51 protein-coding genes (2 of these 51 cut by a window edge) are annotated in these 57,671 nt (G+C 66.3%); 18 read left to right on the top strand and 33 right to left on the bottom strand.

What is annotated here, in order from left to right:
• The 3 genes from ACQY5K_RS16200 to ACQY5K_RS16190 all read right to left on the bottom strand — a co-directional run.
• Positions 1-172 carry the 5' end (the start) of a heme exporter protein CcmB gene (locus ACQY5K_RS16200; RefSeq protein WP_428117376.1) on the bottom strand. Its footprint begins 515 nt before the window's first position, so 172 of the gene's 687 nt are visible here — the first part of the coding sequence; the start codon lies at positions 170-172; the stop codon falls past the left edge of the window.
• On the bottom strand, positions 144-824 hold the full coding sequence (ccmA, locus tag ACQY5K_RS16195; RefSeq protein ID WP_428117373.1) for a heme ABC exporter ATP-binding protein CcmA: 681 nt from the start codon (positions 822-824) through the stop codon (positions 144-146). The genes ACQY5K_RS16200 and ccmA overlap by 29 nt, the downstream gene beginning before the upstream one ends.
• Positions 825-949: 125 nt before the next feature.
• Positions 950-1,165 carry a biotin/lipoyl-binding carrier protein gene (locus ACQY5K_RS16190; protein ID WP_419920182.1) on the bottom strand — a complete coding sequence of 72 codons (216 nt, stop codon included), beginning with the start codon at positions 1,163-1,165 and terminating at the stop codon, positions 950-952.
• Between the two features lie 155 nt (positions 1,166-1,320).
• Between ACQY5K_RS16190 and ACQY5K_RS16185 the strand changes: the two genes are divergently transcribed.
• From ACQY5K_RS16185 to ACQY5K_RS16175, 3 genes are all read left to right on the top strand, one after another.
• Entirely contained in the window at positions 1,321-2,151 is an 831-nt protein-coding gene (locus ACQY5K_RS16185) for a DUF5317 family protein (RefSeq protein ID WP_428117369.1), read from the top strand.
• Positions 2,152-2,233: 82 nt separating this feature from the next.
• Positions 2,234-2,569, top strand: a complete 336-nt coding sequence (locus tag ACQY5K_RS16180; protein ID WP_428117366.1) for a hypothetical protein — start codon at positions 2,234-2,236, stop codon at positions 2,567-2,569.
• Positions 2,570-2,603: 34 nt separating this feature from the next.
• Positions 2,604-3,878, top strand: coding sequence for a CaiB/BaiF CoA transferase family protein (locus tag ACQY5K_RS16175; protein ID WP_428117363.1), 1,275 nt, complete (start codon positions 2,604-2,606; stop codon positions 3,876-3,878).
• 81 nt (positions 3,879-3,959) lie between these two features.
• Here ACQY5K_RS16175 and ACQY5K_RS16170 read toward each other — a convergent pair whose 3' ends face one another.
• Positions 3,960-4,373, bottom strand: a complete 414-nt coding sequence (locus ACQY5K_RS16170; protein ID WP_428117360.1) for a hypothetical protein — start codon at positions 4,371-4,373, stop codon at positions 3,960-3,962.
• A gap of 131 nt (positions 4,374-4,504) precedes the next feature.
• Between ACQY5K_RS16170 and valS the strand changes: the two genes are divergently transcribed.
• Positions 4,505-7,198, top strand: coding sequence for a valine--tRNA ligase (gene valS, locus ACQY5K_RS16165; protein WP_428117357.1), 2,694 nt, complete (start codon positions 4,505-4,507; stop codon positions 7,196-7,198).
• A 77-nt stretch (positions 7,199-7,275) separates the two neighbouring features.
• On the opposite strand, the gene ACQY5K_RS16160 is transcribed toward valS, so the two are convergent.
• Positions 7,276-8,451: a mechanosensitive ion channel family protein gene (locus tag ACQY5K_RS16160; protein ID WP_428117355.1), complete on the bottom strand. Its 1,176-nt coding sequence runs from the start codon at positions 8,449-8,451 to the stop codon at positions 7,276-7,278.
• 65 nt (positions 8,452-8,516) lie between these two features.
• On the opposite strand from ACQY5K_RS16160, the gene ACQY5K_RS16155 reads away from it, so the two are divergent.
• Positions 8,517-9,332, top strand: a complete 816-nt coding sequence (locus ACQY5K_RS16155; protein ID WP_428117352.1) for an enoyl-CoA hydratase/isomerase family protein — start codon at positions 8,517-8,519, stop codon at positions 9,330-9,332.
• 61 nt (positions 9,333-9,393) lie between these two features.
• Positions 9,394-10,179, top strand: coding sequence for an enoyl-CoA hydratase (locus ACQY5K_RS16150; protein ID WP_428117350.1), 786 nt, complete (start codon positions 9,394-9,396; stop codon positions 10,177-10,179).
• 18 nt (positions 10,180-10,197) lie between these two features.
• Here ACQY5K_RS16150 and rsgA read toward each other — a convergent pair whose 3' ends face one another.
• The 18 genes from rsgA to ACQY5K_RS16060 all read right to left on the bottom strand — a co-directional run bounded on the left by rsgA (position 10,198) and on the right by ACQY5K_RS16060 (position 29,356).
• A complete protein-coding gene (rsgA, locus tag ACQY5K_RS16145; RefSeq protein ID WP_428117348.1) occupies positions 10,198-11,316 on the bottom strand; it encodes a ribosome small subunit-dependent GTPase A in 1,119 nt (372 codons plus the stop codon).
• A complete protein-coding gene (locus ACQY5K_RS16140; RefSeq protein WP_428117345.1) occupies positions 11,309-13,162 on the bottom strand; it encodes an ABC transporter substrate-binding protein in 1,854 nt (617 codons plus the stop codon). The genes rsgA and ACQY5K_RS16140 overlap by 8 nt, the downstream gene beginning before the upstream one ends.
• A 221-nt stretch (positions 13,163-13,383) precedes the next feature.
• A complete protein-coding gene (locus ACQY5K_RS16135) occupies positions 13,384-13,812 on the bottom strand; it encodes a PIN domain-containing protein (protein WP_428117342.1) in 429 nt (142 codons plus the stop codon).
• A gap of 12 nt (positions 13,813-13,824) precedes the next feature.
• Entirely contained in the window at positions 13,825-14,055 is a 231-nt protein-coding gene (locus ACQY5K_RS16130) for a hypothetical protein (RefSeq protein ID WP_428117339.1), read from the bottom strand.
• Positions 14,056-14,111: 56 nt separating this feature from the next.
• On the bottom strand, positions 14,112-16,400 hold the full coding sequence (locus ACQY5K_RS16125; RefSeq protein WP_428117337.1) for a xanthine dehydrogenase family protein molybdopterin-binding subunit: 2,289 nt from the start codon (positions 16,398-16,400) through the stop codon (positions 14,112-14,114).
• A 139-nt stretch (positions 16,401-16,539) separates the two neighbouring features.
• Positions 16,540-17,295: a 1,2-phenylacetyl-CoA epoxidase subunit PaaC gene (gene paaC / locus ACQY5K_RS16120; RefSeq protein WP_428117334.1), complete on the bottom strand. Its 756-nt coding sequence runs from the start codon at positions 17,293-17,295 to the stop codon at positions 16,540-16,542.
• Between the two features lie 37 nt (positions 17,296-17,332).
• Positions 17,333-17,602 carry a 1,2-phenylacetyl-CoA epoxidase subunit PaaB gene (locus ACQY5K_RS16115; protein WP_428117332.1) on the bottom strand — a complete coding sequence of 90 codons (270 nt, stop codon included), beginning with the start codon at positions 17,600-17,602 and terminating at the stop codon, positions 17,333-17,335.
• Entirely contained in the window at positions 17,599-18,150 is a 552-nt protein-coding gene (locus ACQY5K_RS16110; protein ID WP_428117329.1) for a metal-sulfur cluster assembly factor, read from the bottom strand. The genes ACQY5K_RS16115 and ACQY5K_RS16110 overlap by 4 nt, the downstream gene beginning before the upstream one ends.
• Entirely contained in the window at positions 18,147-19,067 is a 921-nt protein-coding gene (paaA, locus tag ACQY5K_RS16105) for a 1,2-phenylacetyl-CoA epoxidase subunit PaaA (protein ID WP_428117327.1), read from the bottom strand. The genes ACQY5K_RS16110 and paaA overlap by 4 nt, the downstream gene beginning before the upstream one ends.
• A gap of 141 nt (positions 19,068-19,208) precedes the next feature.
• Complete coding sequence (locus ACQY5K_RS16100; protein WP_428117325.1) at positions 19,209-20,573, bottom strand: amidase; 1,365 nt, start codon at positions 20,571-20,573, stop codon at positions 19,209-19,211.
• A gap of 18 nt (positions 20,574-20,591) precedes the next feature.
• The gene (locus tag ACQY5K_RS16095; protein ID WP_428117322.1) at positions 20,592-21,278 is read right to left on the bottom strand and encodes an ABC transporter ATP-binding protein; all 687 of its coding nucleotides are present in this window, start codon (positions 21,276-21,278) and stop codon (positions 20,592-20,594) included.
• Positions 21,278-23,029, bottom strand: a complete 1,752-nt coding sequence (locus ACQY5K_RS16090; protein ID WP_428117320.1) for an ABC transporter permease subunit — start codon at positions 23,027-23,029, stop codon at positions 21,278-21,280. Before ACQY5K_RS16090 ends, ACQY5K_RS16095 begins: the two co-directional genes overlap by 1 nt.
• Positions 23,026-23,880, bottom strand: a complete 855-nt coding sequence (locus ACQY5K_RS16085) for a branched-chain amino acid ABC transporter permease (protein WP_428117318.1) — start codon at positions 23,878-23,880, stop codon at positions 23,026-23,028. The genes ACQY5K_RS16090 and ACQY5K_RS16085 overlap by 4 nt, the downstream gene beginning before the upstream one ends.
• 16 nt (positions 23,881-23,896) lie before the next feature.
• Positions 23,897-25,228: a substrate-binding protein gene (locus ACQY5K_RS16080; protein WP_428117315.1), complete on the bottom strand. Its 1,332-nt coding sequence runs from the start codon at positions 25,226-25,228 to the stop codon at positions 23,897-23,899.
• A gap of 132 nt (positions 25,229-25,360) precedes the next feature.
• Complete coding sequence (locus tag ACQY5K_RS16075; RefSeq protein WP_428117313.1) at positions 25,361-26,800, bottom strand: ABC transporter substrate-binding protein; 1,440 nt, start codon at positions 26,798-26,800, stop codon at positions 25,361-25,363.
• A 10-nt stretch (positions 26,801-26,810) separates the two neighbouring features.
• Positions 26,811-27,173 (bottom strand): ArsR/SmtB family transcription factor, encoded by a 363-nt coding sequence (locus tag ACQY5K_RS16070; RefSeq protein WP_428117310.1) that lies wholly within the window; start codon positions 27,171-27,173, stop codon positions 26,811-26,813.
• Positions 27,174-27,257: 84 nt separating this feature from the next.
• On the bottom strand, positions 27,258-28,037 hold the full coding sequence (locus ACQY5K_RS16065; RefSeq protein ID WP_428117308.1) for an S-methyl-5'-thioinosine phosphorylase: 780 nt from the start codon (positions 28,035-28,037) through the stop codon (positions 27,258-27,260).
• Between the two features lie 5 nt (positions 28,038-28,042).
• Positions 28,043-29,356, bottom strand: coding sequence for an amidohydrolase family protein (locus ACQY5K_RS16060; RefSeq protein WP_428117305.1), 1,314 nt, complete (start codon positions 29,354-29,356; stop codon positions 28,043-28,045).
• 87 nt (positions 29,357-29,443) lie between these two features.
• Here ACQY5K_RS16060 and ACQY5K_RS16055 point away from each other — a divergent pair, with 87 nt between their 5' ends.
• From ACQY5K_RS16055 to ACQY5K_RS16045, 3 genes are read left to right on the top strand one after another with little or no spacing between them, the layout of a single operon-like run.
• Complete coding sequence (locus ACQY5K_RS16055) at positions 29,444-30,388, top strand: branched-chain amino acid ABC transporter permease (protein WP_428117303.1); 945 nt, start codon at positions 29,444-29,446, stop codon at positions 30,386-30,388.
• Positions 30,385-31,689 (top strand): branched-chain amino acid ABC transporter permease, encoded by a 1,305-nt coding sequence (locus ACQY5K_RS16050; RefSeq protein ID WP_428117300.1) that lies wholly within the window; start codon positions 30,385-30,387, stop codon positions 31,687-31,689. The genes ACQY5K_RS16055 and ACQY5K_RS16050 overlap by 4 nt, the downstream gene beginning before the upstream one ends.
• An 8-nt stretch (positions 31,690-31,697) precedes the next feature.
• Positions 31,698-32,363, top strand: coding sequence for a class I SAM-dependent methyltransferase (locus tag ACQY5K_RS16045; RefSeq protein ID WP_428117298.1), 666 nt, complete (start codon positions 31,698-31,700; stop codon positions 32,361-32,363).
• Here ACQY5K_RS16045 and ACQY5K_RS16040 read toward each other — a convergent pair.
• Positions 32,310-33,146, bottom strand: coding sequence for an SDR family oxidoreductase (locus ACQY5K_RS16040; RefSeq protein ID WP_428117295.1), 837 nt, complete (start codon positions 33,144-33,146; stop codon positions 32,310-32,312). The two genes, ACQY5K_RS16045 and ACQY5K_RS16040, sit on opposite strands and share 54 nt — an antisense overlap.
• 136 nt (positions 33,147-33,282) lie before the next feature.
• On the opposite strand from ACQY5K_RS16040, the gene ACQY5K_RS16035 reads away from it, so the two are divergent.
• Positions 33,283-34,086: a CoA transferase gene (locus ACQY5K_RS16035; protein WP_428117293.1), complete on the top strand. Its 804-nt coding sequence runs from the start codon at positions 33,283-33,285 to the stop codon at positions 34,084-34,086.
• A gap of 88 nt (positions 34,087-34,174) precedes the next feature.
• A complete protein-coding gene (locus ACQY5K_RS16030) occupies positions 34,175-35,020 on the top strand; it encodes a response regulator (RefSeq protein ID WP_428117290.1) in 846 nt (281 codons plus the stop codon).
• Here the strand turns inward: ACQY5K_RS16030 and ACQY5K_RS16025 are convergent.
• The gene (locus ACQY5K_RS16025) at positions 35,017-36,012 is read right to left on the bottom strand and encodes a thioesterase family protein (protein ID WP_428117288.1); all 996 of its coding nucleotides are present in this window, start codon (positions 36,010-36,012) and stop codon (positions 35,017-35,019) included. The genes ACQY5K_RS16030 and ACQY5K_RS16025 overlap by 4 nt on opposite strands.
• 73 nt (positions 36,013-36,085) lie before the next feature.
• Here ACQY5K_RS16025 and ACQY5K_RS16020 point away from each other — a divergent pair, with 73 nt between their 5' ends.
• The 6 genes from ACQY5K_RS16020 (at position 36,086) to ACQY5K_RS15995 (ending at position 47,786) form a co-directional block, all read left to right on the top strand.
• Complete coding sequence (locus ACQY5K_RS16020) at positions 36,086-36,895, top strand: TRAP transporter small permease subunit (protein ID WP_428117284.1); 810 nt, start codon at positions 36,086-36,088, stop codon at positions 36,893-36,895.
• Between the two features lie 7 nt (positions 36,896-36,902).
• Entirely contained in the window at positions 36,903-38,471 is a 1,569-nt protein-coding gene (locus ACQY5K_RS16015; protein WP_428117282.1) for a TRAP transporter large permease, read from the top strand.
• A 102-nt stretch (positions 38,472-38,573) separates the two neighbouring features.
• The gene (locus ACQY5K_RS16010) at positions 38,574-39,803 is read left to right on the top strand and encodes a TRAP transporter substrate-binding protein (RefSeq protein WP_428117279.1); all 1,230 of its coding nucleotides are present in this window, start codon (positions 38,574-38,576) and stop codon (positions 39,801-39,803) included.
• 95 nt (positions 39,804-39,898) lie between these two features.
• A complete protein-coding gene (locus ACQY5K_RS16005) occupies positions 39,899-40,828 on the top strand; it encodes a TIGR03621 family F420-dependent LLM class oxidoreductase (protein WP_428117276.1) in 930 nt (309 codons plus the stop codon).
• An 86-nt stretch (positions 40,829-40,914) separates the two neighbouring features.
• A complete protein-coding gene (locus tag ACQY5K_RS16000) occupies positions 40,915-44,298 on the top strand; it encodes a PD-(D/E)XK nuclease family protein (protein WP_428117274.1) in 3,384 nt (1,127 codons plus the stop codon).
• Entirely contained in the window at positions 44,295-47,786 is a 3,492-nt protein-coding gene (locus ACQY5K_RS15995) for a UvrD-helicase domain-containing protein (protein WP_428117272.1), read from the top strand. The genes ACQY5K_RS16000 and ACQY5K_RS15995 overlap by 4 nt, the downstream gene beginning before the upstream one ends.
• 74 nt (positions 47,787-47,860) lie before the next feature.
• On the opposite strand, the gene ACQY5K_RS15990 is transcribed toward ACQY5K_RS15995, so the two are convergent.
• The 8 genes from ACQY5K_RS15990 to ACQY5K_RS15955 form a co-directional block, all read right to left on the bottom strand.
• Complete coding sequence (locus ACQY5K_RS15990; protein WP_428117269.1) at positions 47,861-49,231, bottom strand: amidase family protein; 1,371 nt, start codon at positions 49,229-49,231, stop codon at positions 47,861-47,863.
• Between the two features lie 89 nt (positions 49,232-49,320).
• Complete coding sequence (locus ACQY5K_RS15985) at positions 49,321-50,703, bottom strand: hypothetical protein (RefSeq protein WP_428117267.1); 1,383 nt, start codon at positions 50,701-50,703, stop codon at positions 49,321-49,323.
• On the bottom strand, positions 50,700-51,341 hold the full coding sequence (locus tag ACQY5K_RS15980) for an RNA polymerase sigma factor (RefSeq protein WP_428117264.1): 642 nt from the start codon (positions 51,339-51,341) through the stop codon (positions 50,700-50,702). The genes ACQY5K_RS15985 and ACQY5K_RS15980 overlap by 4 nt, the downstream gene beginning before the upstream one ends.
• Positions 51,342-51,562: 221 nt before the next feature.
• Positions 51,563-52,765, bottom strand: coding sequence for a CaiB/BaiF CoA transferase family protein (locus ACQY5K_RS15975; protein WP_428117261.1), 1,203 nt, complete (start codon positions 52,763-52,765; stop codon positions 51,563-51,565).
• Between the two features lie 22 nt (positions 52,766-52,787).
• Positions 52,788-53,696 (bottom strand): TauD/TfdA dioxygenase family protein, encoded by a 909-nt coding sequence (locus ACQY5K_RS15970; protein WP_428117259.1) that lies wholly within the window; start codon positions 53,694-53,696, stop codon positions 52,788-52,790.
• Positions 53,693-54,769, bottom strand: a complete 1,077-nt coding sequence (locus tag ACQY5K_RS15965) for an LLM class flavin-dependent oxidoreductase (RefSeq protein WP_428117256.1) — start codon at positions 54,767-54,769, stop codon at positions 53,693-53,695. The genes ACQY5K_RS15970 and ACQY5K_RS15965 overlap by 4 nt, the downstream gene beginning before the upstream one ends.
• A complete protein-coding gene (locus ACQY5K_RS15960; protein ID WP_428117254.1) occupies positions 54,766-56,154 on the bottom strand; it encodes a cytochrome P450 in 1,389 nt (462 codons plus the stop codon). The genes ACQY5K_RS15965 and ACQY5K_RS15960 overlap by 4 nt, the downstream gene beginning before the upstream one ends.
• Positions 56,155-56,159: 5 nt before the next feature.
• Entirely contained in the window at positions 56,160-57,455 is a 1,296-nt protein-coding gene (locus ACQY5K_RS15955; protein WP_428117252.1) for an MFS transporter, read from the bottom strand.
• A 127-nt stretch (positions 57,456-57,582) separates the two neighbouring features.
• On the opposite strand from ACQY5K_RS15955, the gene ACQY5K_RS15950 reads away from it, so the two are divergent.
• Positions 57,583-57,671 carry the start of a nitrilase-related carbon-nitrogen hydrolase gene (locus ACQY5K_RS15950; RefSeq protein WP_428117250.1) on the top strand. The gene runs 754 nt beyond the window's last position, so only the first 89 of its 843 coding nucleotides appear in the window; its start codon is at positions 57,583-57,585; its stop codon lies beyond the right edge, outside the window.

The raw sequence follows: 57,671 nt of genomic DNA, 5'->3' as shown, positions 1-57,671 counted from the left end.
CGCCCGCGCCCAGCAGTGACACGTTCGCGTCGAAGGCGAACGCGAAAACCACAAGGATGAGCAGCACCGTCGGCACGATCTGCCCCAGCGTGATCCGCGCCCTCCGTTCGATCATGAGGTCCTTGCGGCAGATCAGCCAGGCCTCACGCCACATCGGACGAATCAGTCTCATCGCGCACTCCGCCGCCCGCCGCGACGCGCCCGCCGACCAAGGTCACTTGACGCGAGGTGGCCACGGCGGCACGACCGGTCTCGTGGGTTGCCAGCATCACCGTTGCACCCGCCGCTGCGGCTCCTGCGAGCAACTCGTCCAACGCGGCCCGGCTTGACGCGTCCAATCCGGCATGGGGCTCGTCCAGCAGCCACAGTCGAGGACGTGCAATGGTCAGGCACGCCAGCGCCACACGTCGCTGCTGACCCTCCGACAGCCGCCGGATTGCCACCGACTCCAGCCGTCCGCCCAAGCCGAATCGTTCCGCCGCACTCGAAACCTCGCTCGCGTCAGCATCGAGGAGCGCTGCGCAATGACGCAGCTGATCAGCGACTCTCAGATCGCCGTACAGCGGCGCTCGGTGCCCGAGCAACCCGACGTGGCGCCGCACGGCGCGTCGATCTGCCAAGAGGTCGAAGCCGAGAACTTCGGCCCGTTTGGCTCGCAGCGGCACCAGCCCGGCGCAGGCTCGAAGCAGCGTCGTCTTGCCGGCACCGTTGGGTCCCGCGATCCCGACGACCTCACCGGCGCAGACGCTGAGGTCGACGCCCGCCAGTGCTGGGAAACGGTCCAACAGGGCCACGACACCCTCGAAGCCAACAGCAGCACCCACGGCGCGCCAATGCTACGGCTGAGTTCGGGGCGGACGCCGCCTCGGGGTCACCTGCGCCCTGTGTTGGGCGTGTCTTGGCTTCAGCGAGTTCCGGCGCCCAGCCGGTGCCGTCGGTCGACCCAGGTTCAGGACGTCTCGATGACTGCGAGCACGTCGCCTTCTGAGATGGCGTCGCCCTCATTCACATTGAGCGCTGCCAACGTGCCGGCTTCGGGCGCGGCGACGGGAATCTCCATCTTCATCGACTCGAGGATGACCAGTTCGTCGCCGGCAGACACCGCGGCGCCGACCTCGGCGACCACTTTCCACACTGTCGCGGTCAGTTCAGCTCGGACGTCCATCGAGTCGTGCCTCTCCCAAATACGCGGGTCGTGCGCGCAATTGCCGACGCAAAACTAGCCACCTGGTCTTGGCGCCCGCTCGTCCGGGGCACCCTCGACATTGCCTGGCGAAGATCCGCAATTCTGGCTGAGGCAATCTGTACTGTTGGTGCGCGGTGTTGTTCATCGTTCTCATCGCTGCCGCAGGACTCGGTCTCGGCTTGGCCGCAGCGCTCATCACAGGCAGCACTCCTCGGGACATCGTCGCCCGGCTCCGGCGCCTGCAGATCGCGTACTGGCCTGTTCTCGCGCTCGGTGTTGTTCTGTCCGTCGCCGTCGGACTGGACACCAACATGCTCGCCGCCCGCTTCGCGTTGGGCATCTCGCTGGCGCTCCTGCTCGCCGGCTGCTTGCTGAATCGACATCTCGTCGGCATGCGAGTCGTAGCAGTCGGACTTGCTGCCAACCTGTTCGTGCTGCTGCTGAACGGTTATCTCCCCGTCAGTGAGGGTGCCGTGATCGCCGCCGGGATCGTTGACGCGGACGGCCTTGACCGAGTGCTGCTCGGTGCAGCCCGCCGGTGGAACGGCGACACCACCATCGCTGCGTTCCTGGGTGGAACGATCCCGCTGGCTCCCCTGCGCGACGTCATCACTCTCGGCGATCTCGTGACCGCCGTCGGACTCGCGAACGTCTGCTTCCGTCTCATGTGGCCTGCCGATGTCGGTACCCGGGTCAACGAGGCGATCCCCGAGCAACGCTCGGGCGTGGCGAGAGCGCCAGTACACGAAATGCACCAGAACACGCTGGAGAATCCGGCGCTCGTCGGCGTTTCCGACACGCCCGGATCGGGACGACTCCAACCGTCGTGGGCAACGCGTGTCGAACCGGCGTCGTGGCCGGCCCCAGCGCCGTGGCACGCTGAGGAACAGGACACACCGGCCGAGCCATCAGCGGCTTGCGAGGAGTCCGCTCGCGCCAACGAGCAACAACTCTTCACCGCCTGAGATCGAGCCGGTCCCGCTGTATGGCGAGGACTCGGTCGCCCGACGTGAGGCAGTCAGGGGCTCTCGCCACGATAATGAGACCGTGGCCCACGACGCAGGACTCGATCGCGCTGGACGCGAGGCCGACGACGACGTCGCTGTTCGGCGCGCCCGACTGCGACGGATCGCCAGTGGGGGGCAGCGGGCGGGATATGGCCTCTACGTCGGCGCCCTCGTACTGGGGGCGATCGGAGTTCGCACGTCCTACACACCGGCCCTCAGCACACTCATTGCCGTGGCGCTCATCGTGGGCTCGATGCTTCTGGCGCCGACGATCGTCATGAGCTACGGAATCAAGGCCGCGGAGCGCGAAGAGCGCCAGGCTGCTGCACTGGCTGCGCGCGGCGCTCAGACCACCGACACCGAACCCGGAGCGTGAGCGCCAAGTGAAACGACCTCAATCCGCCTCTCGGATGACAGACGCTTCTGGGCCCGATGCCCCCGCCGGCGCGCTTGACGGCGTGCGCGTCGTGGATCTCACGACGGTGCTGATGGGTCCTCTGGCATGCCGGATGCTGGGCGATCACGGCGCAGACGTCATCAGAATCGAGTCGCTGGCTGGCGATTCCACCCGCAATGGATTGCCCGCTCGCACCGCAGGCATGTCGGGCTTCAGCCTCAACATCCAACGCAACAAGCGCTCGCTCGCATTGGATCTCAAGTCGCCGGCAGGCCGCGATGCAATGCGGCGCCTGCTGGAGACCGCAGACGTGTTCATCTCGAACATGCGCGCCGCTGCCCTCGCACGCCTCGGCCTCGATGCCGACACGCTGCGCGCAGATCATCCGCAACTCATCGTCTGCCGCGCCAACGGCTTCGCCAGCAACGGCCCCTACGGCGACAAGCCAGCGTACGACGACGCCATCCAGGCGGCCTCGGGCTTGTCAAACCTGATCGCGCGAATCAACGGCGAGCCCGGATTCGTGCCTGCTGTCATTGCCGACAAGGTGACCGGGCTGCACATCGTCGAAGCGGTCCTCGCTGCTCTGTTTCACCGTGAGCGCACCGGCGTGGCTCAAGCCATCGAAGTGCCCATGTTCGAGACGATGGTGGCGTTCAACCTCGTCGAGCACTATCGCGGCGCCGTGTTCGAGCCGCCCGAAGGGCCATTCGGATATGAGCGGCTGCTGACACCGTATCGACGCCCGTATCCGACTGCGGACGGCTGGGTGTGTCTGCTGCCCTACACCGACGCGCAATTCCGGGCGTTTTTCGAATTCGCCGGCCAGCCCGAGCTCGCCGACGATCCGCGCTTCGCCGATCACAACACTCGGATCACGAACATCGATGCGCTGTACGGAATTCTGGGCGAGCTCTCGAAGCGTCGAACCACGGCCGAGTGGGTTGCCTACTGCGATGAGCACTCGATACCTGCCGCAGTGGTGATGGACCTGGCCGAGCTCGACACGGACCCCCAGCTCACCGCAGTCGGCCTGGTGAGCCTCGCCGAGCATCCGACCGAAGGGTCCTACCGCTACGTGGCTGACCCGGTTGTCTATTCCGAGACGCCGACGCGCTTGCGCCGGCACGCACCGCTGCTGGGCGAGCACGCGGTCGAGGTTCTCAGCGAACTCGGCTACGACGCGGCCGAGATTGACGGCTTGCGAGACAAGGGCGTCATCGTCGTGCCGGGGTGGCGGTCACGTCGAGCAAGCAGCCGTTCCGAACTCATAGAGGGCAACGCATAAGGCACCCCCCTGAAGGGGTGCCCCTACGTCGGCTCGTTGCCGATAGCTCGGCGCCCTCACGGACGCCGCTCATGACGCTGGCTAGTTGCCGCGTCCTCCAATGCCCTGCTTCAAGGCGCTGATTGCAGCGTCTCGAACCGGGATGAACGCAACAATGGCGATGGCCGTGGCCACATCCATACCGAAGCGTCCGAGTGACAGCACTTCGAAGCTGGCCCCGTACCCAAACAAGGCTCCGCCGTCGTTGGCTTGCGAAACCAGTACTAACAAGTAGGCCCAGATCAGATTCAGGTTGCTACCGATTATCGGTATGGACTTCAGCGTGTCGTTTACATTGACCGTGTCAAGGACACTGTCCACGACGACCATCGCACCCTGGAACACCATGCCCAGAATGATCAGCGTCAAAATTGTCGACATCATGGTTATCGACCCCCTTTGGTCGGCAGTACTTTGCTGCAGCTGCCTTCCGCCCCCGCAGTCGGCAACCATCACTCACCCTAGTCAACGTCGTTGCACTTCTGTGGCAATTCTGTAACAGTTTTGTTTTTTTGGGATCCACCTCGCGTGCGTGGCGGTCGCTCAGCCTCGGATACCGCCCGAGCGCGCCGGTAGCTTTGCCGCGCATGACGCAGGTGCCCGACAAGCCCACGGTCGACGGGCTCGAGGCGAAGTGGTCGCAGCGCTGGGAGTCCGACGGCGTGTACCGCTTCGATCGCACCGCCACCCGTGAGCAGGTGTTCAGCATCGACACGCCGCCGCCGACCGTCAGCGGTTCGCTGCACATGGGCCACGTCTTCAGCTACACCCACACCGACAACATCGCCCGCTACCGGCGCATGGCCGGCGACGAGGTTTTCTACCCGATGGGCTGGGACGACAACGGCCTACCGACCGAGCGGCGCGTGCAGAACTACTTCGGCGTGCGCTGCGATCCCATGCTCCCCTACGACGAGAGCTTCGAGCCTCCGGCCGACGGCGGCGATCCGGCGGCGGTCGAGGCACGGGGCGAACTGGCGATCTCGCGGCGCAATTTCATCGAGCTGTGCCACGTCCTCACCGCTGAAGACGAGCGAGCCTTTGAGCAACTGTGGCGCCAACTCGGGCTGAGCGTGGACTGGTCGATGACATACGCCACGATCGACGAACGCTGCCAGCGAGTCGCGCAGCGTGCATTCCTGGAGAATCTCGAGCGTGGCGAGGCGTACCAGATCGAAGCGCCGTCGCTGTGGGACGTCACCTTCGGCACCGCAGTGGCCCAGGCCGAACTGGAAGACCGCGAGCGGCCCGGCGCCTACCACCGCATCGCTTTCCATCGCACAAATCCACAGGTCGGCCCCAACGGCGCAGCATCGAAGAGCCCAGCGCCAAATGGCCCAGCGTCGAATGGCCCAGCGTCGAATGGCCCAGCGTCGAATGACACAGTCGAGATCGAGACGACCCGGCCAGAGCTGCTGGCAGCGTGCGTAGCGCTGGTGGCCCACCCTGACGACGAGCGCTACCAGCCGCTGTTCGGCTCCACCGTGGTGACGCCACTGTTCGGAGTGGAAGTCCCAGTGGTTGCCCACAAGCTGGCCGAGCCCGAAAAGGGCACCGGCATCGCCATGATCTGCACCTTCGGCGACTCCACCGACGTGACGTGGTGGCGCGAGCTGAACCTGCCCGTGCGGGCGATCGTGGACCGCCGGGGTCGCATTGCGGCGGAACCGCCTCCGGGCATCGACTCGCCTGCGGGGCGCGACGCGTATGAGCGCTTGGCAGGCCGCACCGTGGGAGGCGCCCGGAACGCGACCGTTGAGCTGCTGCGCGACGCGGGCGAGCTCATCGGTGATCCACGACCCATCACTCACGCGGTGAAGTTCTTCGAGAAGGGCGACCGGCCGCTCGAGATCGTGACCAGTCGCCAGTGGTACATCCGCAACGGCGGACGCGACGAAGAGCTTCGTGACGCGCTGATCGCCCGTGGCTCGGAAATGACGTGGCATCCGCCCTACATGCAGGGCCGGTATACGAATTGGATCGAGGGTCTGAACGGTGACTGGCTGATCAGCCGCCAGCGTTATTTCGGCGTGCCGATCCCGCTGTGGTACCCGCTCGACGGCGCCGGCGAGCCGATCTGGGAGCGGCCGCTCGTCCCCGACGACGGTGCTCTGCCGGTCTATCCGAACAGCGACGTGCCTGCCGGCTACGACGAGTCCCAGCGCGGCCAGCCCGGCGGTTTCGTCGGGGATCTCGATGTGATGGACACTTGGGCAACATCGTCACTGACGCCACAAATCGCGTGTGGGTGGAGCGAGGATCCTGACCTGTGGGAGCGCACCTACCCCATGGACATGCGCCCCCAAGGTCACGACATCATCCGCACCTGGCTGTTCTCGACTGCAGTGCGCAGTCACCTCGGCCACGACTGCGCCCCCTGGAAGCACTGCGCACTATCGGGCTGGATCCTCGACCCGGACCGCAAGAAGATGTCCAAGTCCAAAGGCAATGTGGTGACGCCGGTGGACCTGCTGGACACCTACGGCGCCGACGCAGTTCGTTACTGGGCAGCCAACGGACGACCCGGCACCGACACCGCCTTCGACGAGGGCCAGATGAAGATCGGGCGGCGCCTGGCGATCAAGCTGTTGAACGCGGCCCGGTTCGCACTGACACTGACGGGCGGAGACACACCGGACGCCGTAGCGAGCCCTGGCGATCGCGGTACCGCGGTTCGCAACACGCTGGACGCGGCGCTGCTGGCCGAGCTAGCCGAGTTGGTTCGCGTTGCCACCGACGCATTCGAGAACTTCGACTATGCCCGAGCCCTCGAACGCGCCGAGCAGTTCTTCTGGCGTTTCACCGACGACTACGTCGAGCTGGCCAAGGGTCGGGCCTACGGAGGTCAAGGCGCGCAGGCTGCAGCGGACGCACATCTCACGCTGGCGGTTGCGCTCGATGTGCTGCTGCGCTTGTTCGCTCCGTTCCTGCCGTTTGTCACCGAAGAGATCTGGTCGTGGTGGCGGCCAGGCTCGGTGCACGCAGCGGGTTGGCCGAGCGCCGAAGACCTCACAGCACTCGCTTCGAGCGATCACTCGGGCGCATTGTCCGTCACTGCTGCAGTTCTGAGCGAGGTACGCCGCGCCAAGACCGAAGCGAAGCGGAGTCTTCGGGTGCCTGCCGACCACGTCACGGTCACCGCTTCGGCCGCTGACATCGCGCTGCTGGAGCTCACTCGCAACGATCTCGTCGACGCCGGTCGCATCGGCGATCTCTCGCTTCGCGCCGACGGGTCGGTGGCCCGACCCGAGGTCGCCGTCGTGCTCGGCGACGAAGACTGACGCAAGGCGGTCCCGACCAGCTGGGCCCCAGCACCGCTGCGGTGAGCACTGCTCGGACGAGCGCCGCTCGTTGGGGTCTACAGATCTGCGTCGCCGCCGTCGCTGTCGGATTCGGTGCCCCCGGCCTCGCTTGAGGCTGGCACCGCCGGACGAACGAATGCGGCCGCTGCTGCGGGCGCGGTCTCGCCTGGCTCGCCGTTGCGCACCCAGATTGTCCGCTGCGGGAAGGGGATCTCGATGCCGGCCTCGTCGAACGCATCCTTGACGCGCTTGCGCAGCAGGCGTGCCGTGGCCCACTGTTCAGCGGGCTCGGTCTTCACCATGACCCGGATGGTGACCGCGTCGGCACCGAAGGCTTGCACGCCGGCCACTGCGGGCTCTTCGAGCACGGTGGTGTTGTCACCCTGCTCGTGCCACACCTGGTCCGCAACCCGCTTGATGATCGCCATTGCCTCGTCGAGGTCGGTGTCATAGGCCACGTCAAGGTCGAGCGGCACGCGAGCCCACAGCTGCGACATGTTTCCGACTCGGGCGATCGCTCCATTGGGCACGTGCCAAACCGTGCCGGAGATGTCACGTAACCGAGTGGTCCGCAACCCCACGGACTCGACGGTGCCGACCGCATCGCCGAGATCGACCACGTCGCCAACGCCGTACTGGTCCTCGATCAGCATGAAGACGCCCGTCAGCAGGTCTCGGACGAGGGATTGGGCGCCAAAGCCGACCGCGACGCCAATGATGCCGGCGCCCGCGATGAGCGGGCCGAGATTCACGTCGAACTCGCCGAGCAGCATCATGAGCGCAATGGCCCAGATGATTGTGGTTGCGACGCTCTTGAACAGCGTCCCGAGGGTCTTCGCCCGTTGGCTGGCGCGCTCGGTTCGCTCCCGCAGCTGACTCATCTTGGCCGCGAGCCGGTCGGGATCCCACGCTCGGCCCGCTTCGGCGGTGCGGGCGGCCTCATTTTGCGCTGCGTTCTTCTTGTCGCTGGCGATCCGCGCCACCATGTGGTCGATGGCACGCCGCATGAGTCGGCGAGCGACAACGGTGAGCAGCAGGATCACCAGCACCGTTAGAGGCTTGTCAACGATCCATACCGACGCCGACGCCAGCCCCTCGCTGCCCGTCCAATCCAGCAGGCGTTCGCAGATCCAGCTGGGCTCGGTACCGCACACCTGCGTGCTGCGGCTGGCTTCCAGAAGTGCATCCACCGCATCAGTGGCGGAGGGGGCCTGTGCGAGGAGTGACGTCATCTCGAGCAGCCTAGGAGTCGCCCCAAAGTCCGTGAGCCAGGGGCTCGGTGCCTAGCATCGCTGCGATGTCCGACCAAGACGCACACGACCGCACACCCACCGACGGCCCCGATGCCGCTGCGCTCTATTCGGTGGCAGGCGGGGTGGCGACGATCACCCTGAACCGGCCCGACTACCGCAATGCGCTCAGCGTTGAGATCGTCAACGCCATCGGCGACCACTTCGAGGCCGCGCTTGGCGATCCCGAAGTGCGCGCCGTGCTGTTCACCCATGTCGGCAACACGTTCTGCGCCGGCGCCGACTTGCGGGCCGCCCAGCCCGGGGTGCCTCAGCCGACGCTTCGCTACAACTTCGTGGAAATTCTCGAAAAGATCATGACCTGCGACAAGCCCGTGGTGGGCCGGCTGGCCGGTCACGTCACCGCCGGCGGCGTGGGACTGGCTGCGGCGATGGACATCTCCATTGCGGCAGACGACGCCATCATCGGGTTCACCGAAGTCCGCATCGGCGTTGCGCCTGCGGTGATCTCGGTGGTCTGCCTGCCGAAGCTGCGCCGTGCTGATGCCAGCGAGCTGTTCCTGGAAGGCGAGCGGGTGCCCGCACCGCGTGCCGCGGCAGCCGGTTTGATCAACCGTGCGGTGCCCCGAGAGCAGCTCGACGACGAAGTGGCGGCGACGCTGCGGCGGTTGGTGCGGGGCGGTCCCAACGCGCTGGCCAACACGAAGCAACTGGTCACAAGGGTGCCGCAGATGCAACGGGCCGAAGCCTGGGAGTGGACAGCAGAACTCAGTCAGCGGCTGTTCCAGGGCCCCGAAGCCGCAGAGGGCATCGCCGCCTTCCGAGAGCGCCGCGACGCCAGCTGGGTACCACCCGAAGACTGAGCGCCGCACCGTCGGCCTGCACCCCGACCCCCGCAGTCCGCGCGCGGTAGCGTCGCTCGCCATGAGTGGGCAGGTGCATCTCGAACGTGACGGTCATGTCGGGCGAATCGTGCTCGACCATCCTGAACGGCACAACGCCATCAGCTCGCAGATGTGGGACGGCATCACCGCTGCCGCCACTGAACTCGAGAACGACAACGACATCCGGGTCGTGGTGATCCGCGGGGCGGGCGAGCGCGCCTTCGCGGCAGGTGCCGACATCAGCCAATTCGGCGAGCACCGTACTGATGCGCAAGGCAACCGCAGCTACGACGACACGACCTCGCGGGCGCACGCCGCGCTCTTGGGCTTGTCCAAGCCGCTCATCGCCGCCATCGGTGGCTACTGCATCGGCGGCGGGTTGGCGGTGGCGCTGACGGCAGACCTGCGCGTCGCAGCCGAGGACGCCCAGTTCACGATCCCGGCCGCCCGTTTGGGGCTCGGCTATGGCGCCGCAGGTATCGGCACGCTGATGCGCCTGGTCGGACCGTCAGCTGCGAAACGGATTTTCTTCCTGGCTGATCGATTCGGGGCGCAGGAGGCCCTGGCGATGGGCCTCGTAAATCGGGTCGTGCCCAAGGCGCATCTGGAGGCTTCCGTCGACGAATGGACCGAGCTGATCGGCCAGAACGCACCACTCACCATTGCGGCGGCGAAGACGACGTTGACGCAGTGGCAGAAGCCAGAGTCTCAGCGCGACTTCACCGAGGTGGAGGCGATGATCCGGGCTTGCTTCGACAGCGAGGACTACCAGGAAGGCGTCGACGCGTTCATGAACAAGCGCCGGCCCGAATTCAAGGGCCGCTGAGCGAGTCGCTGCGGCGCTTCAGCGAGGCGCCCGTTCAGATCCGAACATCTCGGGAATTGCCATGTCGGTCACGAGCTCGAGGTAGGTGCTCAGGCGCTCGGCTGCCAGCTCGCCGGCAGCCGCCGCAGCGGTCACGGCGCAGTCCGGCTCGACGGTGTGCGCGCAGTCGGTGAAGCGGCAGCTTTGCGCGAGTGCAGCGATCTCGCCGAATACCGCGGCGAGCGCGTCTGCTGGGCCCGCCCCGCGTTGCAGGCCCAAATCGCCACCCCAAGGGATCAGATCCTGCAATCCCGGAGTGTCTACGAGCGTCCCCCCGCCCGGCCCGCCGACGGGAACGAGCTGGCGCCGCACCGTGGTGTGCCGGCCACGGCCATCGGGACTCAGCGGGGCGACCGGTACTACGTCGGCGCCGGCAAGCCGGTTGACGATCGACGACTTGCCCACCCCTGACGGCCCGCTCAGCGCCAGGGTCGAGCCATCGCGTGCAAGCAGCGCTAGTTCGTCGAGACCGCGACCGTTAACCGCGCTGGTGCCGAGAATCGGAATCTGGGATGCCGCCGACCCGAGCCGTCGACGCAGGCCGTCGACCGTCGCGTCGAAGTCAGACCTCGTCACGTTGTCGATCTTGTTCACGACGATGACGGGTCGGGCTCCGCCGCGGTAGGCCGCGGCCAGGTACCACTCAATCCGGTGACCAACGTTGTCGCTGTCGGTCGGATCCGAGGGGTCAGTCGCTCCGGCCACCGTGACGACCGCCAGCACGTCGGCATTTGCCGCCACAAGCTGGGGACGGGCTCTCGGCCCCGCGGCGCGGCGGCACAACAGCGATTGGCGCTCCAGCACCTCGGTGATGACGACACGGCGGTCGTGCTGCGGTTCGAGCGAACGGACCACCCAATCGCCGACTGTCGGGAAGTCCAACGAGGTTTGCGCCGCGTTGCGAGTTGCGGCATCGAGCGCACCGGTCGCTTCGCCCGCGTTGCCGACCAACTCATAGGCGCCGCGATGCTCGACGGCGACGCGGCTGAGGGTGCATCCCACACCAATATCGGGCGGTGGGCCGGGACGCCGGTGCCAACCGAGCTGCGAGGGTCCGATCGTCAATGCCGACCCCGCCCGAGCCTCGCCCTTACTCACGCGTCAGCCACACCTCGTCGTAGCGGCCGACACCGAGTCGCTGCCCCTCAACGGTGCGGCCGTCGGGCAGCGTTCGGCGACCGAGGCCCGAGACCTGCGAAGTCGCTGCAAGGACACTCACCGAATAGCCCAGATACAGGTGGGGAAGCTCGTTCGTGAGCTCAAGCATGAGCTGCGAGACAGCCTGCCGACGTTCGTCATCGCCTGCAGTCGCCTTCGACAGGCTCACCAGCGCGCTCAGATGCTCGCCGGCCAGATTCGACACGTTCAGCGGCGTCGTCCTCACCGGTCCGACAGCGGCTGACAGAAGCACCGACGGATCTGATTCGCCGCCGACCCGCCAGCACGTTGCGGCGAAGTCGCCCTTGAACGAGGGGCTGTCGGCCACAGATCCCATCACGCGGCTGATAAGCCCAGTGCGTGCCACGGTCTCGATCTCGACATTGACCAGACCGGTGGCTTCCCACTGTCGCTTGAGTTCCGCTGTCATCTGCGCGAGTGCGAGATCGTCGGTGCACAGAGCCCGGATCCGTATCGCCGCTCCCGAATCTCCGTCGTCGGAACGCTCTGGATCTTCGATGTACTCGGCGAGCAACTCCGCAGCTCGCACTGCGTCGTGGCTCGGCCAAGCCTCTGCGACTCGAGCGGAATGCCAGATGCTGCCCGGCGCCCACCATTGCGTCGCTGCCAGCCAGTCCACGTCGGGACCGAGCGATCTCAGCAGCCGCTGCTGATCCGCGGCGAGCACCAGCGCTCGTCGCACTCGCACGTCGTCGAGCGGCGAACGCAGCACGTTGAACAGCACGGCGCCAGCGTTGTCGTCGAATCGCCGCACGACATGCAGCGAACGACCCGAAGCGTCCTCCGCAGCGGTGACTGCATTCGCCAGCTCGGCGGATCTCGACATGAGGATGTCACCGCGGCCCGCGAGCAACGTTCCGAGGCGTTCCTGCTCTTGGGTGACCTCGATGAATTGGATCTCGTCCACGAGTGGCAGTGCTTGGCCGTCCGCAGCCAGGCGCCAGTAGTTCTCGTTCGCTTCCAGCACCGCCGGCTCGCCCGCAGACCAGCGCCGGAACACGAACGGGCCAGTTCCCACAGGAGCACGCGCGAAGAGCTCGGGGTCGGCCTCGGCCGCTGTCACCGAGAACACCCGACCGACCGGGCCCGCAAGTGAAGCCGGCAGTCCGGCGTTCGGTTCGCTCACCTCGAACACGAGTGTCGATTCGTCCTCCACGACCACCGAGGCGATGCGCGCATCACGCAGATGACCTCCGCTGGCACGACCGGACCGGATGTAGTCGTCGATGCCGGTCTTGATCGTGAGCGCCTCCAAGGGTTCGCCGTCGCTAAAGACAATGTTCGGGCGGAGCTTCACCGTCCATCGCTGCAGGGATGCGTCCGGCGTGACGGACTCGGCCAGCCACGGCGCGATCGAGCCATCCGGCAGGATCACCGTCAGCGTCTCGAGAACATGATCTGCCACGTTGCGACACGACCACGCGCACACGTGATCCCACGGCGTCCAGCCGCTGATCGGCGTCGGATCCGCCGGCAGCAACACCTTGAGCGTGCCGCCCCGGCGCGGCGCAGTGTCAACGGTGACGGCAGGGGTGGCTGTGCCGTCGGGCGGCAGCGCTGCAGTCGTCGGGGCCGGCGCGTCGGGCTCTGCGGAAGCAACGGTGGTCGACGGTGCAGTGGTGGGCTCGGGCACCACGTCTGTGCCGGGGCTGCACGCGCCCGCTGACAGCGCGACGACAAGCGCCGCTGCAGCGACGCGTCGAAGCCTCAGAAGCCGAATCTCTCGCCGCGTGGAATCCATCTGATCTGGACGCCCGTCGAGCACTTCATCGACGTTGACGCTAGTGGTGCGCGGTACCGAAGGACCGTCGTGTGCGACGCCGCGCCACACCCAATCGCTAGACAGAGGAACGGGCGGTGGCACCGACCCGGCCCGGGCGACCGACACGGCCAAGGTGCTCGGGGCGCGCGATTGCGCGCGATGGTTGGAGGGCTCTGCAGTGCCGCCCCGGTGTCACCACGCTCAGCCGGAGGCGCCCGACTCAATCAGACCAGCGAGTCCGGCGTGTGGGCGAACGGGTTCATGACGATGACGCCTCCAAGCGACTGACCGTCAGACAGGTCCTCTGTCAGCAGGCGGTCGCAGCCCGCGATCTGCGCAGCGGCGACGATGAGCGCATCCCAGTAGGACAGTCCGTAGCGTTCCTCGATCTCCCACGCGGCCCCGAGAACATCGACATCGATCGCAATAGGTCGCCACATGTACAGATCGCGCACGTCAGCTTGAGCTCGGACCGTGGGCAAGACGGGGCGGAGCTTGCGAGTCACCGTGACGTAGTACTCATTGAGCACTTGGGTGCTGACACGTCCCGTCCGGGACGCCCAGAGCGATCGCATCCAGTCTTGGGCGCGCGCTTGCTTGTCAGGCTCAAAGGGATCTCGGGCGTACACGAGCACGTTGGTATCGACGAACACACGCACCGTCGTTCAGCGGCTGTGGAGTTCGTCGCGAGTCGGGTAGGGCTGGTGGACCTCTCTCAGTGGCATGGACTCTCGGCTCAAGTACGACTCGGCTGCTCGTTCGTACTGGCCACGGTCCTGCATCCGTTCTCGAAGTACATCGCAGACGAATCGAGACAGGCTCGAGTCGTGACGCGCCGCCTCGATCCTCGCCCAGCGGGCGGTCTCGTCGTCGAGACTTACCGTAACATTTCTCACGAATTCACGGTATCACGGTTTCCGTGACATTCTTCAGTCATGCGAGACCGAAAGCCCTAGTCCGCGACAGTGTTTGCTTCGCTGATGGCTTGCCAGACGCGCTGTGGGGTGAGCGGCATGTCGATGTGGCGGATGCCGAGATGGGCAACGGCGTCGACCACGGCGTTCTGGACCGCCGGGGTCGCGCCGACGGTGCCGGACTCGCCGATGCCCTTGGCGCCGAGCGGGTTGATGTGCGTCGGCGTTTCAAGCACCACCCGGTCGAAGAACGGCAGCTCCGCAGCGGAGATGATCGAGTAGTCGGCGAAGTTGCCGGTCAGCGGGTTGCCGTCGTCGTCGTAGACGAACTCCTCGAACAGCGCCTGCGCCGCTCCTTGCGCCAGACCGCCATGCACCTGACCGGCAGCCAACAGTGGATTCAGGATGGTGCCGGCATCGTCGCAGGCGACGAGCTGTCGCAGCTCTACCTCACCGGTGTGGCGGTCGACCTCCACGACGGCCACGTGCGTGCCGAAGGGGAACGTGGGCGCTTCGGAGTCGAACACCTCTTCTGCGTGCAGCAGGCGCGGCCCCGCCTCGCCGCTGGTCGACGCGAGGTACTCGGCGACCGCCGACCAGTCCACCGAAACCACCGGAGTGCCGACGACGTGGAACGCCCCGATGTGGGTATCGAGCGTGACGTCGGCGGGATCGGCTTCCAGCAGCGTGGCCGCCACGGAACGAGCTTGATCCACCAGCGTGGCGGAGGCTTCCCAGATGGCCGCCCCGGCCAACTGCACCGAGCGCGAGCCGCCGGTCACCTCGCCGCGGGGCACCTCGTCGGTGTCGCCGTGGATGACGTCGATGCGTTCCATCGGCACACCCGTGCGGTCCGAGATGAGCATCGCCCACGACGTGTGGTGGCCTTGCCCGTAGGGCGACGATCCGGTTCTGGCCACGATGCGACCGCCCAGCACCAGCTCCACGGCGCCGTACTCGGACCGTCCAATGCCTGCGGTGCGCTCGACATAGGTCGCGAGACCGATGCCGAGCAGTTTGTCGTCGCCCTCGGCACGCCGGCGGGCCTGCTCGGTACGCAAAGAGCTGTAGTCGGCCGCTTCGAGTGCAGCATCGAGGCTGGCCTCGTAGGCACCGGTGTCATAGGGCATGCCGGTACGGGTCTCGAGCGGGAACGCCTCGGGCGGGCGGAAGTTCTTGCGTCGAACCTCTGCGGGGTCCATGCCGATCTCTGCAGCGAACACGTCGACGGCGCGCTCGATGGCGGCTGCCGCTTCGGGCCGCCCGGCACCTCTGTAAGGGCCAGTCGGCGTCGTGTTCGTGAGCACTGACACGGATGTGAAGCCGAGCGTGTCGATGTCGTAGCAACCGGCAAGCATCGCCTTGGCGTTGCCCGGCAGGCCCGCACCCATATTCCCGTAGGCGCCCGCTTGCTGCACCACATGCAGCTGGTACGCCGTGATGCGGCCGTCCAGGTCGCCTCCGATACGGCAGTACTGGATCTGTCCCCGCCCGTGGACGAGGCCGACCATGTCATCGCTGCGTGAGGGCACCCACATCACGGGCCGCCCGGCACGCGTCGCCAGCCAGCCCAACAAGGCCTCCTCGGGATGCGGTCGAGCCTTCGCACCAAAGCTGCCGCCCACATCGCGCGAGATCACCCGCATCTGTTCCCGGTCCAGTCCCAGGATCTTGGCCAGACCTGCCCGAACCGGGTGGGGGCCTTGGCCGGCGTTGACGTGGTGCAGGCGCCCATCGTCGGCCCAGCGGCTCGCGGCCACACGAGTTTCCAGCGGGCACGGCGCGATGCGGTTGTTGACCGTGCGGACCTCGGCCACCGCTTCGCACGAGTCGAAGTCGGCCTGTTCGCTCTCGAGCGACATGCGGACGACAACGTTCGGCTCAGCCATCCCGTCGAACAGCGCCGGCGCGCCCAGCGCATCTTCCGGATCGACGAGTGCGGGCAGCGGTTCGTAGTCGACAACGACCAGCTCGGCCGCATCCATCGCCGCAGCCGCGGTGTCGGCCACGACGACGGCGATGGCTTCGCCCACGAACCGCACCCGGTCGGCGGCCAGCATCGGGCGCACAATGGCAGGGTCGAACGCCGGGCTTGGCGACGGATATGGCCCGAGATCGACATCAGCCGCTGTGAAGACATCCACCACACCCGCAGCGTTGCGAGCCTCGCTGACATCGAGACCGGTGATGGCGGCATGGGGAACCGTCGAGGTCACATAACAGGCGTGCGCCATGTCGTCCCAGTCGAGGTTCGCGACAAACTGTCCCCGGCCGCGCAGCAGCGGCTCGTCCTCGCGCCGAACGACTGATGTTCCTCGTAGCGCCATGAATCGACTCCGTTGCACGTCCTCGGGGCTCAAGCCTCGGCGATTGTGACAGGCCCGGCGTCGGCTCGCACTGAACTCCCGCCGCCGCGATCGTCGACGGCACGCAGCGATTGCGACCGCAGCGGTCGATTGGCGGGTGCTACCAGGTGGCTGATGGGTCGATCGAGAGCACCTCGATCATCTCGGCGTGCAGTGCGGCGAAGTAGGGCGAACGCCGTCCGGTACGGCCCGACGGCACAGAACCGGAGCCGTCGACGGCGGTCCACTGCAGCCGATAGCCGGCGTCGGCGAGTGCATCGTCCACAATCGCTCGCCACTCGGCCCGCTGGTCATCTCGACCGTGGGCCATGACGCCCGCCTCGACCAGTGCGGGATCGCACCCTTGCTCGCCGTCGGCCGCATCGAACAGCTCGCAGGCCATCGGCGCGAGCTGATCGAACAGCGGCAGCAGCTTGGCGGTGCCCGATTCGGTGCGCAGCAAGCGTGTCAGCAGCCCGGTGGCATGGCGCAGATGCGATCGCTCCTCAGCGAGCGCCCGGCGCGCGACCGCACCGAGGGCTTCCCACGACGAATCCGCCAGCGCGCTCCACCGCACCGACTCGGCGGTGTCGTAGAGGAAGTGCCGAACCAGGGTCTCAGCCCAGTCATGACACGTACGCTCGGTGATGTGTGCACTTCGGTACTCGTGCGGCTCCCGCCCGTACGCCAGCACGTCGACGTCGTCGCCCAACAGCCCATACAGCGCCCGGGCATGGCCTAGCTCGTCCTGGCTGATCGAGGTGAGCGCCAGGTCCTCTTCGAGGAACGGGCCCACCGCAATCCACCAGGCCAAGTTCTGTCCGACGCACAGCTCGTCGTCAGCGAGCGCCAGCACCAGTCCGCGTGCGCCAGGCATCTCCGAGGGATTGACGTGCGTCACGAACGCCCGGCCGTCACGCGTCGGGACCGCCCGCCTGTCGCAAGTTCCGCAGCAGGGTTCCGTCATTGTGGCGATGGGCACGATCAGCCATCGCCAGCTCGGTGGGATCGGCAACCAGCAGGTCCTGCCGCGCTACCACCCACATCTGCTCGCCTTCGGACCGCCGCGCGTAGCAGTCGCGGGCGAAGCTCAGCGCCAGTTCGTCATCGGGTGCGTCCAGCGACCCAACGTGCGCGAACGGGTCTTTGCCTGGGCGCTTGAGGAACACCTCGTAGGTCTTCATGCGGACACCTTGCGCAGCGGGAGGTCGGCTCGTCCGACAACTTCGACCGGATTGCGGCATTTCGGGCACCATTCGACGCTGCGGCACGGTGTCGGGCCGAAATCCGAGCGGTGCTCCAGCGCTTCGTTCCCGCAGATCGGGCACGTCGCTTCGGTACGGGTGCTTCGAACGGCAATCGAGTACTCACGGGCCAGCAAACCCACGGCTGAGGGCGCGATGCGATCCGGTGTCCACGCAGGATCAGCGACGAACTCCACCTCGATCGCCACGTCGACGCCGGCGCACGCCGAGCGCGCCACCGCAGTCACATCACGAGCGATGAGGTCGAGCGCTGGGCAGCCGAGCATGGTCGGTACCAGTTCGATGCGAACAGTCGAGCCGTCGTCGCTGAACAAAACCTGTTCGAGAATCCCCAGCTCGGCGATGGTCACCTCTGGGTATTCGGGGTCGCACACGAGCGACACTGACTCGCGTACCGCCGCCTCAATGGCGGCCGAATCACGCACCGCCGCTACGACACTGGCATCGCCAATCCGCGGACCGTTCACACAGCCACCGCCGCTGCCTCGTCGAGCGCCGAGCGCACCCACGCTGCACCGTCCCAGGCATGGCGGGCGTCCGCAAGGCGACGGGCGCTGTCGGGACCACGCCCGGCGATGGTTGCGCTCAGCGCAGCCCAGTCGATGTCGCCGCTGATCCAGCGACCGGTCTCGGGATCGCGTCGCAGGTCCGGGTCGGGAATCGTGAATCCGGCAGCGGTCAGCTGCGGCACCATTTTCTGCACGAACCGGTCCCGCAATACCTCGTTGCGCTCGGATTTGATGTGCCAACGCAACAGCACGTCGTCGCGCCGAGTGTCGGGACCGAACAGCTGCACCGACGGCCACCACCACCGGTCGACACCTTCCTGCATCATGTCGTGCTGGGTCTGGGTGCCCTTGGCCATCTTCAGCAATAGCTCCTCGCCGTTGCGCATATGAAACCCCTCCTCGGCGATGATTCGCCGCAGGATCCGTTTGTAGGGGCCGTAGCTGCAGTTCTTGAAGACCGCCTGCTGGCTTGCCAGCGCCGCTGCGTCCACCAGGTAGGCGATGGCGATCTGGTCGCCCCACGAATAGGCGCGGTAGTGGAACACATTGTGAAACGTCGTCCGTCCCGCCAGCAAGTCCGTCGTCATCTCGTCGCGGGTCTTGGGGCCCATGTCCGCCGCCACCATGTACAGCAGGTGAGCGTGCCCAATCTCGTCCTGCGTCTTGGCCAGCGCCGTCAGCTTGTTGGTGAGCCCCGGAGCCTTGGCGATCCAGTCACGCTCGGTCAGTCCGCCCATGTATTCGCTGTTGGCGTGCAGCTCAATGAAGCGGAACACCGCCTCGCGATACGCATCGGGCATGTCATCGTCGGGCTCAACCAAGCCGCCATCGTTGAGGAACGCTTCGAAATCCTCCATCGAGTCCCAGCTGCGCATCAGCGCCTCCCCTGCCGTGTCGCCGCGATCCGAATGCTACGCCTGCGCCACGCAGGCTCGACCGCGAGAATGCGGTCCCGCTCGGACACCACCTCGGCACCAATCAAGTCAGGGGCACAGCGTCCGCCGGCGCACACCGAGCTACAGACTCGGGGCGCGCAGGTGATGGTCGGTCAGCTGCTGAAACGCCTCGCCGACCACGGCGAGAGTCCATTCGGCAAATGGCCGGCCGATGAGCTGGAAGCCGATGGGCATTCCATCCGGGGCAAAGCCTCCCGGCAGGGCGATGGCGGGGAGTCCGGCTCCGTTGACCGGGAACGTGAATTGTGTCGTCGCGGGAATGAGCGGCACCCCGTTGAGCTGGACAGCGCCGTGCTCGAGCACTTGGTTGGGATTGACCGGGGCGATGATCAAATCGATGCTCTGGTCATCGAAGACCTCGAGGTAGGCCCGCTCGAACGTCACCCGTTGGGCGAAGGCGCTCGCGACAGCCGTGCCCTCGATCGCGGCGCCGGCCTCGAGGATTCCCCGAACCTCGTCACCGATCAGGTCGTTGTGCTCGGCTCGCAGGCCCGTGAGCAATGCCGCCGATTCGGCAAAGACGATCGCTGTGCCCGCCTCGGCGTGCTCTGCGTTGTTCGGCACCTGTGCCGATTGCACCCGCGCCACCAGCGAGCCCAGCACCTCGATCGCTTCGTCCATCACCTCCCGCACGTGCGGGTCGGTGTCGAAACCGTCGAAGAAACTGTCGTCCGGCACACCGAGCGTGAGCCCAACCGGCTCGCGTTCACCGCTCAGCGGAGTCTTGACCGAGAACGGATCCCCCGGCGAGTGGCCCGCGATGACCTCGAGCAGGATCCGGCAGTCTTGGGCCGTTCGCGCCATAGGTCCAACGGTGTCGTAGGTCCACGAGATCAAGTGAACGCCGTCACGCGGGACCACTCCGCTTGTGGTCTTGAGACCGGTCGTGCCACAGCAGTTCGACGGAATCCGGACCGATCCGCCGGTGTCGGTACCGAGCGCGCCGAACATCTGGCGTGCCGCCAGGCTCGCAGCGCTGCCGCCGGAGGAACCGCCCGTCGAACGCTGCGTATTCCATGGGTTGTGCGAGGTCGGGCAGGAGACGCCGAACGCAAGCTCATGGGTGTTCGTCTTGCCGACGACTACCGCGCCGGCGTCTCGCAGGCGACCGACGACAGTTGCGTCGTGATCGGGCGCAAATCCCCGCAGGGCCTCGCAGTTCGCTTCAGTCGGTACCCCGTCGGTGAAGAAGAGGTCCTTGAGTGCGATGGGCACGCCGTGCAGCGGCCCTCGAATCTCGCCATGGTCGAGCTGCTCAGCCGTGGTGCGTGCGGCGTCGGCTTGGATCGAAGCGAATGCACTGACCGCAGGCTCGGTTTGTTCGATCCTCGTGAGGCATGCGTCGAGCAACTCGACGGCGGTCACGTCGCGAGCCCTCACGGCTCCCGCCGCCTCGGCGAGGCTCATCTGAATCAGTTCTGTCATGGCTGTCGTCCTTTGCTGTCAGATTGCGAGGTGCTGGGCCAGTCGGTCGGCGAGCGTGGGATCGCGCGCTGAACCGCTGTCGACGATCTCGCCCTTTTCGAGCACGATGAATCGATCAGCTATGCGAGTTGCAAGCGCCAGGTGCTGTTCGACGAGCAGTATTCCTCGACCCGAGTTCCGAGCCGCGTCGAGACGATCGCCGAGCAACTCCACGTTGGAGGGCTGCAAGCCTTCAGTCGGCTCGTCCATCACCACAAGGGGCGCGGTCGATGCGAGCACTGAGGCCGATGCGAGCATTTTCTGTTCACCGCCGGACAGGGTCCCGGCTCGCTGAGCTGCACGCCCAGCCAGTGACGCCCCGAACATGGCGAGCACCTCTTCGTGACTGGACGGTGAGTATCCGTTCAGTCGCAGGTTGTCGCCGACGGAGAGCTGGCTGAACAGCGGTCGTTCCTGAAACGCTGCTCTCAAGCCCGCTCGGACGCGACCCGACGGTGGCAGCCGGGTGATCTCCGCGCCGTCAAGCGTCAGCCGCCCGCCGGTTGCCCGCAGCAGACCCACAATCGTCTTGACCAGAGTGGTCTTGCCAGCTCCGTTCCGACCGACGAGCGCCACGATTTCGCCGCCCGCCACACCGAAGCTGACGCCGTGCAGGACTGGCACATTTCCGTGCCCTGAACGCAGACCCTCTGCTTCTAGGCGCATCAACTGCCGACCCCGGAATAGATGGCCTGCACCTCAGGGTTGCTTTCGACCTCGGTGACGGTTCCGTCCGCCAGCACCGCCCCGCGCGCAAGCACAGTGACGCGGTCTGCAACGGCTCGGATGAACGCCATGTCGTGTTCGACGATCACGATCGGCAGTCGATACTCGCTGTGCAGTTCCCGCAGCAGCGCGGCTGCGTCGAGGCTCTCGGCAACGGTCATGCCCGCCGTGGGTTCGTCCAGAAGCAAGAGCCGGCACTCTCCCGTCGCCGCCATCGCTATCTCGAGCCACTGTTTGTCTCCATGGGAGAGCTGGCCGGCGAGCGTCTCGAGCCGTCCGTCGAGCCCGGTTCGTTTCAGAATCTCCAGCGCCGGCTGCGGGACGTGAGCGTTCCAACTCCTACGGATGAGGCTCCACGGAGATGAACGCGCCCCCCATGCCGCGATGGCGATGTTGGTGGCCACAGAGAGGCTGTCGATGAGCTGCGGCGACTGGAACTTGCGGCTTACGCCGTGTCGCGCAAACTCCCACGGACGACGACCGGTGCACTCTCGACCGAGCACCGCAACGGTTCCGGCTTGGCAGCCCTGCTGGCCGCCGAGGATGTCCAGGAGCGTGGACTTACCGGCGCCGTTGGGTCCGATCAGGCATCGAAGCTCAGGCTCATCCATGGTGAGCGTGACGCCGTCGAGCAATCGGAAGAACCCGAAGTTCTTCTCGACTTTGGACGCCTCGAAGATTGCCACCCGTCGCACCGACGAACTCGTCGTGAACGCATGACTGCCGGCCGGGATCAGTCGGGGTTGGCGGCGGCGACCTGTCGGCAAGCGGAACAGCCGCTGCAAGCTCGGGACGAGACCATTGGGCATCACCACGACGACAGCCACGAAGATCACGCCGGTGGCGAACGTCCAGTACTGCAGCCAGACGTCAGCCAGCGTCGCTGAGGCGAAGTTGATCGCCAATGCGCCAATCACCGGTCCCACGATGGTGCCTCGACCCCCGACGAGGGTCCACAGCACCACATTGGTCGCAAGGGCGAACCCGAAGATCTGAGGCGACACGAAGCTCGTGCGATGCACATACAGCGCACCGGCAAAGCCGGCGACTGCGCCGCCGACGGTGAATGCCCAGATCTTGATCTGGACCGTGTCGTAACCGAGTGCCTCCATGCGAAGTTCGTTGGAACGAATACCGACGAGCACCGCACCGAGCGGGCGGCTGACCAGGACTCCGACAACGGTGATGGCCCCCAGTGCGAGCACCGAGACCAGAATGTCCTGCGCCGCGTCCGGGAGCTGGGTGCCGAAGGCGCCGATGCGCCCGACGCCCGTCAAGCCGTTGAATCCACCGGTGAGCTCCCGCCACTGCTCGGCGATCTGCTCCAGGGTCAGGGACAACACCAACGTCAGCAGGCCCACGACGACTGCCGTCGGGCGTCGCCGGAGCATCGCCACGCCCACTCCTGCGGCGACGACGGCGCCGACGATGGCCGCCACAATGAGCGCAGGCACGCTCAGTGACGGCGCAGCAGTGGAGATCTTCGCCGCCGTATAGGCGGCGATGCCGAAGGGCAGCAGCTGACCCAGCGAGAGAATGCCCGTGTACCCCCACACGAAGTCGAGGCTCACCGCGAGCGCAGCGAAGATCAGAAACAGCGAGAGCTGCCCAGCCCGAAACCCGCCAAGCGCCGCGCTCATCGCTACTGCGGCAACGGCAGAAATTGCGCCGACCGTGAGTGCGCGGCTCATGTGGGCGCTTTCTCCACGGAGGGTCGCCGGAACTGGAGCACCCCGACGGCGAGGACCAGCGACGCGATCTGGGCCCACACCGCGTCATAGAAGTGGATGACGCCGGTCTGCACGGCGGCGACGGTCAGTGCGCCGACGACGACACCCCACAGCTTGTTGAACCCGCCGACGATGACGACGAGAAAGGCTCCGGGCAGATACGGCAGCCCCGCCTGAGGCTCGATCGCACCGAGTGGGGCAACCAGAGCGCCCGCGATCCCCGCGGTCGCTGCGCCGATGCCGAACGCGCAAAAGTTGGCGATGCCGGTCCGAATACCGGATGCCTCGGCAAGATCTCGATCGGCAACGATGGCTCGGACGGTCAAACCGAAGCGCGACCTGGTGAACGCAATCAGCGTCGCCACCACGACAACGACGGCGATTCCCATCAGAAGGTAGCGATAGGTGGGAAACAGAACGCCGAAGGCCCGTGTCGCGCCGGGCACCGGGTTGGGTACTCCCCGGAAGTCCTTGGTGAAGACCAGTTCAGCGACCTGTCGAAGGCACACCGACAGGCCGAAGGTGGCCAGGATCGTGATCTCTGGCTGACGGTGGATTCGACGGATCAGCACGAGTTCGATCAACGCGCCCAGCACGAACAGGACGGCCGCGGCCAGCGGTACCGACACCCAGTGATTGAGGTCATTGGCGTGTACGACGTAGGAGACGTACGCGCCGATCATCACGAACTCGCCGTGTGCGAGATTGATGATGCCCATCAGTCCGAAGACGATGCCGAGTCCGAGCGCGACGATCGCGAGGGTCGCGAACAGGCTGAGACCGTTCAGCAGTTCCAGTGTCAGCGCGTCCAACGGATCGCGGCCTCAGCTACGAGGGATCGCAGGTCTCGTCCGGCTCGACTGACGGGAACGATTTGACTATCAGCTGGGAACCGTCGGACTGGATCTCCGCCACGTAGATCGGCTGTGCCAAGTGACGGCTGTCAGTGATGCTGATGTCCCCAGTCGGAGTCGAGAGCGTCAAGCCCTCGAGTGCAGCGGCGACCGCTGCGGTGTCAGTCGAGCCTGCCGCATTCGCCGCTGCCGCATAGAGCAGGGCAGCGTCGTAGATGTGGGAGCTGAACGTTGCATGCGGCGGCGCTGCGGCTCCGAAGCGCTCGTAGTAGCGGCGAACAAAATCCGCGTTTGCGGCATTGTCCACCTCTTTGAAGTAGCCCATGGTGACGCGCATGCCAGCGGTGACCGACGGCCCCATCGCACCGAGGACATTTTCCTCATAGATGTTTGCCAACCGCGGAATGGCGTCCTGGCCGATGCCGAAGTCCACCGCCTGGGTCTCGAACGCGATCGCATCGCCGCCCACGAGCGCCGGGAAGATCAGGTCCGCACCGGAGCCTGCAATCTGCTGAGCGACCGACGAGAAGTCCTGCGTTCCCAGCGGGACGTATTCCTCGCCCACGACCTCGCCGCCCGATGCCTCGATGTACTCGCGTGCCAGCTCGAAGCTCCGCCGAGGCCACACGTAGTCGTTGCCGAGCAGGAACCACGTCCGGCCGCCCGTCTCGGACATCATCCAGGGGATGACCGGCGCGAGCTGCTGGCTCGGAACCTCACCTGTGTTGAACATCACTGACGAGCACTCGCCGCCTTCGTACAGCGCCGCGTAGATGTACAGCACACCGGCGTCCTCAGCGAGCGGTTTGGCCGCCTCACGTGTGGCGCTGGAGTGCGTGCCGAGCACGACGTCGACCCCGTCCGATTCGATGAGCCGCTCCATCGCCTGGCGACCGATTGCTGGATCGGTGGCGTCGTCCGCGAGGAATGTCTCGACAGGGCGTCCATTGATGCCGCCGGCGGCATTGATGTCCTCTTCGATGAGCTCCGCTATGTTGGCCGTCGGAGGACCGAAGATGCCTGCCGGGCCGCTATTGGAGAACAGGATCCCGATACGCACCGGCTCGCCTGATGGCGCTTGGGGCTCATCGGGTGCCGCGGGCTCCTCGGTCGTCGCCGGCGCCGGTTCATCGGCTGTGTCGTCGTCGGAAGTCGGCGCGGCGACGACATCGGACGTTGTCGGCTCCGCCGCCGCCGGTTCGTCGTCGCTCGTTCCGCATGCGGCGGCGATCATCGAGAACAAAGCAACCAAGATGACCGCTGTTTGCCCGAGTGACCGCTTCCATGGGCTCCCTGGCGTTCCCATGACTTGGCCCTCCCCCTATATGTGAGTATCTGTTGACATATTGTCTTGTGGGGAAGGCGGAGTCAAGTGCCGTCTGTCGTGTCGCTGGCCAAGCGTTGAGCGCGGAACTCTGCAACCGAGAGGCAAATGCGGTCAGCGGGAGTACGTCGCGACGGGAAGCTCGTCCAGCACCTTGATGCCCGACGGCGTCGCCTCCCCCAGCAACAGCGACTCCAGAGATCCGCCGTGGCCGCAGCGTCTCGGGCCGCGGAAAGCGGCCGTGCGAAGTCCTCCAAGCAGGGCGCTCGGTTCGGTGCCTCGACCGGACCGGCACGCGCTGGCCCACGTGTGGATGGCTTCGTACACCCCTTCTGCTGCAGCGGAAACGGGTGGGGCGCACTGACCGAAGCAGTCCTGGTATCGGCGCAGGAACGCATGGCTCTCGGTGGTGTCCATGGCAACGAAATAGCCAAGGGCATTCCAGATGCCCACCCCTGAGGGGCCCAAGTGCTCGACGACTGCATCATCCATCAGCGGGGCAAACGTGCGAGTCGCCCCGCGCAACCCAGATGCCGAGAAATCGCACTCGAAGCGAACGTGGTCCTGCCCGACGAAGCTCGACACGACGTGGTCAGTGCCGCATTCACCAATGGCAGATATCACCGGTGCGAAGTCCTGGGTGCCCAGCGGCACGTAGCCCTCGCCGGTGACCGTGCCGCCCATGCGCTCGATGACTTCCCGTGCCGCAGTGCCGATCGCCCGTGGCCACGAGTAATCGTTTCCGGTCAGGAACCAGCGGGTTCCACCCGTCGTCTTTGCCATCAGCGGCAGGGCACAGTGCAGCTGGTCTTGCGGTCGCTCACCGAAGCGGATCAGGAGCGGATGCGTGGCCGTCGCCTCGCTGGTCGGGGTGTAGAGGTAGGGAATGCCGTTGGCGATGGCCATCGGCGAGGTGACCGCGTAGGTGGCCGAAGAGTGCATGCCGACGACGGCTGCCATGCCGGACACCCGGCAGAGGCGACGCATCGCTATCGCGCCGACGCCGGGATCGGTGGCGTCATCCGCGACAACGAGGCGCACGTCACGGCCCATCACCCCGCCGTCGGCATTGATCTCGTCGGTTGCGAGCTGTGCACAGTTCACGGTTGAGCGCCCGAGGATCCCAGCGCTTCCCGACAACGACGTGAGCAATCCGAGAGGAACCCCCCAGGCGTCAACGTCGGCGTCGGAAAGGAGTCCGAAGTCGGCACCGAGGCGCAGAAATTCGCGATCGTCGATCGTGACGCGGATGCGCAGGCGGGTGCCGCCGCCGCTGAGCGGATCGAGGTGGCACACCACGCGCCCAGCCCAAGGTGACTCGTGCACCAGATCGATCCGGCGCCCGGGTTTGCAGCGCAGGATCCGCGCCGTTCCAGGTGCACGCGTCAGGTCCCCGATGGGGAGGCTGAGACGCACCAGCGCGCCGGGCCTGAGCGCCTCGGCCTCCGATCCGAACAACCAACCCAGAGACGGGTCGCCGGTCCCGAACAGGGCGAACAAGTCGCTGGGGCACGCTTGCAGCCGCGACTCGCTGCTCAGAACGAGTTCAGCCATGGCTGCACAGCTAGGCGCCCAGCTCGTCTTCTCGCTGGACCGTGTTGCCGGCGGCCGCCACCGCTTCTGTGATGGCTGCTTCAAGTTGTTCCAGCGAGTTCTGATACACCGAGGCAAGGAAGGCCACGACCGTGTCGGCGGGGGTCGATGTCAGCGAGTAATGCCGGTAGCGGCCGTCGCGACGTTCGGTGATCAGGCCCGCGAGACGCAGGATCCGCAGGTGCGAGGAGACGGCGGTGCGGCCGACGCCATCGAAGCGTGAGGCGATCTCCCCCACGGTGAGTTCGTCATGTTCACCGATCAGGCCGAGAATGGTCCGGCGCGTCTGGTCCGCCAAGGCGGAAAACGTGGCATCGCTGATGGGATCGGTCATGTGCGCGCCCGTATCGGTTTGTCAATACCTATGCACATATGCTGCCACACCGGTGGATACCAGCCACCCGGCGCGGTCGGATGGCTAGATCATTGAGACCGTGCGACCCAGCAGGGCGTACAGCGGGTCCTTGGTGGCTTCAAGCGCAGCCGACACCTCTTCATGGGAGATCTCGCCGTCAAACATGCCTGCGGCCATGTTGGCCACGACCGCCACAGCGGCGTACGGGATGCCGGCCTCTCGGGCGAGCGCCACTTCGGGGTAACCGGTCATGCCCACGACGCTCCCGCCCATCTGGGCATACATGCGGATCTCGGCGGGCGTCTCGAAGCGCGGTCCATTCGTGCAGACATAGGTGGCGCTCGGTGCCACGTCGATGCCCTCGGCCTGCGCCGCGGCTGCCAGCGCAGCGCGCAGCGCCGGGTCGTACGGGGTGGTCATGTCGGTGTGCACGACCTGGCCCGGCTGGTCAAAAAACGTCCCGGCCCGGCCGGTGGTGAACTCCAGGTAGTCGTCGAGCAGCAGGAACGATCCGGTGCCGCGCTCGGGCACCATCGAGCCCACCACACCCACGGCCAAGATAGCTGTGGCGCCCAGGTCGCGCATTGCAGCGATGTTGGCCCGGTAATTGATCGCGGACGGCGGGATCGAGTGGTCACCGCCATGACGGGGCACGAACACAATGCGCCGTCCATGCCACCGGCCGGTCATCGCGAAGGCGTCGCCCCAGTCGGTCTGCACCATGCGATGCTCGGCTTCGGTCAGGCCAGGCAGCTCGTAGAAGCCCGTCCCGGCGATGATCCCTACCGGGGGACGCTCGGGGGCTGCTTCGCTGGCGGTGCCGGTGTCGCCGGTCGTGCTCATGGCGCTTACGTCCCTGACTCTTGCGCTAGCCGCTGCGCTCGATGCTGCACCTCGAAACGGGTGCGTGCCTCGTCGACGGTCAAGCAGATCCGCCCGGCAACCACACGCTCGCCGCCCACCCAGACATCGGTGACGTGGCGGCTGGAACCGGACCACGCCACATGCGCAATCAGCTCTTGCGGCGAGGTCACCGGCACGAACGCCACATCGTCGATGTCCAGCCGGATCATGTCGGCCCAGCGGCCCGGTTCCAGCACTCCGGTGTGCAGGCCCAGCGCCTCGGCGCCGCTGCGAGTCGCCATCGAGATCACCTGCTGTGCTCCCATGACGGTGGGATCCAACGAGGTAACCCGTGCCAGCAGCGAGGCGATCTTGACCTCCTCCCACAGATCCAGGTCGTCGTTGGAACCCGGCCCGTCGGTGGCGAGCGAGACCGTGATGCCTCGTTCGAGCATCTCGGGCACCCGCGCCGCCCCCGAGCCCAGCTTCATGTTGCTGACAGGGCAGTGCGCCACGGCCACGCCGGTCGACTTGTAGATGTCCAGGTCGGCGTCGTCGAGCCAGACGCTGTGCGCTGCCAGCACCCTGCCCTCCAGCACGCCGGCATCAGCCAGGAGCTGCGGCACGCTGGCACCGCCGTGAGCGGCGGACAGTTCATCGCCCTCGGTGCGCGTCTCGGCCAGATGAGTGTGCAACAGCGCGTCCCGCTCGCGGGCGGCAACTGCGATCTCGGCGCAGGCCTCCACGCCCAGGTCGTACGCCGAGTGCGGGGAAAACCCGACCGTGACGCGGCCATCGGGATCGTGTTCGGCAGCGTGAAAGCGGGCGATGTCGTTGATGCGACCGGCCACGCCGCCCGCTTCATCGGCGTGTACCACCGACATCACGCCCGGGCACATGACCAGCCGGATGCCGGCCTCGCGGGCCGCATCGGTGACGGCCTGCTCGTAGGCATACATCTCGCACGTCGTGGTCACGCCCGAGCGCAGCATCTCGACCGAACCCAGCGCCATTCCCCACCACACGTCGTCGGGCCGCAGCTTGGCCTCGCGGGGCCACATCACGTCGGTCAGCCACGCCATCAACGGCAGGCCGTCGCCGGCGCCTCGCACCAGCGTCATCGGCGTGTGCGCGTGTGTGTTGATGAGCCCCGGCATCAGCAGGCCGCCCAGATTGATCACCGGCGCATCGGTCACGGGCGCATCGGCGGCCGCGCCGACCCAGGCGATGCGCCCATCGGCGCCGACGTCCACTGCACCTTGGGAGGTCACTGAAAAGGCGTCGTCGCACGCCATCACCACGTCGGCGCGGTACCTCACGCCATCGAATCTGTTCTGCACACCCCCATCTTTGCAGCCGCAGCTGATATCTCGACATCAGACGGTCTCGTGCCAGAATCGGCAGCCGTGGCTCTGTTCGCACAGCGGGTGTTCGACTCGTTCGCCAACGGCTCCGCTTACGCGGCGTTGGCAGTCGCGATCTCGATGGTGTTTCGATCGACCGGCGTGCTGAACCTTGCGCAGGGCAAGCTGGCCATGCTGTCGGCCTATATCGCCGTCGTGTTCGCCGCTGGACCTGATCCGGCGGTCGCCTTCTCCGGCTGGCTGGCACCGTTCGCTACGCCGTGGCCCATCTGGGCGGCCGTCGTCGGAGCAGTAGCGGTGTCAGCGGCCCTCGGCGCGCTGCTCGAGGTCACTGTGATCCGCCCGATGCACGGCGATCCGGTGCCGACGATCGGGGCGACGTTGGGGCTGTACCTGCTCGTCGCTGTATTCGTCGCCAAGCACTTCGGCGGCCGGACCAGATTCTTGGGATCGCCGTTCCCCCAGGAGCACACCGACCGCTTCGACATCGCCGGTGCGCGGCTGTGGTTCGACACCGTGGGCTTGACGGTGACGCTGCTCGCTGTGCTGGGGCTGCTCGCGCTTGTCCAGCGCTCCACGAAGATCGGCATGGCATTTCGGGCGATCACGTCGAACCGTGACAGCGCGACCCTCGTTGGCATCCGTGTCGAGCGCATCGTCATGGTGGGCTGGGCCGTCGCCGGCGGTCTCGGCGCCGTCGCCGGCGGCCTCGTCGCCGGAGTGATCAACGTTCGGCCGCCCATGATGGATCGGCTGCTGATCTTCGGACTGGCCGCCGCCACGCTGGGCGGCCTGCGGAGCCCAGGCCTGGCGCTCGTCGGCGGCTACCTGTTTGCATTCGCCGAGACCATGATGGCCGGCTACGTCGGCTTCATCGACAGCCAGGTCACGCTCGTGTGGGCTCTGGCCGTGCTGATTGTCGTGCTCGCCGTTCGTCCGAACGGACTAGTGCGCCGACGATCGCCCCGGACCGGGCTGAGAACATGAGCGAGTTCGACAGCGGCCCCGACCTCGGCGACGAGCCGGACACCCCCTCGCACGGCGAAGAACCTCTGGTGTTCCGCATCGAACAGGTTGTCGATCTCGACATCGGGCCCTCGAGTCACACGATTCCTGGCCTCACAGGACCGCTGCCTGAAGCGACCCCACAAGATCCCCTGATCACGTTTGACGCACCGCCGCTCAGTACAAGATCCCCCGAATCGGTACCGGACGAACACGAAGCCCCTGAGGGCGCCACGCCCACGCCCACCGCCGTTCGACACGATGAGCCAACAACGGCCCAGCGGGCTCTCGGCGGCCGCCTTCCGCGAACGGCGCGACGAACTCTGACCTGGCTGTCGCTAGCGGCGCTAGCGACGCTCGCAATAGCCACGCCGACGCTGGCAACCCCGATCTTCGTCACCGACGTGACAGAACTCGCCGCGTACACGCTGACGTTCGCCGGATTGTGGCTGCTGACCCATCGTCTGGGGCTGCTGTCGATCGGCCATGGCGCGCTGACTGGCTGCGGCGCGGTGGCGGCACTGCACGCGGTCAACGACTTCGGCCTCCCACCGTCGCTCATGCCATTCTTCGGATTCGTGGCCGGATGCGCTGTCGGCGCGCTGCTGGCCGTACCAGCGCTTCGACTGCCGAAGGCCTACCTGGCGCTGCTGACGCTGTCGGCCGCCGTCGCGTTCCCGATCGTGCTGCGCCAGATCGACGGACCACTGCCCGTGACGCTCGACGCCGAGTTCCTTCCACCCGCCTGGACAGGTGTGGACGCACGTGACGAGCATGTGTGGGAGTTCTGGTACGTCGTGATCTGGGTGGTCGTCGCGATGTGGCTGCTGCATCGCTTGCTGTCGGGCCCGTTCGGGCGCGCCATTGTCGCAACCCGCGACGAACCGACCGCAGCCGCCGCGTTCGGCGTCTCGGTGTACCGACTGCGGCTGGCCGGTGTCGCCCTCAGCAGCGGGCTTGCCGGGATGGCCGGAGGATTGCTCGTCGTGCCCGTCAATTTCACCGACCAGGCCCAATACCCTGAAGAACTGTCGATCAAGCTGTTCGCGCTGACCATCGCGTTCGCAAGCACCGCCATCCGCGGCAGCGGTCTGCTGCGAACCGTGCCAGCGTCGGCAGTCCTGGTGCTGCTGCCTGTATGGCTCGTCGATCGCGAAGGCTGGGTGACCGAAGGCGGCTGGAGTGGTCTCGTCAAATCGGAGTACTTCTTCTATGCGGTGCTGTTGCTGGTGGCTGCCTACGTGCGCAGCTACCGGTCACGAGGCCTTCGAGCCAGCGACTGACCTGCGGGATGGACGACGCCACAGCCGCGCAGCGTTGGGACGCTGCCTACGCCGACGTCAGCGAGCCCGGCCGGCCCTCCGAGCTTGTGACCGCTCATTTCGAATTGCTTGCGGACTGCGGGACGGCACTGGATCTGGCGGGCGGCACCGGAGGCACTGCGCTGTGGCTCGCCGAGCGTGGCATCTCCACGACGCTCGTCGACATTTCCGGCCGGGCACTCGGGATCGCCAACCGCGCCGCCGCCGGGCGTCACATTCGGCTCCACACCGTCCGGGCAGATCTCGAAACCGATCCCCCGCCCGTTCGGTCCGAACTGGCCGGGGGCGTCCCGTCGACACATTCGGGCGACGGGTGGCACGCGCTGGTGTGCTCGAACTTTTTCCACCCGCCATTGCTGGCGGAGCTGGCGAGCTATCTGGTGCCCGGCGGCATCGCCTTCGTGGTTGTCGCAACCGTCGACAATCTGCAGCGAAATCCGCGCCCAGGCCGTCGATACCTCGTCGAGCGGGGCGAGCTTCCGGGCCTGTGCGAGGGACTGGAGCCGATCAGTTTCGCCGAGGACTGGTTCGGCGGCCGCCACGAAGCGCGCCTCGTGGCGCGCCGGCCTGGCGCAACGGGCTCAGCTGAGCAGCCAGTCCGCTGGCGTCGCGGCGGAGTCGGCGAACAGGCGTGACTGGAAGCGCCTCATGCCTGACAGCCACCGGTCGATGTCGGAGGTCTTGCGCTCGCGGTAGGTCTGCACCTCGGGATGCGGCAGCACCAAGAAGCGTTCTTCGGCCATTGCTTCGATGACGGTGTGGGCCAGCTCGGATGGCGCCAAGACGCCGTCGCCCGCTGCTGCGCCTGGCGTGCCGCGTTCGCCGTCCCCGTTGCCCGTGCGGTCGGGACTGTTGGCCAAGATGTTCGTCTCGACGGCCTGCGGGCACAGCATCGACACCACGATGCCCTTGTCGCCATAGGTGATCGACAAGAACTCGCCCAGTGACACCGCAGCGGCCTTGGTGACGGCGTACTGCAGCGAGCCGAGCTGCGTGAGCAGCCCCGCCGCCGACGCAGTGTTCAGCAGGTAGCCGCCGCCGTTGCCCACCATGACGGGAACGGCTGCCCGGGCCGCGTACACGTGCGACATGACGTGGACTTCCCACATGCGCTGGATCTCGTCGTTGGCGACTTCGAGCCCGCCCTGGGTCACGTAGCCGGCGTTCGAGACAAACACGTCAAGGGCACCATGGGCAGCCACGGTGTCCGCGACAACTGCCTTTATGGCCTCCTCGTCGGTGACGTCGAGCCCGACGGCGGTACCGCCGACCTTGTCGGCCACGGTCGCCGCACCCGCTTCGTCCCGGTCGACCACGACAAGTGCTCGCGCTCCTTCGGCGTGAAATCGCTCGACAAGCGCCTCGCCGATCCCGCTCGCTCCACCAGTGACGACCGCAACTTTGCCTGCTAGATCCATGGCCCTGCAGCGTAATCCCCGATGCCCGAGCCGCCCGGAGTCGACAAGCCCCTCCGTCAGGCCCCGTGGGCCCGCCGCGCGAACGGCCCGGCGGTGTCAGGCTGTTGGGGCCCGAGTGTGGGTCGAGGAGGGAACCGTGGCAGCACCGCTGGACGATGTGAAGGTGATCGAGGTGGACAGCTGGATGGCCACGCCGTCAGCGAGGGCCATCCTGGCGGACCTCGGCGCGGACGTCATCAAGGTGGAACCGCTCGACGGCGATCCCGCAAGGGGTTTCAGCCGTCCCGCCAAGCTGCCGCCCGAGATCAAGGACTACGACTTCCAGTTCGACGTGGACAACCGTGGCAAGCGCTCCATCGCAGTGGACTTGGGCTCGCCTGTGGGGCGCGACGTGGTCCATCGCCTGATCGCCGACGCAGACGTGTTCATGTGCAACCTGCTCATTCACCGTCAGGAGCGCTTTGGCCTTGACGCTGCAACGGTCACCGCGATGGACAAGGCGCCGCTGCGCCAGCGCGCCCGGGAGAACATGATCATTTCGACCGCCAATCGCTACCCCTGCGGGGACGGCAAATGGGTAGTGCTCAACATGCCCCAGGACAGTGCGTGGCCGCTGCTGTGCCGGGTCATCAAGCGCCTCGACTGGCTCGGAGACGAGCGGTTTGCCGACATACGTTGCCGGTTCGCCCACATGCCAGAGATCGTCGCCGGCATCGACGAGGCGCTCGGCCTGTTCCCCACCCTTTCGAGCCCTGACATCGGCGACCACCGCAGCGTCGGGATCCCGATGCGGTTCGCAACCGCCGACGTCGGTCCGCGTGGGCCATCTCCCAAGCTGGGCGACCACACCCGCGAAGTGCTGGCGGCCGCAGGCATGTCCGACAGCGAGATCGACGCCCTGTTGGCGCACGGCGCGGTCCGCGACAATCCGGGCGACTAGATCGGTCGGGGGAACGCAGCCGCTTGCCGGTCCTGCTGAAGGCTCACTAAGTTCGGATACCGAGGTTCACCCCAAGGAGGTGCCCGAGATGCGACATGTGCTCATCGTGGCAAACCAGACCCTCATCGGGTCTCACCTGCATGAGCGGGTCGAGCACATCTTGGCGGTGGACCCTGACACCCGCTTTCACATCGTCGTGCCCGCGACCGGTGCCAACGGCCCCGATCCGGGACGAGCGCTCGCGGGCGCGCGTCGGCGCCTGAGCCAGGCCTTCGAGTCGCTCGACGACATCGGCGCCAGGGTCACAGGCGAAGTCGGTCCCGCGCACCCTGTCGTCGCCGTCAACCTCGCTATCGACCGGCTCAGTCCCGACCTCATCATCTTGAGCACGTTGCCTGCCGGGGCCAGCCGATGGCTGCACTTGGACTTGCCGCATCGGTTGCACCGCCGCTTCGGCGTGCCCGTCGAGCTCATTCAGGCAGAGCCGCAGACGGTCGAGCGATCCGGCTCATTCGAGCCCTCGGTGCTGCACCGTCCCGATGACACTGTTCATGTGCTGCTGGCTGAGGAGAACGCGCACGACGTTGATGTGCTGACGCTTGCGCTCGCCGAGGCCGGCACGCGCAACCAGGTGCGGGTGGCGCACGACGGCGCAAATGCGCTGGCGTTCATGCGAACGGTCGGGTCATCCGAGGTCGATTTGGTGCTGTTCGACCTGAAGCTGCCGGTGGTAAGCGGCTTCGATCTGCTCGCGGAAATTCGCGGCAGCGAAGAATTCGACAAGGTCATGATGGTGGCGCTCACCACCGACGAAGCCGCCGAAGACCGTGCCCGCGCCTACGACCTCGGCGCCGATGCGTTCGTGATGAAGCGCCCCGACTACAGCCAGATGGCCCACGTCATCGACGATCTGCTGGCTGAGGTCGCGGGCTAGCCGGCACTTGCTGCGGCTTCCCGGGCCGCCACTGCGACGTTCATCCCGCCGGGGAATCCCATCTCGGGCGGTGCTTCGACTTGGCTCTGCAAGACCCAGCCCAGCAGGCCCTGCTGGTCGGCAATCTCCGAACGGCAGCAGGCGAGGCCGTGGGGGGCGGGGTCGGTTGCGGAGTCGAACAGGATCCACTCTCCGACCGGTTCGCGCAGCAGCTGCAGTGTGACGTCGGTGTTGATGTACGCGCCGCCGCTGGGCGAGTAGTCCCAGCCGACGGCTGCGCCGAGATCGCACAGGGTCGCGATACGGCCAAACGGTGTAGTCGTCTCGCCGGCCATCAGCTCGTGGTCGAGTCGGATCCATGTCAGACCGCGCCCGGGTTCTTCCGTTGACCCGTCGACGAATCGAATATCGACGCCATCTGCGTTGAAGCCTGGTCTCGGGTACTCGATCTCAGAGTGCGCGCCCGGATCGGCGCGTTCGAGCGGGATCGGCGGCAACACTGCGCCGTCACTCGACGTCTCGTGAGCGTCGGCGGCGGTGAGGGGAACCGTGGGGGCGAGCCACTGCGATGAGGCGCGCGCAACCAGACGACCACCTGTGAGAGGTTCGGTTGCTGATGAGGGGGCCTCGACAGCGCGCAGCTCTGCCTCGATCACCGAGGTGCGCCGTCCCGGCTTCACTGCGCGCGCCGTCACCGCGTACTGCGCCATCGGCATGCCCGAGAGAATCTCGACGGTGAGACGACTGCAGATCTGGCTGGTGCTGCCGAGCCGCCGCAGTTCGGTTTCGACCGCCCAGCCGAGCAGCCCGCAGATTGCCCCGCCGTGCATCACCTGATTGGCCCACGGACCGCGCGTCAGCTCAGTCGCGCGCACTCCGCCGGGCACCGGAACGAACAGCGCCGGTGGCATTTCCGCTGGTCGGAGCGAGTCGCCTGAAGCATCGGAGCTGCCGTGCTGCGGGTGAGCGGATCCGGATGCAGTGTTCAACACGGCGACAAGCTAGGTGGCAGGATGGTGACTCGCCGGCTTGGGAAGCCGGCAGCGCACGTCGGAGAGGGGGGCCGTGACAGATTCCGCTGTGGTTTCCCCGCCTGCGCGGAGGTCGCTGCTCACCCGCGTTCACCCGCTTGGTTGGGTCGCTGCTGCCACCATTCTGCTCGCCGTCGCAGGGCGACTCTTCTGGTACACCGAGTACTGGGTGGGCAATCTCGCCTGGTGGAACTGGCTGGTGCTCATCGGCGCCGCCGCCGCAAGCTTGTGGCACAACGGCCTCGACCGTTTGCGCCGCGGAATCGAATCGGTCGCTTCGGGCACCAAGACATTGGCGTGGATCCTCGCGTGGCTGGTCTTCTTCCTGCAGCTGTTCAACGTCATCACTCGCTACGGCAACGACCTCGTGGCGACTGACATTCTCTTCGGCGAGACAACGAGCCTGGCGTGGCAGTCATTCGGCTTGATGTTCCTGCTCGGCATGAACTACGGCGTCCGCGAAGGCGTGAACCCGCGCATCGACTTCTGGTGGGCGAACTTCAGCAACAAGCGCAAGGCGACGCTCGATTTCGTGATCCACTCAGCGTTGCTGCTGCCGTTCGTCGTGATGGCAATCCGCATCCTCAAGGGCTACGCGGCCACCTCTCTGGGCCGCCGATTCAACGGCGATTGGCCAAGCGGCTGGCGTGTCTGGGAGACCTGGGAGGACGCGGTCGACGCGGGCGGCCTGCCGGTCGGGCCGATCAAGGTGATGCTCCTCGTCGCATTCGCGCTCTTTGGCATGCAGATTCTGGCCGAGGTCATCAAGACCGGCTTCGTAATGATCGGTGACGACAAGCGCGGCAAGATTGTCGAGCTGGAAACACCTCTGCGAGTCGAATAGCGGCCAGATGAGTCAGCTTCTCGGCGTCATCAGCTCGGACATGGGCGTCTTCTTGGCGATGGCGATGTTCATCATCTTCATGGCCATGATCCTGACTGGCTACAACGTCGCGTTCTCCTTCGCCTCGACGGCGCTCGCCTTCGCATTTCTCGGCGACATGACGGGCACGTTCGACCCCGCCACGCTCAACACGCTGCCGGCGCGCTGGTTCGGTGCTATCAGCGACTCGACGTTGCTCGCGGTGCCGCTGTTCGTGCTGATGGGAGCGATCCTGGAGAGATCGGGCATGGCCGAACGGCTGCTCAACGCCGTGGGGATGCTGATGGGCGCGTTGCGGGGCGGCGTAGCCGCTGCGGTGGTGTTGGTGGGCACGCTGCTAGCAGCGGCCACTGGCGTGGTGGCGGCCACGGTGATCGTGATGGGCCTGCTGTCGCTGCCCGCAATGGTGCGGCTCGGCTACGACAACAAGCTGTCCACAGGTGCCATCATCGCGTCGGGCACTCTCGCGCAGCTGCTTCCTCCGAGCATCGTGCTGATCCTGCTGGCGCAGCAGATCGGCGTCGGCGTCCTGGGCCTGTTCGCAGGAGCGTTGCTGCCGGGGCTGCTGCTGAGCGGGCTGTACGTGGCGTACGTGCTCGGCGTGTCGTGGTGGAAGCCGAACATGGGGCCAGCGATGCCGCCCGAAGAGCGGACGCTGCTTGGCAATCCCTCGTTGAAGAGCAAAATCCAGATCGCGGCGCTGCTGGGATTCATGGTCGGCTGCGTCATGCTGCTGGCCAACATGCGTGTGGCGGCCATCGCTGCATTGTTCACGTTCTTCGTCTGCTTGGCGATCCTGTCGCGCACACGGATGCTGGCGGCCGAAGTCCTCATCGCCATCGTTCCCATCGTGGTGCTCATCCTTGGCGTGCTGGTGTCCATCTTCCAAGGCATCGCCACGCCGTCGGAATCAGGGGCGGTGGGTGTGTTCGGGGCCCTGGCGCTAACCGGTCTGAACTGGCTCTTCGACCGCTTGCTCCTGGCCGAGGGCGCAACGCACATCACACCGAAGTGGCGACTGAGCCGGGCCGCTGCGATTGAAGCCGGCAAGTCCACTGCAAACGTCGTCATCTTGGTGATGACGCTGCTGTTCAGCTCGACGTTCTTCAGCGCCATGTTCTTCCAACTCGGCGGCTCCGATCAGACGTCGAAATGGCTGACCTCGATCGGCGGCGGCAAGGTGGGCTTCGTCCTCGTCGCGATGGTCGCCGTGTTCCTGTTGGGCATCAATCTCGAGTTCCTCGAGATCACCTTCATCGTCGTGCCGATCTTCGTGCCCGCTATGGATTTGCTGGGCTTCACCCAGGACGAAAAGGTTTGGTTTGCGGTGCTCATGGCCGTCAACCTGAATATGGCGTTTATCTCGCCGCCCGTGGGCTTCTCCCTCTTCTATCTCCAGAGCGTGGCACCGCCCGAGGTGAAGACTTCCGACATCCACAAAGGCGCGTTCCCGTTCATGGGACTGCAAGCCATCGCGCTCGTCATCCTCGGATTCTTTCCCGGCATCACGTACACGTCCCTCGAGTTCTTTGGCTGACGCTCGTCCAGCTGTAGAGAGGGGAACTGTGCGCGTGCTAATTTCGTGTCGAGCGACGGGTGCGCTCGGGTGCATGCCGTCGGTAAGGGGGAGAACGGCAAAGTGACCATTCAGCAAGACGATGGCGTCGAGGCTGCAGAAGTGCCGGAAGGCGACGGCAGTTTCGACAGACGATCGTTCCTCAAGACCGGGCTGGGCGTCGCAGGGTTCGCCGCCGCCACAGCGGTGCTCGGCGCGTGCACGTCAGACGACGGCGACACAGCCGCATCCACAACTCAGGGCGGAGGCGAATCTGATGCTCCAGCGACGTCTGTAGCGCTCACACAGGACGGACCCGAAATCGTGTGGGAGATGGCCACGAGCTGGCCAGTCGCCCTTGTGACGCTGTTCGGCTCCGCACAGTTCTTCGCCAACGAGGTCAGCCGGCTCACCGGTGGCAAGTTCCAGATCAATCCTCGACCGGCGGGCGAGATCGTGGGCGGCCTCGAAGTGCTGCCCACCGTGCGCGATGTCGGCGTGCAGTCAGGTCACACGGCGTCCTACTACTACGTGGGCCTCAGCCCCGTGCAGCAGTTCGGCACGGCGGTTCCGTTCGGCCTCACCCAGCGCCAGCAGAATGCGTGGCTCTACAAGGGTGGCGGCTCGCAGCTGCTCAACGAGTTCTACGCGGAAGAGCACGGCATCATCGCCTTCCCCGCCGGAGGCACGGGCTGCCAGATGGGCGGCTGGTTCACCAAGGAGCTCAACACCGTTGCCGACTTGCAAGGCCTCAAGATGCGCATACCCGGGCTCGCGGGCCGGGTGCTGCAGAATCTGGGCGGCGAGCAGGTCACCCTCCCAGGCGGTGAGATCCTGCCGGCGATCCAGCAGGGCGCCATCGACGGCGCCGAGTTCGTCGGCCCTACCGACGACTTGATCCTGGGCTTGGACCAGTTCGTGGGCGATCTGTTCTACTACCACCCGGGCTGGTGGGAGCCCGGCACGGCGGTGGAAGTCCAGTTCCCGCTGTCGCTGTGGAACGATTTGCCCTCCGAGTATCAGGCGGCAATCGAGATCGCTGCAGCGTCGGCGAACATCAACACGATCGCCGACTACGACGTGCGCAACCAAGCCGACCTGCAGCGGGTGAAAGAATTCGCGAGCATTCGCGAATTCCCCGCCGAGCTCATGGCCGCGTTCAAGGAAGAGACGGAGAACGTGCTCGACAGCGTGGCAGCCGAGGATGCTCGGTTTGCCGCCATCTTGGAGCCGTGGCGAAAGTTCCGCGACGGCATCTCCGAGTGGCACAGCCTGGCCGAGCGCTCGTACTTGACCCAGCAGTCCCAGATCTAGTCCCCGTCGACACGAGCCGGCGACCGGGGCTTTCGCGCCCCGACGGGGCTCCGACGTCAACGAGTCTGCGTCAGCGGGGCGCATAGGGTGCCGTCGTGCATCCGTTCAGATTCGCAGTCCAGTACGGCAAACCCGAGAGCACGGCCGCGTTCCGCGAGATGGCGCGCAGGGTCGAGGATCTCGGCTACTCCACCTTGTATTGCCACGACCATTTCTGGGACAGCTGGTCGCCGATCGTGCATCCCGCCGTCGCAGCGGAGATCACCACGACGCTGAAGGTCGGCACGCTGGTGTTCGCTGCGGACTTTCGCCATCCCGCGGTGCTGGCGAAGGACTTCGCCACACTCGACTTGCTTGCCGAGGGTCGCACCGAGTTCGGGATTGGTGCCGGCTGGCTGACTGAGGACTACGAGCAGTCGGGCATTGCGCTGGAGGGGCCTGGCGTACGCATCGACCGGATGACCGAAGCCCTCGAGGTCATCAAGGGGCTGTGGCTCGGCGAGCCGTTCGACTACGACGGCGAGCATTACCAGATCTCGGGGATGGTGGGTCGGCCACTGCCGCACACGCCCGGCGGGCCTCCGATCATCATCGGCGGCGGTGGGAAGCGGGTGCTGTCCACCGCAGCCCGCTTGGCCGACATCATCAGCTTGAACCCGAACCTGCGGGAGGGCACCGTGGGAGCTGCCGCGGCGCGCAGCTCGGTGGCAGAGAAGTTCGCCGAGCGACGCCAATGGATCGCCGATGCCGCGGGCGAGCGATTCACCGAGATCGAGATCCAGCTCAACACGTTCATGGCGCTGGTCACCGAAGACGCCGACAGCATTCTCGAGCAATTCGCGCCCGGCTTTGGCTTGACGCTCGAAGAGGCCCGGGAGGTACCGCTGGTGCTGGCCGGCACGGTGGACGACATCTGCGAGCAGCTGCATCATCACCGCGAGGCGTACGGCGCCAGCTACATCGTGATCCACGATCCCGAGGTAGATGCGATGGCGCCCGTGGTGGCTCGGCTGGCGGGCACCTGAGCGGCTGGTCCCGCGAGCGCGTGGGCCTTTGACGAGCGCTGCCCCCAACATCATGACTGTGACACCCCAGTCCTAGGTTGTCCGTCGTGACACCCGCCGACACAGGAGCCAACCGGTCGACGTTGACGCGCATCAGGGTGCACCCGGTCGAGTTCGGTCGTCCCGCGCTCGCGCTGCTCGCCGACCTCATCGCAAATTCCAAGACACGCGATCCCTTCGCCGAAGTGACGGTTGTCGTGCCGACCAACTACGCGGGGGTCGCGCTTCGGCGCGCACTGGCCTCTGGGACTGGTGGTCCCGTGTCGAACTTCGGAGATGGCGTAGCTGCGGTCACCGCGGTCACGATGTTCGGACTGGCGCAACGGCTGGCGGCGCCGACAATGCACGTACGCGGTCGTCGCCCCGTCAACAACCACATCGTCGATGGGGCCATCCGGCGTGCGCTTGCCGAAGACGCCGGCATGTTCGCAGCCGTCGCCGATCACCCCGCTACTCAAACAGCGCTCGCGCGTGTGCACCGAGAACTGCGCGATCTGCGCGCCGACCAGCTTGAACACCTGCAGCAAATGTCTTCGCGGGCTAGCGAAGTCGTCCGCCTGCACGAACGCGCCTCCCGGATTCTCGCCGACGACTGGTACGACGAATTCGACCTGCTGCGCGAGGCAGCCCGCCTGGCTCGGCGAGATCCGGCCGCATCGGGAGCGGCTTCGGCTGACGATGCAGCACTCATCGATGGTCTCGAAACACTCATTATTCACCTCCCCCGAAGGCTGTTGCGGCACGAAGCGGCACTGCTGAGGGCGATTGCGCCGGTACGCGATGTCCACATCGTGCTCGGCGTCACGGGCGAGTCGGGAGCCGATGAGATTGCCGAAGGCGTGTGTGGACGGCTCAGGGTGACCCTCCCCCACCACGAAATCAGCCCCACGACCGCTGACCGCATCATCAGCGTCAGCGACGCAGACACCGAGGTGCGGACGGTCGTGCGTTCGGTGATCTCGGACCTCGCCGAGGGCGTTGCGCCAAGTCGCATCGCCGTGCTCCACGGCCCAACGGAGCCGTACGCACGCATTCTGGCCGAGCAGTTCGAGGCCGCCGGAGTTACGACGCACGGCAACTCGGGGCGCACGCTGGCCGAATCTGCGGTCGGACGTCTCGTCCTGGGCCTGGCAAGCATGGCGGCAATCACAACATTCGGGCGGCGCCTACATCGGTCGGACGTTTTCGAGCTGCTGGCCGATGTGCCGATCCAACGTTTGGGTCGATCGCGGAACAGTTCGGCGAACTCGGCTCTCGTGCCCGTGGGTTCATGGGAACGCCTGGCGCGCGCGGCACACGTCGTCGAAGGTGACGACTGGGAGCACCGGCTGGCTCGGCATCGCGAAGAGCTGCAGGCCGAGGCCGAACGCCAGCGCGCCAGTGACGATCCGTCCGAAACCAGAATCAACCGGCTCGAACAAGATGCGCGGCGTTGCGAAGACCTCTCAACGTTCATGCGAGAACTCGCAGCCAACCTCGACGAGGGGCGTGCCCTCAGGCAGTGGCCGCATCTGTGCAATTGGCTCGGTGGCCTGATCGATCGCTACCTCGGCACCGTCACCGCGGAGTCCCGCCCCGCAGGGTGGCCCGAGTGGGAGGTGACTGCTTCTGGACGCATTGACAGAGTGATCGGCGAGCTCAGAGACCTCGCCGCCGTCAAGGACGCAGCGAGCGTGTCCGTCATGGCCCGGATCCTGGCGGGAGCACTCGACCAGCCCCATGGCCGGAGCGGAACAACGGGCCGCGGCGTGTTCGTGGGCAAGATTGCCGGAGCGGTCGATCTCGTCACCGAGCGCGTGTACGTGCTGGGGATGGCAGAAGGCACGTTTCCGACGCGGCAGCGAACCGACGGACTCGTTGCTGACGAAGAGCGCAAGTTGCTCGGCAACGCCCTGGTGCACAGCGGGAGCTACACCGCTGAACAGCATCGCGATTTCCTCGCCGCACTCTCGAGTGCCTCCGGCCGCGTCACGCTGCTGTTCCCGAGGGGCGATCTTCGACGAAATGCCGAGAATGTGCCGTCACGATGGCTGTTGCCGACCGCGCGCAAGCTCACATCGGGAGCTCAACGAAAGGTCCGCGACTACCTCGATGGGGATGATCTCGCTGCGGCAGCGCGAGACCGTAAGGCCGCTGACATCGTCGAGGTTGCGTCATTGATCGGAAGCGTGCGCAACGCGCCGTTCCCCGCGACAGCCCAGGAATACAACTCTGCGAGCCTGCTCGCAGCCAGGGCCGACGGCACCACGTTCGATCAACACCCACTGTTCGACGCAGATGTCGCGTTCCGGCGAGGAGTCGAGCTTGCAGCGGCACGTCGCAGTTCCCACTTCACACGTTTCGACGGCAACCTGAGCGGCTTCACAGTCCCAACCGGTGGACCCGAAGGTGTCCTTTCTGCGACGCGGATCGAACAGTGGGCGCGGTGCCCTCGGCAGTACATGTTCGACCGCTTGCTGAGAGTGACCGAGATCGAGGAGCCCGAGTCCATTGTGCGGCTGAGCCCCTTCGAACGCGGCCGGATGATGCACGACGCGATCGACCGATTCCTCGCCGATCTGCTTGCGGGGGCATCACCCGACCAAGGCATCCGACGATCGGCGATGCAGCCCGGTCAGGGCGAACTCGAGCGCATCGGCACGGAACTTGCGTCCGATCTCGAGCGGCGAGGATTGACCGGGCTCGAGCTGCTGTGGGAACTCGATCGCGCCACGATGCTGGCGGATCTCGGCGAATTCGTGCAGCGAGACCTTGAGCGGTCAGGACCCGCCGGACAGATCATCGCGTCAGAGCATCGCTTCGGGTTCGACGATGACTCTGCCCCTCCGGTGCGCTGGGATCTCGGCGACGGCCGCGAGGTGTACTTCCGAGGCGCCATCGATCGGATCGAGCGGCAATCCGACGGGCGGCTCGTCGTCATCGACTACAAGACCGGCACCCACCGCAGTTTTCGGGGAGTCGCACCGCCGAGTCGTTCGGGTGCCAGTCCGCATGATCCGACCGTGCGCGGTACGAAGCTGCAGCTCGGCGTCTATGCACTCGCCGCGGCACACCACTTTGACGACGGCGCGGATCCCACCGATTCCGTCGCCCACGCCGCTTACTGGTTCATCACATCGGTACGAGGCGGCTGGCAGTGGATGGGCTTCGATGTGACGGACTGGGCGATGCAGCGCTTTGCCGAAGTTGTCCGGACGATTCTGGAGGGAATCGACGCGGGCATCTTTCCGGGATACGTCACGGCTGCGGACGGCCGTCACAGCGGCATGCACTGTCCAGCGTGCGATCCAGACGGGCTCGGCTCTGCACAGCTTCGCCGGCAGTGGCTTGCCAAGCGAAGCGACCCGGCCCTCGCTGCGTTCGTTCAGCTGGCCGAGCCGGACGACGCGGCTGGGGAACACACTCATCTCGAGGGCGTCGGGTCACCATGAATGCCTCCGCCAAGTCTGGGGCGTTGCCGGCCGACCAAGCCGAGCGGGATCGCGTCCGGGAGGAATTGGGCACCACCTTGTTCGTGGAGGCTGGGGCAGGCACGGGGAAGACGAACTCGCTGATCCAGCGGGTGTTGTCGCTAGTGACAAGTCCCGAAGCAGTCCCGCTCTCGAACATCGCAGCGATCACGTTTACCGAGAAGGCAGCTGCCGAGTTGCGCAATCGCATCCGAGCCGAGCTGCATGCCGAACTCACCCGTGCCGTCGACAACCCCTCGGACGGCAACGCCATCAGCGTCGAACGACTCCAATCTGCGCTCGATGAACTCGACGGGGCTGCCATCTCGACGCTGCACAGCTTCGCTCGGCGCCTGTTGGGCGAGCATCCCGTCGAGGCCGGGCTGCCGCCGACGTTCGAGACCCTCGACCCCATCGCGAGCGAGGTCCAATTTGACGAGCGTTGGAGCGCCTTCGTCGACTCGCTGCTGTCGTCAGACTCCAGATGCCGCTGGGCCATCGAGATGGTCGATGCCGCTGGCGTGGGGATCGACTCGCTGCGGCAGATGGCCCTGCACTTCAATGACAACTGGGATCGCCTGAACTGGACGCCCGTCGCTGCTGCGACACCGTCGATCCCCGTCGAATCCCTGGTCGATGCCGCACGACGATTGCTCCTGCACGGCAACGAATGCACCGAGTCGACCGACAAGCTGCTGGCACGATTCGGCCAGCTCGAAGCGTGGACCGCACGTCTCGATGCGGCGCGCAACGACCGTGAGCGTCTGGCCGTGCTGCTCGCCAGTGGAGCCGGAGGCATCCCGAGGGTCGGCAATGTCGGCAGCAAGGGCAACTGGCCCGATGCGGTGTCGATCCGGGATGGCTTCGCAGAGCTCGACGAGGCGCGCGGTGAAGCGGCACGCGAGGTGCTGGACGCCGCCATCGGGCAGCTCGCCACAGAGATCCGCACATTCACACTCGACGCCGCCGAGACGCGGCGTTCGAGTGGCACGCTCGAGTTTCACGACTTGCTGGTGTGGGCCCGGTGGCTGCTGCGCGACTCGCCGCAACGCTCGGAGGTGCGCACCGCGCTCCGCCAGCGATACCGGCGCCTGCTGCTGGACGAATTCCAGGACACCGATCCGATCCAAGTCGAGCTTGCAACGCTGATGTGTTCGGTTGACGTCGACGAATCACCACGCGACTGGCGCCACGTCGAGACCGAGCCAGGTCGGCTCTTTTTCGTCGGCGATCCCAAGCAATCGATCTACAGATTCCGGCGAGCCGACATCGGCCTGTACCTGGCTGCTCGTGAGCGATTCGGAACTCTCACCGGCGCGCAGACATCGCTCAGCGTCAATTTCCGTACCGCAGCGCCCATCATCGATTGGATCAACGGCGTGTTCAGCGTCATGATCGTGCCGCACCCGTCCAGCCAGCCGGACTACGCGCCGCTGCGTGCGTGGCGCCCTGCTGCTGAGGAGGGGGCACCGGTCACCTTGCTGGGTCGCAACGAGCACAGCAAGGACACTTCGGCCGCCCAAGTGCGCGTCGCCGAAGCCGCTGACGTGGCCAGAGCGATCGTGGCTGTCGTCGAGGGGCACTGGAGCGTTGCCGACCCACACACCCGCGAGACTCGCCAAGCTCGGTTTGAGGACGTCGCAGTGCTGATCCCGACGCGCACGAGCCTCGACGAATTGGAACTGGGCTTGTCGAACGCGGGCATCCCGTATCGACTCGAAGCATCCTCGTTTGTTTGGCGCAGTGCAATTGTCCGCGACTTGATGATGTGCTTGCAGGCGATTGCCGACCCGACCGACGATCTGGCGATCGTGAGCGCGCTGCGCACCCCTCTGTACGGCTGCGGCGACGACGACCTGTACAAGTACGCGCAGCACGCGACCGGGTGGAACTACTCCTCACCTCGTCCCCAGGGTGTCCCAGACGGCCCCGATCATCCGGTTGCCAATGGCCTCGCCCACTTGCACGAGTTGCACGAGGCCCACTCGTTGGTATCGCCCGCTGTCATTGCCGACCGGTTGCTACGCGATCGCCGGGTGTTCGAGCAAGCAGTCGCCGGGCCGCGGACGCGCGAGACATGGCGCCAACTCCGGTTCGTCGTGGACCAAGCGCGCGCGTGGTCCGAGAGCCAGCACAGCGGCTTGCGGAGCTTTCTGCGTTGGGCGCGCCGTCAAGCATCCGATGGCGCGAAGGTGACCGAAGCGGTGCTGCCAGAGTCCGACGACGACGCGGTCCGGGTTATGACGATTCACGCCTCGAAAGGCCTGGAGTTCCCGGTCGTCGTCATGACGGGCCTGCAGAACACTGCCACAGCACATCGCGACTCCACCGAGGTCGGATTCGGGTCAGCGGCGTCAACGCCCGCGATTCGACTTCGCAGCGGGGTCCAAACCGCCGATTACGACGATTGGGTTGCAGATGAGCAGCTGGCAGGTCACCACGAGCGAATCCGCCTGCTGTACGTGGGTGCTACCCGCGCCCGCGACCATCTGGTCGTCTCGCTGCACCGCAAACCGCTCGGGGCGTCCCGACCCGACGAGCATCGACTCACCAGCGCGCAGGTCATCTGCGAAGCAATCCTTGCGGGGGACGTGGCGGATCACGCAGTGTGGGCAGACGATTGGTCCAGTGACGTCAACGCCATGCCTCCCGCCTCCGGTCCGGCGCAATCGGTTCCGATGATCGAACGCTCCGAATGGCGAAGCCGCCTTGACGCGGCATTGGCATCCACGAAAGCAGCGGCCTCGCTCAGCGCCACCACCATCGCCCGAGCCAGTGCCCAGCAGGGGAAACCTCTTGACGATGCCGACACGACCGATCTTGCGGCGGGACTCGCCAAGGACGGTCCCGACGACCATCTCGGGGTCGAACACGCGATCGGCTCTCGGGGGCGCTACGGAACGTCCTTGGGTCGGGCTGTGCACGCGGTGCTCCAAGACGTCGATCTGCGGAGCGGCGATCACTTGGCGCCGCTGGCCCAAGCCGCCGCAGCAGCTGAGGGTCTTTCCGATCGGCAACGTGCCATCGAGCGGTATGTGCGCTGTGCCCTCGACAGCCCGACGGTTGCGGAAGCCATTCGAGGACGCCATTGGCGTGAGATCTATACGGCGGCACCGTCCGACTCCGCGAGCGATCGCCGCGAGACGCTTGCGAGCAGCCATTCTGCCCCAGTCATTGAGGGCTACATCGACCTGCTCTATGAGCGAGAGGACGGAGGTCTTGTCGTCGTGGACTACAAGACCGACCGGGTCGATGACGAAGCCTCAATTCGGCGCAAGGTCGACGACTACCGCCTGCAAGGCGCCACGTACGCCTGGTGCCTTGAGCGATCGGCGGGACGCCGCGTCTCCGAGGTGGTGTTCCTCTTCCTGTCGAGCAACGGGCCTGCACGATCGGGGGTCTTGGCCGGAGACGACCTAGCAAGAGCCATCGGCGAGGTCGAGGCTGTGGCCTCGAACGTCGCCTCCTGAGCACTCCGGCTGACGGATCCGTCCCCACATCGGCCAGCGCGAGCGTCGAGGAAGAAGACGCAGCGCTGAACTGCTCAGCCCAGCGCACGGGGCGGGGGCTGGTAGCCGCCCGTTAGCTCGCCGATGCGGCGGGCCAGCGCCATTGTGGTGCGATCGCCGCCGTAGGGGCCGACCACCTGGAATCCGATGGGCAGGCCTTGTGGCGTGAGGCCCAGGGGCGGCACCGTTGCTGGCAGGTAGGACATGCCGGTCAGGATCGTCCAGCGCGTCATCTCGATGTAGGGCCGCTCGATGCCGTTGGCAGGAATGCTGCGCTCGGCGAAGGTGCCTTGCTGCATGTGGTCGAACGGCGGGTGGAAGCTCACTGGCATGAGGATCGCGTCGTAGCGGGTGAAGAACTCCGCCCACTTCCGGCGGCACTCCTCGCGGGCGATGTGGCGCTCCAGCCAACCACGATGGTTCGGTCCCTCGCCGCGGCCAGCAAGCGTCATGGCCGCTCGTACCAGCCACAGACCGGTCTCCCACGCCGGCAATGGGTCGATGTCCGGCCTCGCTTCGCGATCGACGCTCACGCCGTTCGCTTCAAGCGCCGCAACCGCCGCGTGCATCACTTCCAACACGTCGCCGTCGACACCGCAGTACGGATCGTCAAGCCACGCAGCCACCCGCATCGACCCCACGTCGCCTGGCGCTGGCGGCAGCTGCGGCACCCACGGCGTCTCACGACGCAGGAGCACGTCGAACAGCAGCTCCAGATCGTCGCAGCTGCGCGTCAGCGGACCGAACACGTTGATGTCGGACTCGGTGGTGCCGCCGCGTACGTGATCCAAGTAGCCGGTGGTCGGGATCAGCCCGAAGCTCGGCTTGTGACCCCAAATGCCGTTGTACGAGGCCGGGAAGCGGATCGAGCCTCCGATGTCGGTGCCGATTTCAAAACCGGTGAAGCCCATCGCCGTCGCGGCGGCGGCACCGCCCGACGAACCGCCGGGAACCTTCGTCAGATCCCAGGGATTGCCGGTGGTGCCGAACAGGTCATTGAAGGACTGGTTGTCGGCCGACCAGCGCGGCAGGTTCGTCTTGCCGATCACGATCGCACCGGCTGCGCGGGCAGCAGCCACGACGGCGGCATCTGTATCGGGAACATTGTCAGCCAGCTCGCGCGCTCCGCCGGTTGAGCGGATCCCTGCGGTCATCAATGCGTCCTTCGCCGTGAACGGGACACCGTGCAACGGTCCGAGCGTCTGGCCACTGGCCTGAGCGGTATCCGCGGCCGTTGCACGCTCGAGCGCAGCGTCAAAATCGCGGGTGACCACCGCGTTGACATCACCGTCGAGACGCTCGATGCGCTCGATCACGTGGCTGACGAGTTCACGGCTCGACAGCTCCCCCGAAGCAATGGCTGCCGCCTGCTCGGTCGCACTCCACAGTCCTAGATCATGTGTCATGTGCTCATTCCAGCAGTTCGGCCGCCTCCAAGTCGCCGACGTGGATGGCGTGGCGGTCTGCCATCGTGGCAAACAGTTGCCCGACGCTGCTACTCAGTGCGCTCCACGACGAACAGCGTCTGCTCGGGCTTGCCGACGACGACGGCCAGGTTTTCGCCAGCCCAGCCGATCTCGCCGTGGGCCTCCTCCACGTCCGGGATCGGGCAGACCTCCCAAGTCTGATCGCCCCGTCGCAGCAGTGCCATCCCGTCAGACACCTCGACGCTCGTCGTGACCTCCAACATCGTGGTTTCGTGCAGTGCAACGCCGATCGCATCGCCCGTCGACGGGCGCACAGCGGTGAGTTCTCGCGCTTCGACGGTGTACAGGGGTGCCTCCGTCGGCGTCCACTGCAACCCAGAACGCTTCAGTGCCGCCGCCGGCGCGTCGTCGCTGGCCACTCGCGGCCAGTGCTGAGCGAAGTCCGGTTCGAGCTCGGCCACCAGCCAGCTCTGTCGCTGCAACTCGTCTAGCCCGAGCAAGTCGTTCACCAGCTCGGGGGCGGCGCCGGTGGGCGCGTCGTATTCGCCCGCATCGGCGCACGCGTCATTCAGCCAGAGCCGCTCGGTGCGCTCTACCACCACGGCCGCATCCGTGAGGTACACCCGCGCGTCCAGCAGTTCTGAACTCACCATCGGCGGTGTGCCGTCGTCGATGCGTGTGAAGCTCCAGCCTTCGGCAGTCTTCACGCCGACGACGTGCTCGATGGCGCATTCGAGCGGCCGCACAACGCCCACGATCGCGATCCGCTCGGACGCCGACAGGTCGACCGCCACCACCTCGATGTCCTCGGGCAATCCCACCAACTGCCACTGCGAGCCGTCGAAAGCGTACCAGTCGTCGGCAGACTGGGCGAGAGCGTGCGCGCCGCTGAACGAATAGCGCATTGCCGTGCCTTCGGCTTCGTCGGGGGGCGCCACCGCCGACACCGCCGCCGCAAACACGACACCGCTTCCACCGGAATCTGCGCGGGGGCTCTCGTCGGACGTTTGCGACGCGCCAGCCTCGGTGTCCTGCGGCGCTGTCTCAGCTTCGGTCGCCCTAGCGACTTGAGGTTCTTCGGCCTCATCGGCCATCTCAAACTCGATGGCCGATTCCGGCATGTCGTCCGCGGCCGCAAACGTATCGTCGCCGGTTTCGCCGAAGTCGCCGCTGGCGCCGAGCGGGTCTTGCATCTCCTCGGCGAAATCATCACTGGCGATATCGGCGTCGGCCTCAGTGCCGTAGTCCTGCGCCCCTCGGTCTTGGAGCGAGACGACGCCGATCGCCGCGACAGCGACGAGGGCGAATACACCTGCTCCGCCGCGTACGGCGTTGCGTCGCCGCTGCATCTGCGCGGCGCGTGCGCGCACCGCACCCAGCGAGCCCGACCCGGCAGGGAGGGACGCTGCGGTCTGCTGCAGATGGCTCCGAAGGCGGTCCGCTGCGGTCATCGAACCTCACCTCCCGCTGCCGTCGAATCCTCCAGAACCGCTCGCAACTGCTCCAATCCGCGGCTGAGCCTGCTCTTGACCGTGCCGGACGCGATGCCGAGTGCCGTCGCGGTCTCCGCGACGGACCAGTCGAGGTAGAAGCGCGCCACGATCACCGCGCGGTGCGCGTCATTGAGGCTTTCCAGCGCGTGCTCGAGGTCCAGATCTCGTGGCCGATCCTCAATAGCGTGAGGCTGGGCAAGCAACGGCCGCCGCTCGCGCTCGCGCTGAACGCGACGCAACCACGATCGGGCCCAGTTCAGCCCGACCCGGTAGACCCACCCTTGCGGGCTCGAGTACGTGCTGACGCTCCCCCAGCGCTGGCACGCCCGGGCGAATGCCTCGTCAGCGGCCTCTGCGCCCAGCGCGGCATCGCGCAGTGCCAGTCCCAGCGCACGCGCCATTTCATCGCGATGCGCGACATAGAAGTCGTCGAACCGTGCAACCACCACTGCGTGGGCGGCGGGCGCGTCCGACGACGCTGCGTCGTCAGCGGAACTGGACATCGGTCTGGTGCCGATCAGCGCGGGGCGGTATTGCTTGTGCAACTGCATCAGTGCGCTGGGCATCAGTGCGCTGGGCATCAGTGCGCTGGGCATCGATGGGATGGGAATTGAAGCGATGAGCACGCCAGACATCAGAGGTCCCCGCTAAGACTGCCTGCCAATAGAGACGCCGGGAACCACGATTCGGTTCCATCACGTCTGCACCCCGAGGCGGGCGTCGCCGACGGCTTGGGACCTCTCCGCTGAGCATCGCGCCGCATCGCGTCGAGACTCCCGCACGACAGCCCTCGTGGGCCCGATGTTCGCCGTTTCGGTCAAGGACGCTGCGCCTGGGCCGCGTGTGCATCTTCGAGCAGTACTCCCGCTTGGCCAAGCGCGTCGACTTCGGCTCGTCCCGAACCGAGCCATTCAGCGAGAACGGTGGCGTTGTGCTCGCCAAGGTGAGACGCCATGGCGTCGGGCGCGACCCCGGACTTCGCTGATGTTTGCGCTGTGGTTCCGCTGAAGCGATACGGCGTCTGCGGGACGCGACGGGTGCCGCCGTCGCGCGCGTCGATCTCGACGGATGAACCGCGGTGCAGCGCAGTCGGCGAGTCGTAGGCATCGGCGGTGGTCTTGACGTCACCCCACGCAAGGTTCGCCGCGTCGAGCGCTGCCAGCATTTCGTCGCGGGTCGCGAACGAACGCAAGAACGCGTTGATCGCGTCAGTGCGATACGCCCGTTTCGTCGGGATGTCGGCATCGGGCGGCGACGTGTCAGCGACGCCGTGGACCTCGCTGAGCTGCTTCCAGATCCAACGGAAGTCACCCGCTGTGAGGATGGGACCACCGGTGCCCTGCCACACCAAGCCGCCGTTCGGCTTGTAGCGCAACCCGTCGAGCGCAAGGTGGCTGCCCTCGTCGGTCGCCAAGAAGGTGTCCAGCATGGCGATGTCGACGTGCTGGCCGCAGCCGGTCTGTTCGGCCACTCGCAGCGCTGCGAGGATGCCGATCGCGCCGTGCAGTGACGCGTTGGTGTCCGCGACCGCAAGATTCAAGTCCTCGACCGGCCCGGAGTTGGCCTCGGCTGAACGAGCGAGCCAACCGGACTCAGCATGAAGGATCGGCGCGTAGGCAGCACGGTGCGATTCCGGGCCTCCGTGCCCGAAGCCGCTGATCGACAGCATCACCAGCGCAGGGTTCGCCTCGGAGAGTTCGGCGAACGACAGCCCCTGTCGTTCCATCACTCCGGGACGGAAGTTCTCGATCAGCACGTTGGCCTGCGCCGCAAGTCGCTTGACCAGCTCTGGGCCGCCCTCGGCGCGCAGATCGATGCAGAGATTGCGCTTACCCACATTCTGCTGGGTGTAGAAGCCCGCCAACCCGGCCCGGTTCTTGCCCCACAGCCGCGTCACGTCGCCCTCGGGAGGCTCCACCTTGACGACGTCGGCGCCCAGATCGCTGAGGATCCGGCCAGCGAACGGTCCCGCGAGCACCCGACTCATGTCCAGCACTCGAATGCCCTGCAATGGTCTCATCGGCATCTGCTCCCGATGCTCGTCAGCGCGGGCGGTCCCCGGCGATCGTCACTCGCAACATGTGGCGCCGCTGGCCGTGGTAGTCGTTCAGCGCGTAGTGCTGAACGCTGCGGTTGTCCCACATGGTGAGCGTGCCCGGCTCCCAGCGCACTCGGCACGTGTAGTGCTCGTGGGTTGAGTGGTCGAACAAAAGGTCGAGCAGCGCCTTGGATTCGTGTCGGCGCATGCCACACAGAGCCTCGGTGAAGGGCCGGTTGACGTACAGCGCCTTCGCCGCAGTCTCAGGATGAGTGCGCACCACCGGATGGGTCACGGTGGAATGCGCGTCTTGAGAAACTTCGACTGCCATCGAGCTGCGGCGGCCGGCGTGGCGATCCGAGTCTCCGCCCCGCCCGTATTGGCTCGCTGCGGAGTGCACCGCGCTCAGGCCCTCCGCAATGCCCTTCATGGTGTCCGACAGACCCCGGTAAGCAGCCTGCTGGTTCGCGAACAACGTGTCCCCGCCGAAGCGCGGCACCTCCACCGCGTACAGCGCGGTCGCCATCGGCGGGCACTCGAGGAACGACATCTCCGAGTGCCATCCGCCGCCGAAGTTGACTGTCTCGTGTGGCTCCTTGATGACCGGCACAACGTCCGGCGCCTCGTCGGTGCCTCCGAGGTACGGATGCCGTTCCAAGTCGCCGAAGCGCCGGCCGAATCGGGCGACATCGGGAGCTGTCATGTGCTGGTCCCGAACGACCACCACGTGATACGTGCACAGCGCCTCGCGGATTGCGGCACTGAGCCTGCCCCCATCGGGGTGGGAGTCGAGCTCGGCGAGGTTGAGCGGGCTGCCGTCCGCGGCCCACAACTCGGCACCGAGCGCGCCCGCAAGCGGCCGCGCTTCGAGACCACCTGATGCGATCAGCTCCTGAGCTGCTGTCATGCTCATCGCGCGTCGCTCCCCTGCTCCGGGCCGCGGCACCGTCGCGCAGCCGCCATCGCCGCCAGCGGATCTGCCTGCCGCAGGCGCCGTGCCACTTCCCCCGCCGCAAGTATCGCCTCATTGGGGTCGGGACCGCACGGGGTCATGTTCACGTGCCGGCAGCCCGCCTCGAGGTATGGCTGGAAGAAGTCCACGATGTCGTCCACGGTGCCATACGGCGTGTATTTCTCGAAGGCCTTGAAGGGCACACGATAGAAGCGTTCGAGCTCGGGGCCGACACAGCTCGCCGCCTGCGCCCGGTCATCGGCGATGCCGACCCACAACTGGATGCCATGGTCGGGCACATCCGGGACCCCACCCGGGACGGCCCGCTCGGTCTCAGCCGTCTCGGCGTAGAGCTTCAGCGCCGCCTGGTAATGCTCGATCGTGCACCAGATGCCGAGCCAACCATCGGCGAAGCGACCCGCTCGCCGGATGGCGGAATCGGATCTGCCGCCCACATAGGTCGGGATGGGCGGATCGGGTATCGGCACGATCCGAGCGGCGTCAATCGAGAAGAACTCGCCGTCGTGGCTCACCGTGTCCCCGCGCAGCAGCCGCAGCACGATGTCGAGCGATTCGTCGGTGCGCCGGCCTCGTGTGCGAGGGTCGACTCCGCATACCTCCACCTCGTGCCGGTCGTCTCCGCCGATGCCAACGCCAAAGCTGATGCGTCCCGGAGCCATCTCGGCCAGGTTTGCAAGCTGACGTGCCACGGGGACCGGATGCCGCAACGGCAGCAGGTACACACCGAGGTAGACGCCCAAGTCTGGATGAAGGTTTGCCAGTGCGGCCGCGGTGACCATGCCGTCGTTGCCATGGCCGATCCGAAAGCTGACGTGATCGGCGAAGAACATGGTGTCGATGCCGGCGTCGGCGACGAGTTCGACCATCTCGCGACGCTCCGCCCAGGGGCGCGACCACAGCTTGACGTCAGGAGTCACACCGACACGCAGTGGCGGCACACCGCCGCCAGCTCGCGGCTGCGCGACCAGCGTGTCGGTGCTCATGGTGCAGCCATCGCTGTGCGCGCTGGTCATTGCGCCTCCGCAGTGTGGCCGTCTGTGTCCCACACCACCGGCAGGTGCTTGAAGCCGTGCTGGAAGTTCGACAGCAGGCGCTCTGGCGGCCGAGCCGGATCGCGGTCCAGTCGCAGGTTCGGCAGCCGCCACAGCGCCTCAGTGAACATGGCGGTCATCTGCCGCCTCGCAAGATGCGCTCCCAAACAAAAGTGCGGTCCGGCGCCGAAAGTCAAGTGGTCGTTGGGGCTGCGTTCGATGTCGAATCTATCTGGATCCGCGAAGACGGCCGGATCCCGATTCGCCGCGACGTGGAACACGACCACCTTGTCGCCCGCTCGCACCTCGCGCCCGCCGAGCTCGGTGTCGCGAGTGGCGGTGCGCCGGAAGTGCACCACCGGCGGCATGAACCGCAGCATCTCCTCGATTGCACCCGGCAGCAGCGAACGGTCCGCGATGAGCCTTGCCATCTGGTCAGGGTGGTGCAGCAGCGCCCACAGGCCCCCCGGGATGCCGTTGCGCAGTGTCTCGTTGCCCGCTACGGCGAACAGGAAGAACATCGTCTCGAACTCGTCGTTGGTGATGCCGCCCTCGTCATCGGGAGCGGCCAGCAGGATCGACACCACGTCGGACCCGGGGTTCGCACGCTTGTGCTCGGCGAGATCATGCGCGTACGAGTACATGTCGGCCAGGCCCTCTCGCGACCGAGGGTCAGGCATACGACCGTCCGCGCCGGGTCGGATCCGGACGCGCACCTCACGCGAGCGCTTCGCCATCTCGGTTCCCGCAGCCGGGTCGAATGCGTCGGAAACCGCGTACTCGGCGTCCTGGTAGCCGATGACCCGATTCGACCAGTCGAACAGCAGCATGCGGTCTTCGGTAGGGACGCCCATGATGTCCGCGAGCGTCAGCAGCGGAAGCTCGGCGGAGACGTCGGTCGCGAAGTCGGCGCGGCCCAAGTGCACCACATTGTCCACAAGCGTCGTGGCCCGATCCGAGATGGTGGCCTCGAGTTCGGCGACAGCGCTCGGCGTGAACGAGCGCATGAGAAGCCGGCGCAGACGCGTGTGCTGCGGCGGGTCTTGGTTCAGCATCATGCGCTGGACGAACGCGAGCATCTCGGCCGTCTTCGGGTCGCGGATCTGCGTCCCGCCGAAGTGCGACGAGAACGTCGCTGCGTCGCGGAGCACCCGATTCACCAGCTCGTGGGTGAGCACCGCCCAAAACCCAGGTCCGGGTTCCCAGCCCATCAGCTCGGGCTCACCGATCCACCCCACCGGAGCGTGCGCTCGCAGCTCTGCGATCAGGTCATGGGGCACGCCGTCGAGATACGTGCGCGGGTCGAACAGTGGCGTCGGGTCCGGGGCAACTTCGGCACCGCCTGGCGCGTCGATTGTTGCGGGCATCGGGTTCAGCCTGCCACCTGGCGCTGGGGAGAATCGATGCTCGCTGAGCCGCCCGTCGGGCGGATCGGCGGAGCGGGCGGCTTGGCAAACACAAAGAACAGCATTCCCATGCCCGTCAAGATTGCGAGTGCGACAAAGCCGAAGGCATAGCTGCCGGTCATGTCCGCCAGCCAGCCGGCCGCCAGCGGGCCGACGACCGGTCCCATCATCACGATGACCGAGCTGATTCCCATGATCGCCGCGAACGACGACGAGCCGAAGTAGTCGGCACGCAACGCTTGCATGAGTGGGCCTCGCGCCCCCCACGCCAACCCGTGCAGCAACAAGAACGCCACAATGACCGTCAAGTTCGGTGCCCAGGCCAACAGCAGCAAGCCAGCAGAGTGTCCGAGCATGGCGATCGACGCGATGAGTCGTTTGTTGACCCGGTCGCCCAGCCAGCCTCCGACGGCCATGCCGGCCAATTGCATCAGCGGCAGTGCAGCAGCGACGAAGCTGGCGCGCTGCAGCGAGTACCCCCGTTCAGCCGTCAGGTAGAGCTGGAGGTGGGCCATGACGGCACCGACCACCAGCAACGCGCTCATGTGCCCGAGCGAGATCATCCAGAACGCACGCGTGCGCACGGCCTCGGAGGCCGTGAAGTGGATGTCGGAGAGTCCCTCGGCGCGCACCGTGCGGCGATTGGCCACAACGACGGCACCGCCGTCCACCTCTTGGCCGTAGTCCTCGGGCCGTCCTTCGAGGTACTTCGCAAGCCACCAAGCCACAAGGGCGCCCCCGACACCGGACACCGCCGCGGTGGTGCGCCAGCCGAAGCGTGAGAACGACAGCACCACGAGCGGCACGCCCATGCCGCCGAGGGCGAGGCCCATGCCGCCGATTGCCAGCGCTCGTGCCCGCAGCCGCTCGAACCAGCGCACGATCGAGACCGTGACGGTCAAGAAACCGCAGAAGCCGGTTCCGATTGCCAGCAACAGGAATGCGCCGTAGAACTGCCACAGCGATTGGATCTGGCTGAACGCGACGAAGCCGATTGCCATGAACACGGCCCCGGTTCGAGCAATGGCCCGAGGCCCGAAGCGATCGAGCAGCCAGCCTTGGGCGGGCCCCAGCAGCGCCGTCTCGGCACGGTTCATGGCGAACGCACCTGAAAGGGCAGTCTTGCTCCAGCCGAATTCCTTCTCGAGCTCGACCAGGTATGAGCCCATCGCGTGCATCACCAAGGCGGCCTGAAGGCCTTGTGTGATTCCTCCCGCGGTCACCACCTTCCAACCACGGAAGGCGGTGCGCCGTTTGGACATCGGTACATCCTGCCCCATCCGGGCCGGTGCGCGTCGGGGGGACAAGCCCCTCTGCGCCCTGATCTATGCTGCCTTTTTTCCATTCACCACGGATACACGTCCTGCGATCGAGCGAGGGAGGCACCACATGGCACGAACGGTGACCGCCGCAATCGTCCAGGTGGCCTGGACGGGCGACAAGGACTCCATGATCGAGCTCCACGACAAGCACGTCGC

This window comes from Candidatus Poriferisodalis sp., assembly GCF_965262965.1.
In the GTDB taxonomy this organism is placed as follows: Bacteria; Actinomycetota; Acidimicrobiia; order Acidimicrobiales; family Poriferisodalaceae; genus Poriferisodalis.
The sequence above is the reverse complement of the archived record's forward strand: the minus strand, read 5'-3'. Positions and strand labels throughout refer to the sequence as shown.

Excerpts from the sequence above, each read along its gene's own strand:
- ACQY5K_RS16190 (WP_419920182.1), bottom strand. The coding sequence starts at position 1,165 with ATGGACGTCCGAGCTGAACTGACCGCGACAGTGTGGAAAGTGGTCGCC.
- ACQY5K_RS16175 (WP_428117363.1), top strand. The coding sequence starts at position 2,604 with ATGACAGACGCTTCTGGGCCCGATGCCCCCGCCGGCGCGCTTGACGGC.
- valS (WP_428117357.1), top strand. The coding sequence starts at position 4,505 with ATGACGCAGGTGCCCGACAAGCCCACGGTCGACGGGCTCGAGGCGAAG.
- ACQY5K_RS16160 (WP_428117355.1), bottom strand. The coding sequence starts at position 8,451 with ATGACGTCACTCCTCGCACAGGCCCCCTCCGCCACTGATGCGGTGGAT.
- ACQY5K_RS16155 (WP_428117352.1), top strand. The coding sequence starts at position 8,517 with ATGTCCGACCAAGACGCACACGACCGCACACCCACCGACGGCCCCGAT.
- ACQY5K_RS16150 (WP_428117350.1), top strand. The coding sequence starts at position 9,394 with ATGAGTGGGCAGGTGCATCTCGAACGTGACGGTCATGTCGGGCGAATC.
- ACQY5K_RS16125 (WP_428117337.1), bottom strand. The coding sequence starts at position 16,400 with ATGGCGCTACGAGGAACATCAGTCGTTCGGCGCGAGGACGAGCCGCTG.
- paaC (WP_428117334.1), bottom strand. The coding sequence starts at position 17,295 with ATGCCTGGCGCACGCGGACTGGTGCTGGCGCTCGCTGACGACGAGCTG.
- ACQY5K_RS16115 (WP_428117332.1), bottom strand. The coding sequence starts at position 17,602 with ATGAAGACCTACGAGGTGTTCCTCAAGCGCCCAGGCAAAGACCCGTTC.
- paaA (WP_428117327.1), bottom strand. The coding sequence starts at position 19,067 with ATGCGCAGCTGGGACTCGATGGAGGATTTCGAAGCGTTCCTCAACGAT.
- ACQY5K_RS16100 (WP_428117325.1), bottom strand. The coding sequence starts at position 20,573 with ATGACAGAACTGATTCAGATGAGCCTCGCCGAGGCGGCGGGAGCCGTG.
- ACQY5K_RS16095 (WP_428117322.1), bottom strand. The coding sequence starts at position 21,278 with ATGCGCCTAGAAGCAGAGGGTCTGCGTTCAGGGCACGGAAATGTGCCA.
- ACQY5K_RS16090 (WP_428117320.1), bottom strand. The coding sequence starts at position 23,029 with ATGAGCCGCGCACTCACGGTCGGCGCAATTTCTGCCGTTGCCGCAGTA.
- ACQY5K_RS16080 (WP_428117315.1), bottom strand. The coding sequence starts at position 25,228 with ATGGGAACGCCAGGGAGCCCATGGAAGCGGTCACTCGGGCAAACAGCG.
- ACQY5K_RS16075 (WP_428117313.1), bottom strand. The coding sequence starts at position 26,800 with ATGGCTGAACTCGTTCTGAGCAGCGAGTCGCGGCTGCAAGCGTGCCCC.
- ACQY5K_RS16070 (WP_428117310.1), bottom strand. The coding sequence starts at position 27,173 with ATGACCGATCCCATCAGCGATGCCACGTTTTCCGCCTTGGCGGACCAG.
- ACQY5K_RS16065 (WP_428117308.1), bottom strand. The coding sequence starts at position 28,037 with ATGAGCACGACCGGCGACACCGGCACCGCCAGCGAAGCAGCCCCCGAG.
- ACQY5K_RS16050 (WP_428117300.1), top strand. The coding sequence starts at position 30,385 with ATGAGCGAGTTCGACAGCGGCCCCGACCTCGGCGACGAGCCGGACACC.
- ACQY5K_RS16045 (WP_428117298.1), top strand. The coding sequence starts at position 31,698 with ATGGACGACGCCACAGCCGCGCAGCGTTGGGACGCTGCCTACGCCGAC.
- ACQY5K_RS16040 (WP_428117295.1), bottom strand. The coding sequence starts at position 33,146 with ATGGATCTAGCAGGCAAAGTTGCGGTCGTCACTGGTGGAGCGAGCGGG.
- ACQY5K_RS16030 (WP_428117290.1), top strand. The coding sequence starts at position 34,175 with ATGCGACATGTGCTCATCGTGGCAAACCAGACCCTCATCGGGTCTCAC.
- ACQY5K_RS16015 (WP_428117282.1), top strand. The coding sequence starts at position 36,903 with ATGAGTCAGCTTCTCGGCGTCATCAGCTCGGACATGGGCGTCTTCTTG.
- ACQY5K_RS15995 (WP_428117272.1), top strand. The coding sequence starts at position 44,295 with ATGAATGCCTCCGCCAAGTCTGGGGCGTTGCCGGCCGACCAAGCCGAG.
- ACQY5K_RS15990 (WP_428117269.1), bottom strand. The coding sequence starts at position 49,231 with ATGACACATGATCTAGGACTGTGGAGTGCGACCGAGCAGGCGGCAGCC.
- ACQY5K_RS15985 (WP_428117267.1), bottom strand. The coding sequence starts at position 50,703 with ATGACCGCAGCGGACCGCCTTCGGAGCCATCTGCAGCAGACCGCAGCG.
- ACQY5K_RS15980 (WP_428117264.1), bottom strand. The coding sequence starts at position 51,341 with ATGCCCAGCGCACTGATGCCCAGCGCACTGATGCCCAGCGCACTGATG.
- ACQY5K_RS15975 (WP_428117261.1), bottom strand. The coding sequence starts at position 52,765 with ATGAGACCATTGCAGGGCATTCGAGTGCTGGACATGAGTCGGGTGCTC.
- ACQY5K_RS15970 (WP_428117259.1), bottom strand. The coding sequence starts at position 53,696 with ATGAGCATGACAGCAGCTCAGGAGCTGATCGCATCAGGTGGTCTCGAA.
- ACQY5K_RS15965 (WP_428117256.1), bottom strand. The coding sequence starts at position 54,769 with ATGACCAGCGCGCACAGCGATGGCTGCACCATGAGCACCGACACGCTG.
- ACQY5K_RS15960 (WP_428117254.1), bottom strand. The coding sequence starts at position 56,154 with ATGCCCGCAACAATCGACGCGCCAGGCGGTGCCGAAGTTGCCCCGGAC.
- ACQY5K_RS15955 (WP_428117252.1), bottom strand. The coding sequence starts at position 57,455 with ATGTCCAAACGGCGCACCGCCTTCCGTGGTTGGAAGGTGGTGACCGCG.